Annotated in this window: 49 protein-coding genes, 1 tRNA gene and 4 pseudogenes (1 of these 54 only partly in view); 29 read left to right on the plus strand and 25 right to left on the minus strand. The window is 72.2% G+C overall.

The annotated features are described in order from the left end of the window. Nucleotides 1-102: 102 nt before the first annotated feature. The 4 genes from IC607_RS14205 to IC607_RS14220 all read left to right on the plus strand — a co-directional run bounded on the left by IC607_RS14205 (nt 103) and on the right by IC607_RS14220 (nt 2,652). A complete protein-coding gene (locus IC607_RS14205) occupies nt 103-771 on the plus strand; it encodes a FadR/GntR family transcriptional regulator (RefSeq protein ID WP_191788041.1) in 669 nt (222 codons plus the stop codon). Then, nucleotides 768-1,577: an ABC transporter ATP-binding protein gene (locus IC607_RS14210; RefSeq protein WP_191788042.1), complete on the plus strand. Its 810-nt coding sequence runs from the start codon at nt 768-770 to the stop codon at nt 1,575-1,577. Before IC607_RS14205 ends, IC607_RS14210 begins: the two co-directional genes overlap by 4 nt. Before the next feature lie 73 nt (nt 1,578-1,650). Then, complete coding sequence (locus IC607_RS14215; protein WP_191788043.1) at nt 1,651-2,016, plus strand: hypothetical protein; 366 nt, start codon at nt 1,651-1,653, stop codon at nt 2,014-2,016. A 54-nt stretch (nt 2,017-2,070) separates the two neighbouring features. Then, on the plus strand, nt 2,071-2,652 hold the full coding sequence (locus IC607_RS14220) for an NAD-dependent epimerase/dehydratase family protein (protein WP_191788044.1): 582 nt from the start codon (nt 2,071-2,073) through the stop codon (nt 2,650-2,652). Between the two features lie 134 nt (nt 2,653-2,786). Here the strand turns inward: IC607_RS14220 and IC607_RS14225 are convergent, their stop codons facing one another. The 4 genes from IC607_RS14225 to IC607_RS14240 form a co-directional block, all read right to left on the minus strand. Next, the gene (locus IC607_RS14225) at nt 2,787-3,287 is read right to left on the minus strand and encodes a hypothetical protein (protein ID WP_191788045.1); all 501 of its coding nucleotides are present in this window, start codon (nt 3,285-3,287) and stop codon (nt 2,787-2,789) included. Between the two features lie 22 nt (nt 3,288-3,309). Next, on the minus strand, nt 3,310-5,316 hold the full coding sequence (locus IC607_RS14230; protein ID WP_191788046.1) for a hypothetical protein: 2,007 nt from the start codon (nt 5,314-5,316) through the stop codon (nt 3,310-3,312). Nucleotides 5,317-5,718: 402 nt separating this feature from the next. Continuing rightward, nucleotides 5,719-5,791: transfer RNA gene (locus tag IC607_RS14235), tRNA-Arg, on the minus strand. Nucleotides 5,792-5,846: 55 nt separating this feature from the next. After that, nucleotides 5,847-6,275, minus strand: coding sequence for a hypothetical protein (locus tag IC607_RS14240; protein WP_191788047.1), 429 nt, complete (start codon nt 6,273-6,275; stop codon nt 5,847-5,849). Nucleotides 6,276-6,444: 169 nt separating this feature from the next. On the opposite strand from IC607_RS14240, the gene IC607_RS14245 reads away from it, so the two are divergent. The 7 genes from IC607_RS14245 (at nt 6,445) to IC607_RS14275 (ending at nt 16,472) form a co-directional block, all read left to right on the plus strand. Then, on the plus strand, nt 6,445-8,181 hold the full coding sequence (locus IC607_RS14245) for a dynamin family protein (protein ID WP_191788048.1): 1,737 nt from the start codon (nt 6,445-6,447) through the stop codon (nt 8,179-8,181). Beyond that, on the plus strand, nt 8,178-9,629 hold the full coding sequence (locus IC607_RS14250; RefSeq protein ID WP_191788049.1) for a GTPase: 1,452 nt from the start codon (nt 8,178-8,180) through the stop codon (nt 9,627-9,629). The genes IC607_RS14245 and IC607_RS14250 overlap by 4 nt, the downstream gene beginning before the upstream one ends. Nucleotides 9,630-9,771: 142 nt before the next feature. Beyond that, on the plus strand, nt 9,772-10,416 hold the full coding sequence (locus IC607_RS14255; RefSeq protein ID WP_191788050.1) for a single-stranded DNA-binding protein: 645 nt from the start codon (nt 9,772-9,774) through the stop codon (nt 10,414-10,416). Nucleotides 10,417-10,540: 124 nt separating this feature from the next. Continuing rightward, a complete protein-coding gene (gene ettA / locus IC607_RS14260) occupies nt 10,541-12,223 on the plus strand; it encodes an energy-dependent translational throttle protein EttA (RefSeq protein ID WP_191788051.1) in 1,683 nt (560 codons plus the stop codon). Between the two features lie 133 nt (nt 12,224-12,356). Continuing rightward, the gene (locus tag IC607_RS14265) at nt 12,357-14,336 is read left to right on the plus strand and encodes a GTPase domain-containing protein (RefSeq protein WP_225225029.1); all 1,980 of its coding nucleotides are present in this window, start codon (nt 12,357-12,359) and stop codon (nt 14,334-14,336) included. Next, nucleotides 14,333-15,937, plus strand: coding sequence for a GTPase family protein (locus IC607_RS14270; protein ID WP_191788052.1), 1,605 nt, complete (start codon nt 14,333-14,335; stop codon nt 15,935-15,937). Before IC607_RS14265 ends, IC607_RS14270 begins: the two co-directional genes overlap by 4 nt. A 37-nt stretch (nt 15,938-15,974) precedes the next feature. Continuing rightward, a complete protein-coding gene (locus IC607_RS14275) occupies nt 15,975-16,472 on the plus strand; it encodes a thioesterase family protein (protein WP_191788053.1) in 498 nt (165 codons plus the stop codon). Here IC607_RS14275 and IC607_RS14280 read toward each other — a convergent pair. From IC607_RS14280 to IC607_RS14290, 3 genes are read right to left on the minus strand one after another with little or no spacing between them, the layout of a single operon-like run. Further along, entirely contained in the window at nt 16,450-18,057 is a 1,608-nt protein-coding gene (locus tag IC607_RS14280) for an SDR family oxidoreductase (protein ID WP_191788054.1), read from the minus strand. The genes IC607_RS14275 and IC607_RS14280 overlap by 23 nt on opposite strands. Before the next feature lie 54 nt (nt 18,058-18,111). Further along, a complete protein-coding gene (locus IC607_RS14285) occupies nt 18,112-19,116 on the minus strand; it encodes a DNA topoisomerase IB (RefSeq protein ID WP_191788055.1) in 1,005 nt (334 codons plus the stop codon). 51 nt (nt 19,117-19,167) lie between these two features. Next, nucleotides 19,168-20,040, minus strand: coding sequence for an acyl-CoA thioesterase II (locus IC607_RS14290; protein WP_191788056.1), 873 nt, complete (start codon nt 20,038-20,040; stop codon nt 19,168-19,170). A gap of 150 nt (nt 20,041-20,190) precedes the next feature. Here IC607_RS14290 and IC607_RS17530 point away from each other — a divergent pair. The 8 genes and pseudogenes from IC607_RS17530 to IC607_RS14330 all read left to right on the plus strand — a co-directional run. After that, a pseudogene (locus IC607_RS17530) lies at nt 20,191-20,815 on the plus strand (IS5 family transposase); the annotation flags it as partial. A 55-nt stretch (nt 20,816-20,870) separates the two neighbouring features. Beyond that, a pseudogene (locus IC607_RS14305) lies at nt 20,871-21,143 on the plus strand (transposase); the annotation flags it as partial. Between the two features lie 68 nt (nt 21,144-21,211). Next, entirely contained in the window at nt 21,212-22,369 is a 1,158-nt protein-coding gene (locus tag IC607_RS14310; RefSeq protein WP_191788059.1) for an IS30 family transposase, read from the plus strand. After that, nucleotides 22,267-23,380: pseudogene (locus IC607_RS14315) on the plus strand (IS3 family transposase); the annotation flags it as partial. The gene IC607_RS14310 and the pseudogene IC607_RS14315, both read left to right, overlap by 103 nt. Before the next feature lie 61 nt (nt 23,381-23,441). Continuing rightward, on the plus strand, nt 23,442-23,573 hold the full coding sequence (locus IC607_RS17650; RefSeq protein ID WP_255502332.1) for a hypothetical protein: 132 nt from the start codon (nt 23,442-23,444) through the stop codon (nt 23,571-23,573). Beyond that, nucleotides 23,570-24,094: a hypothetical protein gene (locus IC607_RS14320; protein ID WP_191788061.1), complete on the plus strand. Its 525-nt coding sequence runs from the start codon at nt 23,570-23,572 to the stop codon at nt 24,092-24,094. The genes IC607_RS17650 and IC607_RS14320 overlap by 4 nt, the downstream gene beginning before the upstream one ends. Nucleotides 24,095-24,464: 370 nt before the next feature. After that, on the plus strand, nt 24,465-24,719 hold the full coding sequence (locus IC607_RS17915) for an EndoU domain-containing protein (protein WP_225225030.1): 255 nt from the start codon (nt 24,465-24,467) through the stop codon (nt 24,717-24,719). A gap of 11 nt (nt 24,720-24,730) precedes the next feature. Then, entirely contained in the window at nt 24,731-25,000 is a 270-nt protein-coding gene (locus tag IC607_RS14330) for a MafI family immunity protein (RefSeq protein WP_191788063.1), read from the plus strand. Nucleotides 25,001-25,857: 857 nt separating this feature from the next. Here the strand turns inward: IC607_RS14330 and IC607_RS17540 are convergent. The 3 genes and pseudogenes from IC607_RS17540 to ptsP form a co-directional block, all read right to left on the minus strand. Then, nucleotides 25,858-26,000: pseudogene (locus IC607_RS17540) on the minus strand (ISL3 family transposase); the annotation flags it as partial. 815 nt (nt 26,001-26,815) lie between these two features. After that, nucleotides 26,816-27,199, minus strand: coding sequence for a globin (locus tag IC607_RS14335; RefSeq protein ID WP_191788064.1), 384 nt, complete (start codon nt 27,197-27,199; stop codon nt 26,816-26,818). Nucleotides 27,200-27,221: 22 nt separating this feature from the next. After that, nucleotides 27,222-28,913, minus strand: coding sequence for a phosphoenolpyruvate--protein phosphotransferase (ptsP, locus tag IC607_RS14340; protein WP_191788065.1), 1,692 nt, complete (start codon nt 28,911-28,913; stop codon nt 27,222-27,224). Nucleotides 28,914-29,108: 195 nt separating this feature from the next. On the opposite strand from ptsP, the gene IC607_RS14345 reads away from it, so the two are divergent. Further along, nucleotides 29,109-29,339 carry a glucose PTS transporter subunit EIIB gene (locus tag IC607_RS14345; RefSeq protein ID WP_191788066.1) on the plus strand — a complete coding sequence of 77 codons (231 nt, stop codon included), beginning with the start codon at nt 29,109-29,111 and terminating at the stop codon, nt 29,337-29,339. Nucleotides 29,340-29,357: 18 nt separating this feature from the next. Beyond that, entirely contained in the window at nt 29,358-29,810 is a 453-nt protein-coding gene (locus IC607_RS14350; RefSeq protein ID WP_370526251.1) for a PTS glucose transporter subunit IIA, read from the plus strand. A gap of 58 nt (nt 29,811-29,868) precedes the next feature. Here IC607_RS14350 and IC607_RS14355 read toward each other — a convergent pair whose 3' ends face one another. Beyond that, nucleotides 29,869-30,966: a mechanosensitive ion channel family protein gene (locus IC607_RS14355; protein WP_370526252.1), complete on the minus strand. Its 1,098-nt coding sequence runs from the start codon at nt 30,964-30,966 to the stop codon at nt 29,869-29,871. Then, the gene (locus IC607_RS14360; protein ID WP_191788068.1) at nt 30,963-33,086 is read right to left on the minus strand and encodes a prolyl oligopeptidase family protein; all 2,124 of its coding nucleotides are present in this window, start codon (nt 33,084-33,086) and stop codon (nt 30,963-30,965) included. The genes IC607_RS14355 and IC607_RS14360 overlap by 4 nt, the downstream gene beginning before the upstream one ends. An 80-nt stretch (nt 33,087-33,166) precedes the next feature. On the opposite strand from IC607_RS14360, the gene malQ reads away from it, so the two are divergent. After that, complete coding sequence (gene malQ, locus IC607_RS14365) at nt 33,167-35,275, plus strand: 4-alpha-glucanotransferase (protein ID WP_191788133.1); 2,109 nt, start codon at nt 33,167-33,169, stop codon at nt 35,273-35,275. Then, nucleotides 35,272-35,808 carry an AAA family ATPase gene (locus IC607_RS14370; protein WP_191788069.1) on the plus strand — a complete coding sequence of 179 codons (537 nt, stop codon included), beginning with the start codon at nt 35,272-35,274 and terminating at the stop codon, nt 35,806-35,808. Before malQ ends, IC607_RS14370 begins: the two co-directional genes overlap by 4 nt. 152 nt (nt 35,809-35,960) lie before the next feature. Here the strand turns inward: IC607_RS14370 and pepN are convergent, their stop codons facing one another. After that, nucleotides 35,961-38,555 (minus strand): aminopeptidase N, encoded by a 2,595-nt coding sequence (gene pepN / locus IC607_RS14375; RefSeq protein WP_191788070.1) that lies wholly within the window; start codon nt 38,553-38,555, stop codon nt 35,961-35,963. A gap of 191 nt (nt 38,556-38,746) precedes the next feature. Between pepN and IC607_RS14380 the strand changes: the two genes are divergently transcribed. Both IC607_RS14380 and IC607_RS14385 read left to right on the plus strand, forming a co-directional pair. Next, complete coding sequence (locus IC607_RS14380) at nt 38,747-39,361, plus strand: DsbA family protein (protein WP_370526254.1); 615 nt, start codon at nt 38,747-38,749, stop codon at nt 39,359-39,361. Nucleotides 39,362-39,471: 110 nt separating this feature from the next. After that, the gene (locus IC607_RS14385) at nt 39,472-39,987 is read left to right on the plus strand and encodes a hypothetical protein (protein WP_191788071.1); all 516 of its coding nucleotides are present in this window, start codon (nt 39,472-39,474) and stop codon (nt 39,985-39,987) included. A gap of 72 nt (nt 39,988-40,059) precedes the next feature. On the opposite strand, the gene IC607_RS14390 is transcribed toward IC607_RS14385, so the two are convergent. Further along, entirely contained in the window at nt 40,060-42,027 is a 1,968-nt protein-coding gene (locus IC607_RS14390; RefSeq protein WP_191788072.1) for a M13 family metallopeptidase, read from the minus strand. A gap of 82 nt (nt 42,028-42,109) precedes the next feature. Between IC607_RS14390 and IC607_RS14395 the strand changes: the two genes are divergently transcribed. Continuing rightward, the gene (locus IC607_RS14395; protein ID WP_191788073.1) at nt 42,110-42,559 is read left to right on the plus strand and encodes a ribose-5-phosphate isomerase; all 450 of its coding nucleotides are present in this window, start codon (nt 42,110-42,112) and stop codon (nt 42,557-42,559) included. Between the two features lies 1 nt (nt 42,560). On the opposite strand, the gene eis is transcribed toward IC607_RS14395, so the two are convergent. The 7 genes from eis to cysK all read right to left on the minus strand — a co-directional run bounded on the left by eis (nt 42,561) and on the right by cysK (nt 48,341). Continuing rightward, nucleotides 42,561-43,826 carry an enhanced intracellular survival protein Eis gene (eis, locus tag IC607_RS14400; protein WP_191788074.1) on the minus strand — a complete coding sequence of 422 codons (1,266 nt, stop codon included), beginning with the start codon at nt 43,824-43,826 and terminating at the stop codon, nt 42,561-42,563. 39 nt (nt 43,827-43,865) lie between these two features. After that, the gene (locus IC607_RS14405) at nt 43,866-44,198 is read right to left on the minus strand and encodes an MGMT family protein (protein ID WP_191788075.1); all 333 of its coding nucleotides are present in this window, start codon (nt 44,196-44,198) and stop codon (nt 43,866-43,868) included. A 2-nt stretch (nt 44,199-44,200) separates the two neighbouring features. Further along, on the minus strand, nt 44,201-45,232 hold the full coding sequence (locus tag IC607_RS14410) for an LLM class F420-dependent oxidoreductase (RefSeq protein WP_191788076.1): 1,032 nt from the start codon (nt 45,230-45,232) through the stop codon (nt 44,201-44,203). Nucleotides 45,233-45,342: 110 nt separating this feature from the next. Beyond that, nucleotides 45,343-46,320, minus strand: coding sequence for a DUF1648 domain-containing protein (locus tag IC607_RS14415; protein ID WP_191788077.1), 978 nt, complete (start codon nt 46,318-46,320; stop codon nt 45,343-45,345). Then, nucleotides 46,317-46,664: a GntR family transcriptional regulator gene (locus tag IC607_RS14420; protein WP_191788078.1), complete on the minus strand. Its 348-nt coding sequence runs from the start codon at nt 46,662-46,664 to the stop codon at nt 46,317-46,319. Before IC607_RS14420 ends, IC607_RS14415 begins: the two co-directional genes overlap by 4 nt. Before the next feature lie 72 nt (nt 46,665-46,736). Beyond that, nucleotides 46,737-47,321: a serine O-acetyltransferase EpsC gene (gene epsC, locus IC607_RS14425; RefSeq protein WP_191788079.1), complete on the minus strand. Its 585-nt coding sequence runs from the start codon at nt 47,319-47,321 to the stop codon at nt 46,737-46,739. Nucleotides 47,322-47,405: 84 nt separating this feature from the next. Next, nucleotides 47,406-48,341: a cysteine synthase A gene (cysK, locus tag IC607_RS14430; RefSeq protein ID WP_191788080.1), complete on the minus strand. Its 936-nt coding sequence runs from the start codon at nt 48,339-48,341 to the stop codon at nt 47,406-47,408. Nucleotides 48,342-48,726: 385 nt separating this feature from the next. Here cysK and IC607_RS14435 point away from each other — a divergent pair, with 385 nt between their 5' ends. Both IC607_RS14435 and IC607_RS14440 read left to right on the plus strand, forming a co-directional pair. Further along, nucleotides 48,727-50,367 carry an ABC-F family ATP-binding cassette domain-containing protein gene (locus tag IC607_RS14435; protein WP_191788081.1) on the plus strand — a complete coding sequence of 547 codons (1,641 nt, stop codon included), beginning with the start codon at nt 48,727-48,729 and terminating at the stop codon, nt 50,365-50,367. Between the two features lie 145 nt (nt 50,368-50,512). Continuing rightward, nucleotides 50,513-51,745 (plus strand): peptidoglycan DD-metalloendopeptidase family protein, encoded by a 1,233-nt coding sequence (locus IC607_RS14440; RefSeq protein WP_191788082.1) that lies wholly within the window; start codon nt 50,513-50,515, stop codon nt 51,743-51,745. Between the two features lie 10 nt (nt 51,746-51,755). On the opposite strand, the gene IC607_RS14445 is transcribed toward IC607_RS14440, so the two are convergent. Continuing rightward, on the minus strand, nt 51,756-52,118 hold the full coding sequence (locus tag IC607_RS14445) for a YciI family protein (protein ID WP_191788083.1): 363 nt from the start codon (nt 52,116-52,118) through the stop codon (nt 51,756-51,758). Between the two features lie 76 nt (nt 52,119-52,194). After that, a complete protein-coding gene (locus IC607_RS14450; protein WP_191788084.1) occupies nt 52,195-53,448 on the minus strand; it encodes an FUSC family protein in 1,254 nt (417 codons plus the stop codon). Nucleotides 53,449-53,500: 52 nt separating this feature from the next. Between IC607_RS14450 and IC607_RS14455 the strand changes: the two genes are divergently transcribed. Next, the gene (locus tag IC607_RS14455) at nt 53,501-53,992 is read left to right on the plus strand and encodes a MarR family winged helix-turn-helix transcriptional regulator (protein WP_191788085.1); all 492 of its coding nucleotides are present in this window, start codon (nt 53,501-53,503) and stop codon (nt 53,990-53,992) included. 22 nt (nt 53,993-54,014) lie between these two features. Here the strand turns inward: IC607_RS14455 and IC607_RS14460 are convergent, their stop codons facing one another. Continuing rightward, nucleotides 54,015-56,492 (minus strand): Ig-like domain-containing protein, encoded by a 2,478-nt coding sequence (locus IC607_RS14460; protein WP_191788086.1) that lies wholly within the window; start codon nt 56,490-56,492, stop codon nt 54,015-54,017. Between the two features lie 168 nt (nt 56,493-56,660). Beyond that, nucleotides 56,661-57,671: the 3' portion of an MFS transporter gene (locus IC607_RS14465; protein WP_191788087.1), read on the minus strand. Its footprint extends 228 nt past the window's final position; only the last 1,011 of its 1,239 coding nucleotides appear in the window; the start codon falls outside the window, past its right edge; its stop codon occupies nt 56,661-56,663.

Consider the following 57,671-nt stretch of genomic DNA (forward strand, 5'->3'; position numbering starts at 1 on the left):
TTGCTTGGTCGTGCGGTGTTCTGACTGATCATTGGGCATTCGGCTCGTGCGGATGCCGGTGATAGCGTGCTCTTCGTTCTGCCACGAGACCTGGAGCCCGGCATGCCGTCAGCCGTTCGACGCCAACCGCTGTCCACCCAGACCGCGGACGTCCTGCTCGGACAGATCCGGTCGGGGCGCTGGGCCCTCGGCAGCCGCCTGCCCGCCGAGCCCGTCCTCGCCGCGTCGCTCGGCGTCGGCCGGACCACGCTGCGCGAGGCCGTCCGCGAGCTCTCCGGTCGCGGGGTTCTCGAGTCGCGTCAGGGCGCCGGTGTCTTCGTCGTCGCGCTCGACGCGAGCGAGGACTGGGACGCCGTGCTGGGCCGGGCGGCCGTGGTGAAGGTCATCGAGGCGCGCGTCGCCATCGAGGCGGAGGCCGCCGCGCTCGCGGCCGCTCAGCGCACCCCCAACGACCTGCGGGCCATCCGTCGCGCGCTCGCGTCACGTGCCGCGGCGCCCGACGACGTCGAGAGGCTCGTCGACGCCGACACGGCGTTCCACCGCTCCGTCGTCGCCGCGTCCCACAACGAGATCCTGCTCGAGCTCTTCGACAGCTTCGTCCCGCGCGTCCACCGCGCCATGGTCGCGATGCTGCGTGCGCGGCCCGTCGACCCCGACGCCGACCATGCCGCGCACGAGGCGCTCGTCGAGGCCGTCGCGGCGCGCCTTCCCGAGCGAGCCTCCGCTGCGAGCCGCGCGCACCTCACCCATCTCAAGGAGGCCCTGGCATGACCGAGACGGTCCTGGAGCTGGACGCCGTGACGTTCCGCCGCGACGCCACCGAGATCCTGCACGGCATCGACCTGACGGTCCGCGCGGGCGAGCACTGGGCGCTGCTCGGCCCGAACGGCGCGGGCAAGAGCACGATCCTCGGCTTCTGCGGTGCCGTCACGCATCCGACGACGGGCACGGTCCGCGTGCTGGGCGAGCAGCTCGGGCGCGTCGAGCTGGCTGCGCTGCGGCGCGTGATCGGGCACGTGAACCCGCGCCACGACCTGCGCTCCGCGGTGTCGGTGCGCGAGGTGGTGCTCACCGGCGTGACCGGTACCGTCGAGATGCCGTGGCGCTGGACACCGACGGCCGACGACCTCGCGCGCGCCGACGCGCTCGTCGACGAGCTCGGCCTGGGCGGGATCGCACACGGTCGCTGGCCCACGCTCTCCCAGGGGGAGCGCGGCCGCGCCCTGATCGCCCGGGCGCTCGTCGGCGACCCTCGGCTGCTGCTGCTCGACGAACCGTCGACCGGGCTCGACGTCGCGGCGCGCGAACAGCTCCTGGAGACGATCGACCGACTCCGCGTCGAGCGTCCCCACCTCACCTCGATCATGGTCACCCACCACCTGGAGGAGCTGCCCGAGTCGACCACGCACGCGCTGCTCATCGCGCACGGGTCGGTCGTCGCGAGCGGACCCATCGACCACGCGATCACGACCGCGTCGGTGACCCGAGCGTTCGAGCACCCGATCCGCGTCGAGCGCATCGACGGCCGCTGGTCGGCGCGAGCGCTGCGCACCGGCCGCCGCGACACGGCGGCCTGACGGCAGACCGGGCACGGCCATCCCCCTTCGCCGTTCACGGGTGGACGCACGGGGCACGTGACAGACTCGGCGCGTGAACGGGGCACGGGGGACCAGGTGGCGGATCTCGCCGCGCGGAGTCCGGGTGGGTGTCGTCGTCGCCTCCTTCGTCGCGGTGCTGGGCCAGGTCGCGTTCGCCGGCGCCCGGGTCGAGTCCCGCGACGATCTCGCCGACGTGTCCTGGGGGTTCCCCGCGCGGTGGATCTCGCAGGATCAGGCGTCGCTGGACCCGCCGTTCCCGTGGGTCGTCGGCGTGAGCAGTCCGTGGGAGCACCCGACCAGCATCGACTGGACGAGCCTTGCTCTCGACGTCGCGGCCGCCGCGCTGGTGCTTGCGGTGCTCGTGTGGCTGGTGGTGCGCGGCGCCGGCGCCCTGCGGCGACGCCTGCTCGCGACCTGACCTGTCGGAAATAACCTTCGTCGACCGCGGTGCCGCACTGTCTAGGGTGACGACGTGCGCATCTTCCTGGCCGGGGCCACCGGAGTCATCGGCAGTCGCCTGATCCCGCTGCTCATCGAGGGCGGCCACGAGGTCACCGGCATGACGCGCTCCGAGCACGCGGTTCCGCGGCTCCGCGGCGCTGGTGCCACGCCCGTCGTCTGCGACGTGTTCGACGCCGCCGGCCTGGCGCGAGCGGTGACGGAGTTCGGCCCCGACGTCGTGCTCCATCAGCTCACGGACCTGCCCGACGACCGTGCTGCGCTGGCCGGTGCCGCGGAGGCGAACGCGCGGATCCGCACGGAAGGCACCCGGAACCTGGTCGGCGCGGCACGGGCGGCGGGTGCGCGGGGTCTCGTCGCGCAGAGCATCGCGTGGACGCCGACATCCCCGGTGGCCGCCGACGCCGCACGCGACCTGGAACGCCAGGTCCTGGAGTTCGGCGGGGTGGTGCTCCGCTACGGCCAGTTCTACGGCCCGGGAACCTACTTTCCCGACGAGCGCCCGCCAGCGCCGCGGGTCGAGATCGGACGTGCGGCGGCACGGACCGTGGAGCATCTCGCCGCCGCGAGCGCGATCATCGAGGTCGTCGACTGACCCGTGCCTGCTGGACGCGGCGTCGGTCGTCGCCGTTCCTGCCACCGGTCGTTGTTCACCGCACCGACGGTACCGACCGCTCGCGGCAGAGCTGCCCCCGGGGCGGGGGACCTGTGGCCAGTGAGACTCCGGGGTCAGACGGCGGTGGGGCGGTGCTCGCCGATGCGGTCCCAGTCGCCCCACTCCAGCGGGTCGAGCCAGTGGTCGGAGACGTTCACGTCGGTGAACTCCTCAATCGTGGCTGCCGGGGCCGCCTTGACCTTGGTGCGCAGGCGGGCGTAGCCGTCCGGCTTGAAGAGGAACGTCCGGATCGCCGTGTTGGCCTGCACGCCGTGGAAGTGGCCGTCGTCTGGGTAGAGCCACTCGGTGACGTCGAAGAGGAACAGGCGTCCGTCGACGGTCTGATACGACAGCGACGAAATCTCGGAGCCCTGCTCGTCGTACAGATGCACGTCGACCGACTCAGCCTGTGCGTTCATCGTCAGCGCGTACCGCGGCACGAGCCCGACGCCCTCGACCGCTGCCACGCCCAGCTGGGGGCCCTTCTCGAAGACCCGTCGAGCCTGCTCCTCGCTCATCGGCTCGACCGGCTTGCGCTCGTCCTCGAACCAGCCACTGCCATACAGATAGGTCATGCGTGCCGCCCCTGGGTGATTCCTAGGTGTAGTAGTGCCCGTTGATGTCGCGGATGGAGATCTGCTTGCTCCTGGCGTAGGCCACGATCGCGGGGTCAACCGTACCGCCCACCTGCGGGGGGACCTCGAGGATCATGTCTCCCCTCAGCCGCTGTCCAGAGATCCCCAGTGCGTCGTTCTTCCGGGTCTTCGCGATCGTGGTCCCTGCGGGATACTTTGCCTTGAACTCATTGATGTAGCGCTTTGCCGTCGAGAGGTCCACCTCGCTGAACTGGGTGAGCTTGCGAGAGACGATGGACTCGCCCGGAGTGTAGGCGTCGAGCCGGAACCGTGACTTGTTGCCGGTGGTGAGTGCGATCTCGGAGTAGTCGTAGGCGTGGTTGGCGTAGGCGTTGAACCGGTTGCCGGCGATGATCTTGCGCATGAAGGACAGCGGGCCGTTCCAGCGGGCGAGCTCGGCGTCGCTGAGGAACTTGGTGGCTTCGAAGGTGGCGGGGTCGGTCAGGTCGATGGTCGTGTCGAGCAGTCGTCCGTCGCGCCCGAAGGTGCGGGCGGCGCCGGAGGCTCGGTCGACGGTGGTGATGAGCTCGCCGGCTTCGACGAGCTTCTCGATCTCGACGAGGTCCTCGGCCTTGAGGGCGGTCTTGACCCATTTGCCGCCGGTGGCGACGTAGCCGATGATCGGGATCGCGGACCCCATCGACAGCGACCCGTTCAGGACGTCGCCTTCGGCGTAGTACCAGACCCCGTTCATGAGGTCGGCGGGTTCGCCGATGAAAGGGACGAGGCCGGCGACGTCGAGCAGGCCGTGCAGGAGCTGTTTCCACCACGGGCCGGCCTTCTCCTTGGCCACCTCCCCTTCCTCGCTCAACGCCTCCGCGACGGTGCTCAGGTCGCCGGCGAGCCGTGGCTGGAAGGCGTCCTGGCCCTCCTTCGGTGGGCTGAGGATGGCGTTCTGGACGGCGAGGCCGAACGCGCCGGCGGTGAGCTCGTCGAGGCCGGGGCGGTCGTGCAGGAACTGCCACATCGCCGCGTTGACCACGACCTTCGACCTGCCGGTGTCGACCGTCGTCGTGCCTGAGGTGCCGAAGATCCGCCGCACCGCGTCGGGGTTGTTCGCCATCGCCGTCAGGACCCCGTAGAGCGGGTCCTGCATGAGGTCGCACTGTGGTGAGCGGTCCGGCCGCGGGTCGGTGACGAGCCACGGTCCACCGACCGCCCACTGGTTCGCGCCCTGGTCGCCCTCGGAGTCGCGGATGGACTGGTAGACGTCGACGAGGAAGTCGTCGGACCATACGCCGCGCTCGATCACCAGGGAGACGAGGTTGAGCTGGCCACCGTGGCTGTACTTCACGGCGTCGCTGCCGGCGAAGTCGCTCCACACCTTCGACATGCCCGGGACGGCGACGTCGCCGGAGCCCTGGGAGGCCAGCCCCAGCGTCATGCCCAGCCCGCGCAGCAGGGCGTCGTAGTCGCGGTCGAACGCCTGGACGCCGTCGATGCCAGAGCGCATGCGGCCCCGGTTGACCAGGTCGAGGTAGGCAGCCAGCGCGCCGGGTGTCACGCGGGAGGCGAGGGCCTTCGCGAAGTACGGGTCGGTCTGGTTCTCGGTCAGGATCTGCAGCAGGTCCGGGTCGATGTCCCGGGGATCGAAGTCGTCCTCGTCGACCTTCAGCTTGTCCAGGACCGTGTCGACCAGGGCGTCGATCTGCGCGTCCGTCTTCGTCGAGAGCACGTCGTCGTCGAACGTGACCACGGTGAGACCCGGCGTCGCCTGCTCGATCATCCGGGCGAGCGCGAGCCGGCGGTTCAGGTCTCGTAGCGCCTCGCCGATCGCCTGGTCCACGCTGGCGGCGTAGCCGACCTGCGACAGTGACGACGTCGACAGCTCGACGTAGTCGAGCCGGCCGCGCAGGAGCCCTGCCGACTCCGTGATGTCCGACCGTGCGGCACCCAACGACGCGACGAGGTCGGCCATCGCGTCGAGGTCGATGCTCACCTCGGCCATGGCCGCCACCGTGCTTGCCACGAGTTCTCGTCGACCAGCTCCGGCTGCCGTCGCAAGGCGTCGTCGAGCTCCGCCATCGCCCCGTCCGAAGCGCTGCGGCAGGTGCTCCGCCATGACGTCAGGCGATCTTCGAAGTCGGCCGCTTTGCCTCCTGTCCACGCCCCGTTCGACATCGCCCGGACGGCCTTGTCCAAGGCACCCGACAAGGTCTCGGCCGATTCACGCGACGAGCTCCGCGCCGAGCTGATCGCCGCCCGGTACCGGTTCGGCACCTGCGCAGCTGCATCATCAGCGGTCATCGTCGCGTCGCCCCTCTCGTCGCCCCCGCGGCGTCGTCGGCCCAGCCAAGCGCATGCGCGCCGCTGTGACAACGGACGAGGGCGGGCGAGAGCGCGGTGGCACGTCGTCCGCTGGGTGCTGAGGCGCCCCCGGCAGGACTCGAACCTGCAACCTACGGATTAGAAGGCCGTTGCTCTATCCATTGAGCTACGGGGGCACGGTCGCTGCCGCGGGACCAGAGTAGTGGCGCGCCGACGAAGGGAGCGCCGGGGTCAGCCGTTCGTGACGACCCTGCTCGTCGAGCGGACGACGGTGCCGTTGTCGCGCTCCTGCAGGAGGAAGCTCACGTCCTTCACGTGCACGTTGAAGTTGACGTCGTGGTCGAACGGCGTTCCTCCGCCGCAGCCGTTCGCGTCCTGTGGCGTCCACGTCCGGAAGCCTCCGCCGGACAGGTGGACGGTGATGATGGCGTACGCGCCGTGACTGTCGGCCGGGCAGCGGTCGGTGACCTTCCCGGTCAGGTCGATGCCCCGGCCGCCGTCTGTGAACGAGAGGGTGGCACTCAGGTACGCGAAGCCGTCCGAGTCGGAGGTCTTGGTGCTCAGGCCGATCGAGATCGGTGCAGCCTGGGCGGGGGCGGCTGCCGCGAGCGTGAGGGCCGCCGTGGCGGCGGCGAGGGTCAGAGCATTCCTGCGGGCCATGAGCGTCTCCTTCGAGGCTTGCCTACCGGTTCGGACCTCTTGGCACTTTAGGTTCACTCGCCCCAGGGCGCGCGCGGAGCTCGTCCGGCAGGTCCGGAAGGCCCGACTCGCCGGGGTCTGACCGCGTGGCGCGTTTGGCCTGGTCAGGTCCGGGCCTGAGAATGAGCACGTGAGCGTTCAGCCGGGGACCGCGTCGGCGTCGCCGACCACGAGGTCGGCGCACGCTCGACACCAGGCCGACGACCCGCGGTCCGTGCTGGCCCGGCCGCTGGCGGCGACGTCGCTGCTGGACGCCGTACGGGACCTGCGCCGGGACGTCGCCGCGACGGGGTTCCCGCTCGAGATCGAGGGGACGAGCGACGCACGCGCGTCGCGTGCCCGGCTGCTCGACCAGCTCGACGAGCACCTGCTGCCGCGGCTGACGGAGCTGTCCGCGCCGGCCGTCGTCGTGGTCGCGGGCTCCACCGGGGCGGGCAAGTCGACTCTCGTGAACTCCCTGGTCCAGGCGGAGGTCAGTCAGGCAGGCGTCCTGCGGCCGACGACCCGGCGTCCGGTCCTGGTGCACCACCCTCTCGACGCCGAGCTGCTGAGCCACCACCCCGTGCTGGAGTCGGTCGAGGTGGTCGCCGACGAGCACGTGCCGCGCGGCATCGCGCTGCTGGACGCGCCCGACCTGGACTCGGTCCTGGATTCCAACCGTGAGTCGGCGCACCGGCTGCTCGAGGCCGCCGACCTGTGGCTGTTCGTCACGACGGCCGCCCGGTACGGCGACGCGCTGCCGTGGAAGGTGCTCGAGAGTGCCGTCGAGCGCGGGGCGTCGATCGCGATGGTGCTCAACCGCGTCCCGTCGGACTCGTTGCCGACCGTTCGCGGCGACCTGCTCGCGCGGCTGCGCAAGCACGGACTCGACGGGTCGCCGCTGTTCGTCGTGCCCGACGTCGGCCCCCACGAGGGGCTGCTGGGCGCGAACGTCGTTGCACCCGTGAACCGGTGGCTCACCATGCTCGCCGGGCCCGACCGGGCGCGCACCGTCATCGGGCGCACGCTGCGTGGTTCGCTGTCCGCGCTGCGCGAGTGGGTCGACGAGCTCGCGACCGTGGTGCAGGAGCAGGCCGACGCGGCGGCGGCGATCGCGGGCACCATCGACGAGCGGCTCGCGGCACCGGCGAAGGCCGCGGCCGAGTCGATCCGCGACGGCGCGGTCGCCGACGGTCCCGTGCGGGCGCGGTGGGCCGAGCTCAGCGCGGACGGCGGGCCGGTCCACGACCTCGTGTCGTCGTCGGGCAAGGTGCGCGGCTCCGCCCGCACCGCACCCGCCCGCGTGACCTCGCTCGAACCCCTGCTCGTCGACCTCAACCAGTCCGCCGCCGCGACCCTCGCGGAGATCGGTGCGCGTACCGAGGCCGCGCTGCGGTCGTCGCTCACGGCCGACGACGCGCCGGGCGGCTCGACCTCGATCGCATCGGCCTGGGCGGGCGGCGCGACCGCGGCGCGCCGGACCCGCGCCGCCGAGCTCGCCGCGCGCGGCTGGACCGCGCAGGGGCCGCGCGTCGTGCGCGCGATGCTCGCAGCACGCCCCGAGGACGACGTCGTCGGGCGCGAGCTGAAGAAGCTCGACAAGCGCCGCCAGCAGGCGGTGCGCTCGCTCGGCGACGAGGGCCTCGCCGCCGTTGCGCTCGCGGGTGCGGCCGGCGTCAAGGACGCCCGACGGCTGCTGGTCACGCTGCTCGGCGCGGCGGGCGAGCGCATCGTCGACGACCTCGTCCGAGACCTCGCCGAGCGCGCCTCCGACCAGGCGCGCCTCGAGCGTTCCGCGGTCGACGAGCTGCTGGCCGACCCCGACCTCGCCGACGACGCCGCATCGAGGCTGCGCCTGCGGCTCGCCGTCCTGAAGGGGCTGACATGAGCGACGAGCAGGACCTCACCGCCCGGGTCGACGCGCTGGAGCGGGCGGTCGAACGCGCGGGGGACCGGTTCGACCCGGCCGTCGTCGCGACCGTCACCACCGGGCTGACCGGGGTGCACGAGCGACTCGCGCTGGGTGTCGACCACACCGTCGTCGCGCTCGTCGGTGGCACCGGGTCCGGCAAGTCGAGCCTGTTCAACTCCGTCTCCAAGCTCCAGTTCGCGGACGTGGGCGTCAAGCGCCCGACGACGTCGCAGGTCACGGCGTGCGTCTGGGGCGGCGACGCCGGCGCGCTGCTCGACTGGCTCGGAGTCGACGGCGGGCGCCGGATCGAGCGCGAGAGCGCGCTCGACGGCGACACGGAGGTCGCGCTGCGCGGGCTCGTGCTCCTGGACCTGCCCGACCACGACTCGATCGAGCCCGAGCACCGCGCCGTCGTCGACCGGCTCCTGCCGCAGGCCGACCTGCTCGTGTTCGTCGTCGACCCGCAGAAGTACGCCGACGACGCCCTGCACACCGGCTATCTGCAGCACCTCGTGGGGCACGAGGCCTCCATGCTCGTCGTGCTCAACCAGATCGACACCGTGCCCTTCGAGCAGCGCGACGGGCTGATCGAGGACGTGTCGCGGCTGCTGGCCGCCGACGGTCTCGTCGACGTGCCCGTGGTCGCGGTGTCTGCCGTGAACGGCACCGGGATCACCGAGCTGCGCGCAGGTCTCGCGACGGCGGTCGCCGGTCGGTCCCTGGCTGCGACGCGGGCCGCCGCCGGGATCGGCGACGCGGTGCGCGCGCTCGATACGCAGGTCGGCGAGCGCGAGCCGTCGGTGCTGTCGGTGTCCGGGGTCGTCGACACCCTGGCGGACGCGGCCGGGCTGCCGTCCGTCGCGGCAGCCGTCGGCGCCGCGAGCCGCGGCAAGGAGACGACGATCCCCGCGCTCGGCGCCGTGCAGGGCCACGCCGTGGGCCAGGCGCGCTCGGCGTGGCTCGCGCCGCTCGTCGGCGCGCTGCCCGCCCGGTGGGCACGGGACCTCGACGCGCGCGTCGCCCCGTCCGAGCAGATCGGCGCAGCCGTGCAGGAGGCCTTGGCCGGGGTGCGGATCGCCGCGCGGCGCTCGACGGCCGCCGTGGCGTTGACCGTCGCCGCGGCGGTGCTGGCCGTGCTGGGCATCATGGTCGTGGCGTTGTGGGTCGGGACGCTGGCCGGCGACGGCGACAGCTACGCGTGGGCCCCGGCGGTCGGTGCGATGCTGCTCGTCGGCGCCGTCGCGTGCTGGCTCGGTGCCGCTGCCGCGCGACGAGCCGCAGGTCGTCGGCGCGGTGAGCAGACGTTGCGCGCGGGCCGGTCCGCGATCGAGGACGTCGCGCAGCGGTTGCTGATGGATCCCGCGCAGGAGGTGCTCGGCGAGCACCGTGAGGTGCGCGAGCTGGTCGCGACCGCCCGCACCTGACGCCTCTTCGACGCGACCACAGCCACTCCGTCGCGCACCGCTGCCCACAGATCTGGGAAGGTGCCGCCCGCGGGCCGGCGTGGCGCGTGACGCTCCTCCTACGAGCCCCGCGCACGCCGGGGCGTCCTGGGAGGAGAGTGGGATGAGCACGCAGAGTCTCGACGTCACGGTGGTGGGTTGGATCGGCAGCGAGGTCACGCTGTTCCCCGCTCGCGAGGGCAGGCAGGCGTACACGTCGTTCCGGATGGGCAGCACGCGGCGCTACTTCGACCGTGCCACCAGCACCTGGCGGGACGGCCGTACCGAGTGGTTCCGCGTCAAGGTCTGGCGGACGCTCGCCGTCAACGTGGCCCAGTCCCTGCGCAAGGGAGAGCCGATCGTCGCGCACGGACGGCTGTCCACCGAGGAGTGGACCTCGTCCGACGGTTCGGTGCACAGCGGTCTGGTCCTCGAGGCGGTCAGCGTCGGGCACGACCTCGCGTTCGGGTCGACGATGTTCCGCCGCACGATCGCCACGCCGCGCGCCGACGGTGCCGTCGCCGACGTCACCGGGCTCGTCGAGGCGCCGGTCGACGAGCACGCCGTCGTCGAGCGGTCCGACGAGCCCGCGGACGGGCCCGACGGCCCGTACCTGCCGGGTCACGCCGTCGGTGACGAGCGCGACGAGGCGCGCGAGTCCGACGACGAGCGCGCGGACGAGCTCGACGAGCTGGACGACGAGCTGGACGACGACGAGCTCGCGCAGCTCGGCCGCAGCCCCGCCGGGCTGGGCGCGTTGGTCAGGTGATCGCCTAGGCTGGGTGACCGGCATCCCGACCAGGGGCCGGCCAGCGCCCACACGTGGCGGCCGGCGCCTGCTCGGAGCGCATCCTGCAGCACAACTCCCGAGCACCGAGGCGGACGAAGAGCCAGTGGCTGAGTTCATCTACTCCATGTACAAGACGCGCAAGGCGCACGGCGACAAGGTCATCCTCGACGACGTCACCTTGAACTTCCTGCCCGGCGCCAAGATCGGCGTCGTCGGGCCCAACGGCGCCGGGAAGTCGACGATCCTGAAGATCATGGCCGGCCTGGACCAGCCGTCCAACGGCGAGGCGCGTCTCAGCCCCGGGTACACGGTGGGCATCCTCCAGCAGGAGCCGCCGCTCAACGAGTCCAAGACCGTGCTGGGCAACGTCGAGGAGGGCGTCGCCGAGATCAAGGGCCAGCTGGACCGCTACAACGAGATCTCCGCGCTCATGGCGGAGCCCGACGCGGACTTCGACGCGCTGCTCGCGGAGATGGGCCAGCTCCAGGAGGCCATCGACGCGGCCGACGCCTGGGACCTCGACGCCCAGCTCGAGCAGGCCATGGACGCGCTGCGCTGCCCGCCGCCGGACGCCGACGTGACCGTGCTCTCCGGTGGTGAGCGCCGCCGCGTCGCGCTGTGCAAGCTGCTGCTCGAGAAGCCTGACCTGCTGCTGCTCGACGAGCCCACCAACCACCTGGACGCCGAGTCGGTGCTGTGGCTCGAGGCCCACCTGAAGGACTACCAGGGCGCGATCCTGGCCGTCACCCACGACCGGTACTTCCTGGACCACGTCGCGGAGTGGATCTGCGAGGTCGACCGCGGCCGCCTGTACCCGTACGAGGGCAACTACTCGACGTACCTGGAGAAGAAGCAGGAGCGTCTGGCGATCCAGGGCAAGAAGGATGCCAAGCTCGCCAAGCGCCTCAAGGACGAGCTGGAGTGGGTCCGGTCCAACGCCAAGGGCCGCCAGACCAAGTCGAAGTCGCGCCTGGCGCGCTACGAGGAGATGGCTGCCGAGGCGGACCGCACCAGGAAGCTCGACTTCGAGGAGATCCAGATCCCGCCGGGCCCGCGCCTGGGCTCGATCGTCCTCGAGGCCAGCAACCTGCAGAAGGGCTTCGACGGGCGTGTCCTGATCGACGGCCTCAGCTTCACGCTGCCGCGCAACGGCATCGTCGGCGTCATCGGCCCCAACGGCGTCGGCAAGACGACGCTGTTCAAGACGATCGTCGGGCTCGAGCCGCTGGACGGCGGCGACCTCAAGGTCGGCGAGACCGTCTCGATCTCCTACGTCGACCAGTCGCGCGGCGGCATCGACCCCAAGAAGACGCTGTTCGAGGTCGTCTCCGACGGCCTCGACTTCCTCAAGGTCGGCAACGTCGAGATGCCGTCGCGTGCGTACGTCGCGGCGTTCGGTTTCAAGGGCCCGGACCAGCAGAAGCCCGCGGGCGTGCTGTCCGGTGGTGAGCGCAACCGTCTCAACCTGGCGCTCACGCTCAAGCAGGGGGGCAACCTGCTGCTGCTCGACGAGCCCACCAACGACCTGGACGTCGAGACGCTCGGCTCGCTGGAGAACGCTCTGCTCGAGTTCCCCGGCTGCGCCGTCGTCGTCTCCCACGACCGGTGGTTCCTGGACCGGGTGGCGACGCACATCCTGGCCTACGAGGGCACCGAGGAGAACCCGTCGAACTGGTACTGGTTCGAGGGCAACTTCGCGTCCTACGAGGAGAACAAGGTCTCGCGCCTCGGCGCCGACGCCGCGCGCCCGCACCGCGTGACCTACCGCAAGCTGCGCCGCGACTGACCTGCGGCACCGACGAACGCCGGACCACCCGCACGATGCGGGTGGTCCGGCGTTCGTCGTCCTGACGCGTCCGGGTCGCGAACGCTGCGCGCCTGACCAGGCCAGGAGCGCACCGACCAGCGACACTAGGGCCATGACCACGCCCGACGACGAGCGACCGGCCACCCCGACCAGCGCGCCGAGCAGCCCCTTGGCCGGTGCGCTCGAGGAGCTGCGGACCCGCCTCGATGCGACACGTCTGCCGCTCGAGACGCCGGGTGCGGCGGTTGCGCGACAGGACGCGGCCCAGGCTGTCGAGCAGCTCGACGACTACGTGCTTCCCCGGCTGCGGGCCCGCGGTGCACCGCTGCTCGTGGTGGTGGGGGGATCCACGGGTGCGGGCAAGTCGACGCTCGTGAACTCGTTGCTGGGGGAGGAGGTCAGCACTCCCGGTGTCCTGCGGCCCACGACGCGGTCACCGGTGCTGGCGCACCACCCGCTGGACGGTCGCTGGTTCAGCACGGACCGCATCCTGCCCGGGTTGGCACGAGTCACGGCCGACGACCCGGCGACGGGCGACACCCGGCGCGCGCTGCGGCTCGTCTCGACGTCGGCGCTCCCGCAAGGGCTCGCCCTGCTCGACGCCCCCGACATCGACTCGGTGGAGGTCGCCAACCGCGAGCTCGCCGCACAGCTCCTGGCCGCCGCCGACCTGTGGCTGTTCGTCACGACGGCGGCCCGCTACGCCGACGCGGTCCCGTGGGACCTGCTCGCCACCGCCGCCGGCCGGCGGGCGCAGGTGGCGCTCGTGGTCGACCGCGTCGACCCGGGCGCGGAGGCCGTCGTCGCTGATCTGCGGCGGATGATGGACGGTCACGGCCTGACCGCCGCACCGCTGTTCGCGGTGCCCGAGTCGACCCAGGTCGACGGGCTGCTCCCCGAGCACGTCGTCGGGCAGATCGCCGCCTACCTGTCGGACCTGGGCGCCGACCCGGCGGCCCGCGACGCCGTCGTGGGTGCCACTCTCGACGGCGTCGTCGACGACCTGGTGCGCCGCTCGACGCACCTGGCCGACGCCGCGGACGCGCAGGTCGAGGCGGACGCGCGCCTGCGCGCCGTCTGCGACCGGTACGCCGACGACGCGGTCGAACGCGTCGCGGCCGCGACGTCCGACGGGACGCTGCTGCGCGGCGAGGTGCTGGCGCGCTGGCAGGACTTCGTCGGGACGGGCGAGTTCTTCCGCTCGATCGAGAAGCGGGTGGGCCGCGCGCGCGACGCCGTCGTCGGCTTCTTCCGCGGCAGGCCCGCGCAGGCGCCGCACGTCGAGGAGGCGATCGCGCACGGGCTGGAAGCCGTCATCCTCGACGCCATCGACGAGGCTGCCGAGCGCACCTACGCGGCGTGGCGGGGCGACCCGGCCGGGGCGGCGCTGCTGGACGGGCTCGACCTGTCGCGAGGGTCGTCGGCGATGCGCACGGGCGTCGCCGAGCAGATCCGCGCCTGGCAGGGCGACGTCCTGGACCTGGTGCGCGAGCAGGGCGAGGACAAGCGGGGGACCGCGCGGGCGCTCTCGTTCGGGCTCAACGGGCTCGGCGTGAGCCTCATGGTGCTGGTGTTCGCGTCCACGGGCGGATTGACGGGCATCGAGGTCGGCATCGCCGGTGGTACCGCGGTGGTCGCGCAGAAGCTGCTCGAAGCCGTCTTCGGCGACGAGGCCGTGCGCCGCCTGACGGCCACCGCGCGCGAGCACCTCGAGCAGCGGGTGCGCACGATGCTCGACGACGAGGCCGGCCGGTACACGAGCCAGCTCGACGCGACAGGCGCTGCGCAGGCCGGGGGAGCCGCACTTCTCGCCGCGGCGCGAGGCGTCGAGCACGCGGCGCGCGGGGAGCGGTTCGGTGGAGCGGCACGGACTGCGGCGCCGTCGTCGGACGGGACGCAGCTGCGCGGTGCGGTCCGGTGGCGTGCCGGGGGCGGGCAGGCGTCGGCGCCAGGCGTCGGCGCGAAGGTCCCCGACGTTCCTGACGACGACAAGCCCGGCTTCTGGCGTCGGCTGTTCGGCCGCGGCGCACGCGGTCCGGCCGGCGGCACGACGCCGCGCGATCGGAACGGCGAGCCGAGGGACGACGCATGACGCTCGACCTCGCCGCCCGCACGGCGCTGCTCGAGCAGGCGCTCGACGCGTCGGGCGGCCGGCTCCCCGTCGAGCTCGCGCAGGACGCCCGCGCGGTCGTCGCGCGGGCCCGTGAGCGAGGCGGCCTGTCGGCGGAGCACACCGTCGTCGCGTTGGCGGGGGCGACGGGGTCGGGCAAGTCGTCGACGTTGAACGCGCTGACCGGTGCGGACCTGGCGCCGGCGGGCGTGCAGCGCCCGACGACCTCGCACGCGCTCGCGGCGGTCTGGGGCGACGGCGCGCAGCCGCTGCTCGACTGGCTGGAGGTGGGGCGGCGGCACCAGATGGCCGGCGCGGCACCCGTCGGGGGTGCGCTGGTGCTCGTTGACCTGCCCGACCACGACTCGGTGGTCGTCGAGCACCGTGTCCGCGCCGAGCGGCTCGTCGATCGGGCCGACCTGCTGGTCTGGGTGGTGGACCCGCAGAAGTACGCGGACGCCGCGCTGCACGAGCGCTACCTGCGGCCGTTGGCGGGGCACGGAGACGTGACGGTCGTCGTGCTCAACCAGGTGGACCGGCTCTCGCCCGACGAGGCCGCGGCGTGCCTGGCGGACCTGCGGCGCCTGGTCGCCGAGGACGGGCTCGTCGGCGCGCGCGTCCTGGCGCTGTCCGCGCGCACGGGGCAGGGCGTCGACGAGCTGCGGACGATGCTGGACGACGCGGCCGCCCGGCGCGAGGCGGCCAACCGCCGCTGGGCGGCCGACGAGCGGAGCGTCGCGAAGCGCCTGGTCGGCGAGCTCGGGTCCGAGGCCAAGCGGGCGAAGCCCGGTCAGGACCGTCTGGTCGCGGGCCTGGAGCAGGCGGCCGGTGTCCCGACGGTGGTCGACGCCGTGCGCGGCAGCGCCCGGCGCGACGCCCACGCCGCGACCGGCTGGCCCGTGACGCGGTGGCTCGGCCGGTTCCGACGCGACCCTCTGCGCCGCCTCGGGCTCCGCACCGCAGGACTGCGCGTGCCGGGGGCGACGACGCAGGATGAGCGGACCGACCTGGTGCGCACCTCGATGCCCGTCGCGACCCCCACCCAGCTCGCCGCGGCCCGGACCGCGGTGCGCGACTACGCCGCGTCGGCGACGCAGGGGATCCCGGAGGCGTGGGCGCTCGACGCCCGCGCTCGCGTCGCCGCAGGCACCGAAAGTCTCGCCGACGCGCTCGACCAGGCGATCGCGAGCACGCAGCTCGACGCGGTCCGCCGCCCCGCGTGGTGGCGGGTGGTCGGGTTCGTGCAGTGGGTGCTGCTCGCAGCGCTCGTCGTCGGCGTGCTCTGGTTGGGCGTGCTCGCGCTGCTCGACTACTTCCGGCTGCCCGACGCGCCGGTCCCGGACTGGCACGGGTTCCCCGTGCCGACCCTGCTGGCCGTGGGGGGTGCCGTCCTCGGCCTGCTGCTGGCGGGGGTCTCGCGGCTCGCCGCGGCGGTCGGTGCCCGCCGGCGCGCCGCACGCGCGAGGCGCCGTCTGCGGCGTTCGGTGCAGGAGGTGGCCGCGCGGCTCGTCGTCGCCCCGCTCGACGAGGTCCTGGCAGACCTGGCGCGCGCCCGCAGCGCCGCCGCACGGGCGAGCCGGTGAACGGTGGCAGTATCGAGGTCCTGACGAGAGGACACGCATGACCCGCCTGCACGTCCCGGTCGCCCTGCGGTGGTCGGACCTCGACGCGTACCAGCACGTCAACAACGTGGAGATGTTCCGCCTGCTCGAGGACGCGCGTATCACCGCGTTCTGGCGGCACGCGGACGCCCCGGCCGACGACGCGTGGCCGACCGCCGTCCTCGACACCGGTCCGCACGCGACGTCCCACACGCTGGTGGCGCGCCAGGAGATCGAGTACCTGCGCCCGCTCGGCTTCACGCGTACGCCCGTGCGGGTGGAGATGTGGATCGGGCACCTGGGGGGTGCCAGCCTCGAGGTCTGCTACGAGGTGCACGACGGCCCGGTGGCCGGTCGCACGGGGCCGTCGCCGGGCGGTGCGCCCTACGCCAAGGCGGCGACGACCATCGTCGTCGTGGACGCCGCGACGGAGAAGCCCCGCCGCATCAGCGCCGACGAGCGTGCGGCGTGGGAGCCGTACGTGGAGGAGCCGCTCACGTTCCGGCGCCGCCGGTAGGCCGGTCCGTGCGCGCGCGTTCCGCCCGTTCGGCGGCGCGCGCGATGTTGCGCTGCATCCCGCCGAAGACCACGCCGTGGAACGGGTACACCGACCACCAGTAGAGCTGGCCGGCCAGGCCGTGCGGGTGGAACACGGCGCGGTGCGAGAAGGACGTGGGCGGCCGGTCCCAGGCGCCGTCGTCGGTCGGGTCCACGCGCAGCTCGAGCCAGGCCAGGCCCGGCACGCGCATCTCCGCCCGCAAGCGGAGCAGGCGCCCGGGCTCGACCTCCTCGACGCGCCAGAAGTCCACCGCGTCGTCGACCACCAGGCGCGACGCGTCGCGTCGTCCCCGCCGCAGGCCCGGGCCGCCGACGAGGCGGTCCATGAGCCCGCGCACGCGCCAGGCCAGGCCCCACGAGTACCAGCCGCGGTCACCGCCGACGGCTTCGATCACGCGCCACAGCGCGGCGGGGGACGCGTCGACGTCGATCCGTCGCTCGTCCACGTACAGCGAGCCGCCCGCCCAGTCGGGGTCACTGGGCAGCGGGTCGCTCGGGGCACCGGTGACGGCGGCCGACGACCACCGCGTGGTGACCGCGGCCTCCTGGATCCGCTGCAGCGCCAGCCTGACGGCGCGGTCGAAGCCGACCAGCCCGCCCGGGGGATCGGGGACGAAGGTGGCGATGTCGTGCTCGTCGCACACCACTTCGTGCACGAGCGACTCGACGAGCGGCCGGGCCAGCCCGCCCGGTACCGGCGTCACGAGCGACACCCACAGGCTGGACAGGCGTGGTGTCAGGACCCCGACGCCGACGATGACGCGTGGGGGCAGACCCGCCGCGGCGGCGTAGCGCTGCATCATCTCCCGGTACGTCAGCACGTCCGGTCCGCCGATGTCGAAGCCGCGGCTGACCTCGGGCGGCATGGACGCGGACCCGACGAGGTAGCGCAGCACGTCCCGGACGGCGATCGGCTGGATCCGGTTGTCGACCCAGCGCGGGACCGTCATCGCGGGCAGCCGCTCGGTGAGGTAACGCATCATCTCGAACGACGCCGAGCCGGACCCCAGGATCACCGCGGCGCGCAGCACGGTGGTCGGCACGCCGCTGGCCAGCAGGATCTCTCCTACCTCGGTGCGGGAGGCGAGGTGCGGCGACAGGTCCTCGCCCGCCGGGTACAGGCCGCCCAGGTAGACGATCCGGCCGACGTCGGCCTCGCGGGCGGCCTGCGCGAACACGAGGGCGGTGTGCCGGTCGGTCTGCTCGAACTTCCGCCCCGAGCCCAGGGAGTGGATCAGGTAGTAGGCGACCGCGACGCCGTCGAGGGCCTTCGCGATCTGGTCGGGCTGCGACGCGTCGGCCCGCACGGTCTCGACGTCGTCGTACCAGTCGCGCCCGCGCAGCCGGTCGGGGTTCCGCGCGATCGCGCGCACCCGGTAGCCGGCCGCCAGCAGCTCGGGGACCAGCCGCCCGCCCACGTACCCCGTCACGCCCGTGACGGCGACGAGCGGCGCGTCCGGGCGGGGCCGCCCGTCGGCGCCGGTGCCCGGCACGAGGCCGGGTAGCGAGTCCGCGGCGTGGGCGAGCGCGAGGTCGTCGATCATCTGGGCAGTCTGCGGGGCGGGCGCGGGCTGCGCATCCGCACGCCCGACGAGGCCTCAGACGACTCTCAGCAGCGCGAGCGTCTCGCGCTCCGCGACGTTCTGCGACCGCGTCGGGCGGATGGTCGCGCCGCTCTCCCACAGCTCGAAGAGGCGAGGGTCGATGTACGAGGCACGGCAGACGGCGGGGGTGTTGCCGAGCTGCTCGGCCACGTCCTTGACGACGGCGGTCGCGATGCGTCGACGTGCGCGGTCGCTGGCCGGTGCGTCGCCCGCCGCGGCCAGCCCGCGCGCTGCCAGGACGGTCGCGTGCCACGTGCGGAAGTCCTTGGCGCTCGCGTCGTCGCCCAGCCGTTCCTTGACGTACGACGACACGTCCGCGCTGCTCACGTCGTGCCAGACGCGGTCGTCGTCGCGCCAGGCGAGCAGCTCAGGACCGTCGTCGCTGCGGCGCACCAGGCTGCGGACCAGGCGCGCGACGTCGTCGTCCTCCACGACCGTGTCCCTGATCTGGCCCGACTTGGCGGGGAAGTGCAGGTGCACCCGACCGTCGTCGCTGCCCGGCTCGGGGGCCAGCACCGTGACGTGCTCGCGCAGCAGCGTCGCCAGGCCGTACGAGCCGTGCTTGGCGGCGTAGCCCTCGCCGCCCACCCGCAGGTAGGCCAGGTCCAGCAGGCGGAAGGCCAGCGCGAGGGCCTTGTCGCGCGGCCAGCCGTCCAGGTGCAGGTCGCGGCGGACGTGCCGACGAGCCGCGGGCAGCCGCTGCGCGACGTCGAGCACGTGCTCGTGCTTGAGCCGGTCCCGCCGCGCGCGCCACTGCTGGTGGTAGAGGTACTGCCGGCGGGCCGCGTCGTCGAGCCCCGCTGCCTGGATGTGCCCGTTCGGCCACGGGCTGATCCACACGTCGCTCCACGCCGGCGGGATGGCCAGGGCGGCGATGCGCTCCAGGTCCGCCTCGTCGGCGATGCGGACCTTGTCCAGGTCCAGGTAGACGAACGCCCGCCCGCGCTTGGTCCGCGACCAGCCAGGGGAGTCGATGCGCACGCGCCGAAGTCGGACCATGGCCGGATTCTCACCCCGGTGAGCGTGATGCGCTCGTCGGCGTCCCTCGCGCTACTGCGGCAGCCGGACCATGCCCTCCTGCGCGATCGACGCGACCAGCGTCCCCTCGCGCGTGAAGACGCGCGCGGCACCCAGCCCGCGGCCGCCCTGCGCGCTCGGCGACGACTGCACGAACAGCAACCAGTCGTCGACGTGCACGTCCCGGTGCCACCACATCGCGTGGTCCAGGCTCGCGATCGACATCCCGCGGGACACCCACGACTGGCCCGCGCGCCGCAGGATCGGCTCGAGCATGACCTGGTCGCACGCGTACGCCAGCAGGGCGCGGTGCAGCAGCTGGTCGTCCGGGACCGGGCCGCGGCTGCGGAACCACGCCATCTGCCGGCCGTCGCTGTCGGGAGCCGGGCCCAGGTAGATGGAGCCGCCGACGTGCCGGACGTCGAACGCGGCCTCCTGCGTCCAGAACTTCGCGACGGGGTGGTCGATGCCGCCCAGCACGTCGAGCGCGGACGTGACGTGCTCCGGGTCCGGGACGTCCGCGGGCATCTCGTCGGCGTAGTCGACCCCGTCCTGCTCCTGCTGGAACGAGGCGATCATCGACAGGATCGGCGCTCCGCCCTGCAGCGCGTGCGTGCGGCGCGCGCTGAACGAGCGGCCGTCCCGCAGGCGCTCCACCGCGAACGTGATCGGCTCGTCGAGCGACCCCGGCCGCAGGAAGTAGCCGTGCATCGAGTGCGGCAGGCGGTGCTCCTCCATCGTGCGGCCCGCCGCCAGCAGCGACTGCGCCAGCACCTGACCGCCGAACACCCGACCGTTCGGCTGCGGCAGGCTGCCGCCCTGGAACAGGTCCGGCTCGTGCGGGTCCTGGTCCAGGTCCAGCACACCCAGCACGGCGGCCACGGGCGCGGGGATCTCGCTGCTCATGAAGGGCAGACTCTCACGAGCGGTCCAGTGGACGAGTTGGTTCGGATGAGTCAGGACACCGAGTGGCATGGCGCCAACGCCTAGTGCGTGTCTCCAAACCTGCTGGTGGAGAACGGAACAGACTCGCGGAATGAGTTCGAGAACGTCGGGCTGACTGGTGAGCAGTGGGAGCGCATCGCGCCGTTGATGCCGAGAGTTGGCGCGAAAGTCGGGCGTCCGCACGCCGATCACCGGACGGTGATGGAGGGGATCGTCTACCGATATCGGACCGGAATCCCGTGGCGTGACCTACCCCGCGAACCGTTCGCTCCGTGGCAGACGGTTTGGAAGCGTCACCATCGATTCACGATCGACGGCACGTGGGACCAGATCTGGTCGGCGTTGTTGGCGGAGGCCGACGCCGCGGGACAGATCGACTGGGAGGTCTCCGTCGACTCCACGATCAATCGGGCTCACCAGCATGCGACGAACACGACCCGCCCTGAGCAGGGCCGGAGCGAATCACAAGAACCGCACCCGTGACGCCGTCCACGACGAACCTGCAGGTCACGCGATCGGTCGCTCGCTTGGTGGGCTGACGACCAAGATTCACCACGCGTTCGACGGACGAGGCCGGCCATTGGTCGCGGTCGTCACAGCGGGGCAGAGTCACGACGGCCAACAGCTCAAGGCCGTGCTCGATGACATCTGGGTGTCGCGCGCCAGTAGCGGCCGGCCACGCACAACGTCAGACGCGCTCTTGAGGGACAAGGCGTACTCGTCCGCGGCCACGCGCGTCCTGAACCGCCCCGGCATGTCCGGAGACTCCGTTCGTTGGGAAGGATGGGGTCATGTCAGGGAACACGTCCAGGAGGTATCCGCCTGAGCTGCGTGAGCGGGCGGTGCGGATGGTCGCCGAGATCCGGGCCGATCACGACTCGCAGTGGGCGGCGATGACACAGGTCGCCAAGTTGCTCGGGATCGGGACGCCGGAGACGGTGCGCAAGTGGTGCCGGCAGGACGAGGTCGACGCTGGGCAGCGGCCCGGGGTCAGCACCGAGGAGTCGGCCGAGCTGAAGCGGTTGAAGCGGGAGAACGCCGAGCTCAAGCGCGCCAATGCGCTGGCGGATTCAAGCGGTCAGTGCAACGAGTCCTGTGAGATGAGGCAGTCGCTGATCACTGGAGGATCCGGATGCAGGGCAAGCACGGTCATCTCAGCCGGGAGCAGAAGCAGCTCGCGCTCAGGCTTCACGCGAGAGGCTGGCGGCTGGTCGACATCGCAAAGGAGATCGGCTGCAGCGCGCCGATGGTCGGCATCATGGCCCGCACCGGCCGGCACCTCGATGCCAAGCCGTTCGGCTGGAAGCCCCGCCCTGGCCAGCTGACCATCGACGAGCGTGAGCAGATCATGCTCGGTATCAACCGCGGCGACACGTTCACCTTGATCGCCGAGCAGCTGGGACGGGCGGTGTCGACGATCAGCCGTGAGGTCAAGCGCGGCGGCGGCCGGGCCAGCTACTCGGCCTGGCATTCGCACGAACGTGCTCGCGAGCAGGCCCGTCGCCCCAAGCCGTTCAAGCTCTCCTCAGGCCGGCTCCTCACGGAAGTGGCTCGTCGGCTCGAGCAGCTCTGGTCCCCGCAGGAGATCGCTGCCCGCCTACGGTTGGATCACGCCGCCGATCCGGAGATGCGCGTGAGTCACGAGACGATCTACCAGTCGCTGTTCATACAGGGACGAGGCGAGCTGCGCCGCGAACTGGCACGGTGCCTGCGGTCCGGACGAGCCGCCCGCAAACCGCGCGGAACGTCCGACGGCCGCGGACGCATCCCCGGCATGGTCATGCTCAGCGAGCGTCCGGCAGAGGTCGACGACCGAGCCGTGCCAGGCCACTGGGAAGGCGATCTGATCCTCGGCGAGGGCAGCCGCAGTGCCGTAGGCACCCTGGTCGAGCGCTCCACGCGGCTCACCTTGCTGCTGCACCTGCCCGATGGGAAGAGCGCCGAGCAGGTCGAGGTCGCGATGCGCGCCACGATCAGCACCCTGCCGGCCTCCTTGGCGCGGACGATCACCTGGGATCAAGGGGCCGAGATGTCCAAGCACGCCGTGTTCACCACGGCCACCGGTATCCCGATCTACTTCTGCGACCCCCACTCGCCCTGGCAGCGCGGCAGCAACGAGAACACCAACGGGCTCCTGCGCCAGTACCTGCCTAAGGGCACCGACCTGAGTCTCGTCAGCCGCAAGCAGCTCGACGCGATCCAGGACAGCCTCAACGACCGACCGCGCAAGACGCTGAACTATCTGACACCATCAGAGAAGTTCGCAGAACTCCTTGCGCCCACCGCTTGAATCCGCCGCTCTTGAAGGCGGCTTCGGCTTTCTTCGCGGCCGAGCTCGGCCGGCCACTGCACTGATCGTGGCGTTCATCGACCAGCACGTCGATGAGCGCGAAGGACTGCGATGGGGTGTCGAGCCGATCTGCGCCCAGCTCAGCACGCTGGGCGTCAAGATCACCCCGTCGACCTACTACGAGCACCGCGCCCGGCGCCCGAGCAAGCGGCAGGTGCGCGATGGGGAGCTCAAGCCCAAGATCGCCCGGGTCCATGCGGACAACTACGGCGTCATGGCGCGCGCAAGGTCTGGCTGGCGCTGAACCGCGAACGCGCGGTTGGCTCCGAAGCGGTGGCTCGGTGCACGGTCGAACGCCTGATGGGCGAGCTCGGGTTGCGCGGTGCGATCCGGGGCAAGGTCAAGCGCACTACGATCGCCGACCCGGCGGCCAAGCGACCCCAGGATCTGGTCGGACGCAAGTTCGCACCCCTGGCGCCGGACCGGCTGTGGGTGGCTGACTTCACGTATGTCTCGACGTGGTCGGGGTGGGTCTACGTCGCGTTCGTGATCGACGCCTACGCCCGGCGGATCATCGGGTGGCGTTCGTCGACCACGATGACGGCCAAGCTCGTGCTCGACGCACTCGAGCACGCGGTCTGGACCCGCGGACGCGAAGGCCGCGACGTCAGCGGGGTCGTGGCGCACCACGACCACGGAAGTCAATACACCTCGGTGGCCTACAGCGAGCGGCTGGCCGCCGACGGCATCCGCCCCTCGATGGGCGTGGTCTGCTCCTCGTATGACAACGCCCTGGCCGAGACGATCAACGGCCTCTACAAGACCGAGCTGATCAAAGCCCGAGGCCCGTGGCGCAGCGTCGACCAGGTCGAGGTCGCCACCGCCGAATGGGTCGACTGGTTCAACCACCGACGCCTCTACGAGTACTGCGGGCACATGCCACCGGCCGAGATGGAAGCCGCCCACTACGCTCGACAACCGGAGCCGGCAACCGCCGACTCCTCAAAGTAGAACGTCTCCGGACATGCCGGGGCGGTTCAAGCTGACGGAGGCGGGTCATATGGACCGAGGTATGGGCTACGAACAGGCACATGAACTCGCCGGCCAGACACACCCCACCTTCGGCAACTACGACCCTGAGGTCATCAAGCAGTTCCCAGAGCTGTTCAACCAAAACTGGCGGAACTACTGGGGCATCGAGTGATCATCTCAGTCAGGACGCGGCGCGCCGCGGTCCTGGGTGACGAGCTGACGGCGACGTTCGACGTTATCCGGACGCTTCGCGCTTCGGTTCCCGGGGTGCCCAGTGAGATGCCGCTGCAGGCGGTTCGGTGCGTTGTTGAGATGCTCCGACACGGTGGTGGGCTCATGCCGCGTGCTCTCCTGGGCGGCTTCTACACACCGGCGAGAGCCGGTGAAATTCTTATCGAGGTGGGCGCTTCGGTTTCGACAGCCGCCGAGATTCCCACCTGCGCGAGCGCCTTGGGGCGCCCACTCGTTCCTGGGCTGCCGATCGAGTTCGCGCGCTCGGTCGAGACTGGCCTGCTGCGAAGCGCTCTGCCGCCAGGGATCGTCGTCGTCGATCGTGGGGCGTTCGATCCGGTTGAGTCTTCGCCGCTTGCATTCGAGCTCGCGGCGGAGCTTCTCGCGGTCACACTCGGGGCGATGTCTGCGGGTCGAGATGTCGAAGATGTTGTCCGCGCAGCGGTTGAGGCGTGGCCGTGAGTTCGGCGCGGGCGTCGGCGGTTCTCGGTGCTCGACCCTCGTCCTTGCTCCGGTTGACGTGGGCGCGATCCACAGCCCTCATGGCAGCCTTCGTGTCGGCTGTATTCATCCTTCTCGTCGCGGGGACTGCGGCGGCGGCAACGTCCACCTACACCTACGACACCGCTGCCTAGACCTACGACGTCCCCGCAGAGGTGTCCGTGCAGAGCGCGCAACGGGGAAGCACGTCCGGGATTCGCCTGCGGGACCGCTCGCGGTTCTGTGGGGGAGGTCCGTCTTCGTTCGGGGTGACGTAGTTGCCGCAAACACCGCAGACGATCTTGTCAACCTCGCGAGTCCCGCCCGCACCAGCCATGTCCTCGACGGTCACATGCCACCGGGCGAGCCGGGGAACACTCTGTTCCCAAGGTCTTGGTCGCCGCAGCAGATCATGCATAACGTGTCTGATGTCGCCACAGACCCCAATCTCCCGTGGGTTCAGCAGACGGGTAAGCTGGGGGCTGAGTTCACGAAGAACGGTGCGCCCGTCCGTTACTCCGTGGACGGGGTTCGCGGTGGCATCCCGATGCGGGTGATCGTCGAGCCAGGCGGCGAAGGCATCATCACCGGATTTCCGCTGCCGTGACGGGAGAAGCGATGGACCCGAACCTTTTGACCAGCGAGTTGAGATGGGCGCTTGAAGGTGCATCTGGACTGCCTGCGCGCGACGTTGATTCGATTGCTGTCTTGATCGCCGCCGGTGAGTGGCGGCTTGCGCTCGAGACGCTTTGCACACAGACGTATGAGTACGACGTCGAGGTGAGTGAGGAGCAGCGATCGCTCCTGCTCCGTCTCGGGCGGGTCCTCGACGCGCCGGTGGGATACCTGCTCGGGGATCCGTGGGCGCCCGCACCGGGTGAGCCGTGACGATGCTCAACATCAACGCGGCGGCCGCAACGGGACCATCGGCCAGCGAGTTTGTACGCTGGCTTGACGCCTACGAGGCCGCCTACTTCGCGGAAGGAGCGACGGGGATCGCCTGCCCCCATTGTGGCTTGCCGAGACTCAATCTCGTGTTTGTGACCTTCGGCTCAAGCGGCTCGTCGGTCATGCCGGCCTTCTGGTGCTCCAATTGTCTGCGTGGATTACCGCCATTGCGCGCGTCCCCGCCCCCTTGGGCGAATGTAGTTTCGTGGGCGGAAACTGGACTTCCTGACTACCAGATGGTGTCTGAGCAACGCTAATGCTGCCAAGATTGGCACTGGTTATGCCGGGCGGAACATTCGGCTTCTGTCGTGTCAGACTGGCTGTTCTTCAGGAACGTTTGCCCAGGATCTCGCCCGCAATTTGGGCGTTCGTGTGATGGCACCTTCGACAGATATCGGGGCTAGCGGGAGCGGTAAAACGCTCACCGTGTTCGACGGAGGTGGATGGCGATGGTTCGACCCAAACTGATTGTAATCGGCTACTGGCGCGGTGAAGGAGCCACCGGTTGGCCAGACCCGGCCACGTTCATCGACTCGAGTTGGGATCCGGATGAGCGCGACGTGATCGCGGACGACTTGGGTCGCGGCTTCGTCGTGCGTGCGTACATGGGCTACTCCCCCTGCCGCATCTGTGGGCGGGACAATGGCTCATTGGAGTTGAGTGATGGGATCTACGTATGGCCCGAGGGCCTCGCCCACTACTTACTGGACCATAAGGTCCGCCCGCCGGGCACGTTCGTCGCTCACGCGTTGGCGATGTCAGAGGCATTCGAGTCCGCCGGTCGCGATGAATCTTGGTGGCGCTCCTTCGGGACCTAGGGCATGACGCCGGCACCACTGATCTGGCTCGACGACCCGCAAACCAGTACGGCGTGCTCGGCCTCGAGCCGTTGGCCGACGATCTCCAGACCAAGCTCGTCGAGGCGAGCGAACTTGGGCAGGGCGGGGCAGGGCGAGCAAAGGTAGCGTCGGTCTCGTCGAGGTCTTCCAGATGGGCAGTGTGAGAACTACCGTCTTCGGGAGACCTCGACCTCTACCCGGCCGCAGACGCGCCGACCACCTCTACACCCTCAACTACGATGAGCCCCTAAACGAAGAATCCCCGCATTTGATATTTCTACCGAGTGGAGGGTGGACCCGGTGATCCGAGCGCTTGGCTCGCGCGGGAACCTGCAGTGGCCCAGCTTGGAACGCGAAAATACCCGGGGCTTCTCGTGCAAGGCGATACACTCGCAAACCTTTTGGGTGATCTCGAAGAAGTGGCTCCGAACTCTTCAGCCTTGACGACAGTTAGAGATTGGGTGTCGGCTTACGAGGAAACGATGGCCGAGCGGGGCCCCGGACTGCCATGCGAACGATGACTCAAGCCCGATCGGCTGAAGCCAGCCGTTGGAACGCGAGCGCTCTGGGCGCGAACTCTTGGTGTGCGCCATTAGGACGAAAACAGCACTCACCCGATGCCTTTCGGGATTGTCGCAGGTTCAGTTAGCACCTGAGGCTGATGCGCGGATAGGAGACCGCGGAACTCAGGCCGCGTTTGCGGCCTGATCCCGGATCAACCGTGCTCGCCTTCTCGACCACTCCCGCAATTCTGCGTCGGGCGAGGACTTCGCTCGACGGCGCACCCAATGCCCCCGACACCGTGCCCGACGTGCAAGACCGCTGCGTCAGGGTCGTTGACGTACTTGCAGACGGTCGACCGAGGCTGCAACTTCATTGCAGGTGGTGTTCGCTGCACTCAGCCTCAAAGATCGGTTCAGCCCTCGAAGGTGTTCAGCATCGAGTGGGCCGCGCGCTCGAGGTAGTCCCACAGCTCGGCCTTGTGCAGGGGAGCCAGGTCCAGACTGTCGACGGCCGCGCGCATGTGGGTCAGCCAGCGGTCGCGGGCGTCCGGGTTGACCTTGAACGGGGCGTGCCGCATGCGCAGGCGCGGGTGGCCGCGCTGCTCGGAGTACGTCGTCGGACCGCCCCAGTACTGCTCGAGGAACATCGTCATCCGCTGCGCGGCCGGGCCTAGGTCCTCCTCCGGGTACATCGGCCGCAGCACGGGGTCGCCCGCGACGCCGCGGTAGAACTCGTCGACGAGCGCGACGAACGTCTCGTGCCCGCCGATCGCGGCGTAGAAGGAGTCGGGTCTCACCCGACCATCCTCACACGCGCCCCTACAGCCCCAGCTCCTCGAGCACCGGCAGCGCTGCCCGCACGGTCGCGCGGGCGTCCTCGGCCGACGGCGCGGCAAGAGCCAGCCCGGCCAGCCGGCGGCACTCGTCGTACGTGGTCGCGCCCAGCACGGCCGCGACGTCCGCCAGGGCGCGCGGCGTCATGGACAGGGACGTCACGCCCAGCCCGACGAGCACCGCGGCCATCGCCGGCGACGCGGCGGCCTCGCCGCAGACACCGACGGGGCGGCCCTGCGCGGCGGCACCCGCGCAGGTCGCGGCCACGAGCTGCAGCACCGCGGGCTGCCACGCGACGGACAGGTGCGCGACGGCGCCGAGCAGGCGGTCGGCCGCCATCGTGTACTGCACCAGGTCGTTGGTGCCGATGGAAGCGAACGCCGCGTGAGCCAGGATCGGCCCGGACATCAGGGCCGCGCTCGGGACCTCGATCATCACGCCGGCCGTCGTCAGGCGGTGGCGCGCGCAGGCCGCGACGAAGTCCGCGGCCTCGTCGACCGTCGACACCATCGGCGCCATCACCCACACCTCGGCCTGCTCCACGGCGGCGGCGGTCGAGATGGCGGTGAGCTGGTCCTCGAGGATGTCGGGATGCCCGACGACGGTGCGCAGCCCCCGCACGCCGAGCGCCGGGTTCACCTCGTCGTCGCCGGACAGGAAGGGCATGGGCTTGTCGGCACCCGCGTCGAGCGTGCGGATGACGACCTTGCGGCCCGCGAACGCCGAGAACACCTGGCGGTAGGCGCGCACCTGCTCCTCGATCGTCGGTGCCTCCTCGCGGTCCAGGAACGCGAACTCGGTGCGGAACAGGCCCACACCCTCGGCGCCTGCGTCCGCCGCCGCCTGCGCGGCGCCCGGGTCGCCGACGTTCGCCAGCAGCTCCACGCGCCGCCCGTCGGCCGTCTGCCCCGGGCCGCTGAACGTGCGCACCTGCGCGGCGAGCGCGCGCGCCGCGGCCACCTGCTCGGGGTCCGGCCCCACGGTGACGGTCCCGGCCGCCCCGTCGACGAGCACGAGGGCGTCGTCGTCCAGTGCCTCGAGGATCCCGCGGGCCGCGACCACGCCCGGGATGCCGCGGGCGCGGGCCAGGATGGCGGTGTGAGCGGTGGGGCCGCCCGCCGCGGTGACGATCGCCAGGACGCGCTCGGGGTCCAGGGTCGCGACGAGCGCCGGGGCCAGGTCGAGCGCGACGAGCACGAACGGTTCGTCGCCCTCCGGGACGCCGGGCGCGGGCCGGTCGGTCAGGACGGCGACGAGCCGGTCGCGCACGTCCGCGATGTCGCGGATCCGCTCGGCGAAGAGCCCGCCGATCGCCAGGAACTGCTCGGCCACCGCGTCCGCGGCCTCCCAGACGGCACGCTCGGGCACCAGGTGGTCGGTCATGACGCGCTCGACGGCGTCGGCGACCAGCGTCGGGTCGGCCGCGATGGCGGCCGTGGTGTGCAGGAGGTCGGCGGCGTCGCCCTGCGCGCGCTCCGCGGCGGCGTCCAGGTCGGCGCGCACGTGCTCGGAGGCGGCGGCGATGCGCTGCGCGGCGGCCTCGTGGTCGGCCCCGGGGGGCAGACGCCGGCCGGCGGGCGGCTCGGTGATCGGGTCGGGCATGCGCACGGCGGGCGCGGCGACGCGTCCGGGGCTCACGCCGATGCCGGTGATGACCGTGGGGGGATGGGCGCTCACCTGGGAAGACCTCCTCGTCGAGTGAGATGCAGTCTGGCCGGTCCGGGCCCGCGCGCGCCAGCAGGACACACGGCGCGGGCAGCCCGCGGACGCGATCCGGACACTCGGCACCCGGCAGTCTCGGTGGGGTTAGGCTTGCGGGTGCGCGTGCCGACAGACACGCTGCTGTCACACGCCTGACCCCTGGGAGTTCCTTTGAGCAAGGCAGAGCAGATCCTCGCCGCGCTGGGTGGCGACTCGAACGTCGTCGACCTCGAGCCGTGCATCACCCGTCTGCGGGTGGAGGTGGGCGACGCGCAGCTCGTCGACGAGTCCGCGCTCAAAGCGTCCGGCGCGTTCGGCGTCGTGCGTTCGGGCCGGATCGTCCAGGTCATCGTCGGCCCCGAGGCCGACAACCTCGCGGCCGAGCTCGACTCCCTGCGCTGACCCCGCAGCGTGGCGGCTGTGCAGATCCTCAGCCCGATCGCGGGGATCGTGCGTCCCGTCGCCGACGTCCCTGACGTCGTCTTCGCCGAGCAGATCATCGGCCCCGGCATCGCGATCGAGCCGGACCGGCTCCAGACGCAGGACGTGGTCGCACCCGCCGACGGCGTCGTCGGCGCGCTCCACGCGCACGCCTTCGCGCTCGAGCTCGACGACGAGCGCTCGGTGCTGGTCCACCTCGGCATCGACACCGTGTCCCTGGCGGGCCTCGGCTTCACGCTGCACGTGCGCGCCGGCGACCAGGTGCGCGCCGGGCAGGTCCTCATGACTTGGTCTCCGGTCGACGTGGCCGCCGCCGGCCTCGCGACCATCTGCCCCGTCGTCGCGCTGCAGGCGCCGGCCGACGCCCTGACGGTCGAGGTCGACGCCGGCACGCACGTCGAGCCCGGCGCGCACCTGCTCACCTGGCACTGACCCCGCAACGTCCGAGCCACTCGTCCTCAGGGCGACCAGCGGCTCGGACGTTCCCACGTCAGGCGGGCGGCGGTGCCGGGGGTGCGGGTGGGGTGGTCGTGTCGAGGCTGTCGTCGCCGGGTGCCTCCGCGCCGTGCTCGGCCTGGTCCTGCTCGGCCTGGGACCGGTCATCGGCCCGCGCCTCCGCGCGTGCGGCCTGGCGGGCGGCCATGCGGTCGTTCTGGCCGGCGAGCGGGACGCCCGCCTGCTCGAGCACCTGCCGCGTAGCGGCGCGCAGCGCCCGCGCGACCTCCCACTGCTTGGCCGGTGACGTGCGGACGCGCAGCCGCATCGTCACCGCGTCGGCGCTGAGCTTCTCGATGCCGGTGATCGTCGGCTCGCCCAGCAGCTCGGGCCCGAGCTCGGGATCCGCCGCGACCTGCGATGTCGCCTCCTCCAGCAGCATGCGCACCTCGTCGAGATCGGCGAAGTAGTCGACGTCCACCTCGACCGTCGCGGTCGCCCAGCCCTGGGTCTTGTTGCCGACGCGCAGCATGGAGCCGTTGGGGATGTACCAGAGCGTGCCGTCGGCGTCGCGGATCTTGGTCACACGCAGCGTCACGGCCTCCACGGTGCCGCTGGCGGGACCGGCGTCGATGACGTCGCCGACGCCGTACTGGTCCTCGAGCAGCATGAACGTGCCGGTGAGGAAGTCCTTGACGAGGCTCTGCGCGCCGAAGCCGAGCGCGACGCCGACGATGCCGGCCGACGCGATGAACGGTGCGATGTTGACGCCCAGCTGGTCGAGCACCAGGAACAGCGCGATGCTCGCGACGAGGATCGTCGTGGTCGAGCGCAGGACCGTGTCGAGGGTGCGGGCGCGTTGAGCGCGCCTGGCCGTGGCCAGCGGGTCCGCCTTGAGCAGCGCACCGCCCACGCTCGTGTCCCGCAGCCCCGTGCGGGCGGCGATGGGGGTGCCCTCCGCGACGTGGCTCGTGATGGTGCGGATGAGCCGGCGCAGCAGGCCGAGCACGACCGTGCTGATGACGATGATCAGGATCACGTGCAGGGGAATCCCGACGAACCAGTGGGCGAAACCCTCCGGTGAGTCGGTGGTGGGCTTGAGGTTGTCCAGCACGCCCGGGGACGGCGGCGGCGGCGTCTCGGTGCGGATCACGCGGCCACCTCCGCACCCGTCAGGTCCAGTCCCGTCGCATCGGCCACGAACTGCAGCTGCTCGACCGTCAGCGCGATCGAGCGCGACAACGACCGGCCCCCGTGCCCGACGCCGGTCTCCCGGCGCACGAGCACCGGCCGAGACCCGGACGTCGCCGCCTGCACCGCGGCCGCGAGCTTGCGTGCGTGCAGCGGGTCGACGCGCGTGTCGCCCTCGAAGACGGTGAACAGCGTCGACGGGTAGTCGGTGCCGTCGACCACGCGGTGGTACGGCGAGTAGCCCAGCAGCCAGCCCAGCTCGACGGGGTCGTCGGCGTCGCCGTACTCCTCCGTCCAGGTGACGCCCAGCCCGAACCGCTGGTAGCGGACCATGTCCAGCAGCGGCGCCGAACAGACGACCGCGCCGAACAGGTCGGGCCGCTGCGTGAGCGCCGCGCCGACGAGCAGACCGCCGTTCGACCCGCCCCAGCACGCGAGCTGCGCGGGGGTCGTCCAGCCCTGCTCGACCAGCCAGTCGCCGACCGCGTGGAAGTCGTCGAACACGTTCTGCTTGTGCTCACGCATGCCGTCGCGGTGCCACTGCTCGCCCTCCTCGCCGCCGCCGCGCAGGTTGGCGACGACGTACACGCCGCCGGCCTCGACCCACGCGAGAGTGGTCGCGGAGTAGCCGGGGTTGAGCGAGATCTGGAAGCCGCCGTAGCCGTAGAGGATCGTGGGGGCGGGGGCCAGGGGCCGTCCGTCGGCGTCCAGTGCGTCGGTGCGCGCGACGACGAACGCGCGGACCGTCGTCCCGTCGGCGCTGGTCACCTCGACCTGCTGTGCCCGGACGTCGGGCACGTCGGCCACGACCCCCGGTGGCGACGCCCACAGCGACACCTCGCCGCTGTCCGCGTCGAACCGGTGGACCGACGGCACGGTGGTGTGGTCGGTGAACGAGAACCAGACGTCGGGGCCGCCGTCGGGCCGCGTGCCGAGCCCGGAGATCGAGCCCAGGCCGGGCAGGGGCACGCTGCCGGTGCGGGCGCCCGACGACGGGTCGTGCGTGCTGACCTCGGAGACGGAGTGCCGCCGCCACGAGGCGAGAAGCATCGTCGGCGTCGTCTGCTTGCCGCCGCCGTCGGTGAACGCGACGTCCTCCAGGACGGCGTCGGGATCCTGCTCCAGCACGGTGCGCCAGTGCGCGACGCCGGGGGTCGTCGGTTCCGTCACCGCCAACCGGCCGCGCGGGGCGTCCAGGTCGGTGTGCAGCCACAGTCGGCCGTCGCGCGCGATCCACGCGCCGGTCTCCGCGTCCAGACCGACGGCGACGTCGACGAACGGTCCGTCCGCGGCGAGGTCCTTGATCCACACGTCGGTGCGCGGCGCGGTGCCGGCCGACGCGCTGACGATCAGCCAGCGGCCGTCGCGCGAGACCGAGACGCCGTAGTAGTTCGTGTGGTCCAGCCCGGCGCCGAAGACCTCGACGTCGGTCTCGGGTGACGCGCCGACACGGTGCAGCCACACGCGGCGGTGGTACTGCTGCTCGTCGTCGGGCAGCTGCTCGGGAGGGAGGCGCCGGACGTAGTAGAACGCCTCGCCGCCGGGCAGCCACGCCACCGGCGAGTACCGCGCGCGGTCGATCGGACCGTCGACGAGCTCGCCCGTCGCGACGTCCAGCACGTGCAGGACGCTCTCCTCCGTGCCGCCGGTCGAGACCTGGTACGCCACCAGGTGGCCCTCCTTCGAGGGCTGCCAGGCGTCGAGCGTCGTGGTGCCGGCCGGGTCGATGGCCATCGGGTCGATGAGGACGCGCTCGGCGCCGCCCTCGGCGACCACGACCACGGCGTGCTCCTGGTCGCCGGACCGGCGCGAGAAGAACCGGCGCTCGCCGCGCCAGGCGGGACCGGAGACGAAGCCGGCGCCCAGCAGCGCCTGCAGCCGCCCGGTGAGGCGTGCGCCGTCCGCGTAGCGCGCGCGGTGCGCCGCGTAGAGCTCGTCCTGCGCGGCCGACCAGGCCTGCGTCTGCGGGTCGTCGGCGTCCTCGAGCCAGCGGTAGGGGTCGGCGACGCGGTGTCCGTGCAGGTCCTCGACCAGGTCCAGCCGGGGGGCGGGCGGGTACGTGGGCAGGGAAGTTGCCGTCATGGTTGGCAAGGCTACGACGACCGTTGGTCCTGCGTGGTGGGCTGGGCCTCTGGCAGGATCGGGTCGTGGTCGACGACACGATGCCCGACGAGGCCCTGCTGCGGCTGGCCGCCGCGTACGGCGTCGCGCCCGACCACTGGGGCTTCCACGGGGAGCTCAAGAAGGCCAGCGCGGCGACGCTGACGGGCGTGCTGAAGGCCATGGGGGTCGACGCGTCGTCGCCCGAGCGGATCGAGCTGGCCCTCGCCCACGTGGAGGACACCCCGTGGCGGCGCGTCCTGCCGCCCACGGTCGTCGTGCGGGAGGGCGGCAGCGTGCACGTCCCCGTCCACGTCACCGACGGTGACCCCGTGACACTGACCATCGAGCTGGACCCCGAGAGCGGGGGAGGTCGGCGCGAGGTCGAGCAGACCGACGTCTACGTCGAGCCGCGGACGGTCGACGGCCGCAGGATCGGGCGCGCGACGTTCGCACTGCCGCCCGACCTGCCGCTGGGCTGGCACGAGCTGTACGCGGAGGGGCCCAGTGCGCGGGCGCGCTCGGTGCTCGTCGTGACGCCGGAGAAGCTCGCGCTGCCGGCCGCCTTGGACGGCGGCCGGCTGTGGGGGCTCATGGCGCAGCTGTACTCCGTGCGCTCGCGGCGCTCCTGGGGCGTCGGCGACCTCGTCGACCTCGCGGACCTCGGCGTCCTGGCCGGCGAGCTGGACGCCGACTTCCTGCTCATCAACCCGCTGCACGCCGCCGAGCCGGTGGCTCCGATGGCGCCCTCGCCGTACCTGCCGACGACCCGGCGGTTCGTCAACCCGCTGTACGTCCGCCCGGAGGCGGTCCCCGAGGCCGCCTACCTGGCGGCGGCGGACCGCACGCTCGTCGACTGGGCCGCCGAGCCCGTCGCGGCGCTCTCGGGCGACCCGGGACCGATCGACCGCGACGTGGTCTGGGAGGCCAAGCGCTCGGCGCTCGAGGTGGTGTTCGCGGTCCCGCTGAGCGCCGCCCGCAGGTCCGAGCTCGACGCGTTCGTCGCCGAGCAGGGGGCAGGGCTGGACACGTTCGCGCTGTGGAGCGCGCTGGCCGAGGAGTACGGGTCGGAGTCGATCCCCGCCCACCTGCAGGACCCGTCGTCGGACGCCGTCGCGGCCGAGCGCGACCGCCTGGCGGAGCGCGTCGAGTTCTTCACCTGGTTGCAGTGGGTGGCCGACGAGCAGCTCGCCGCCGCCCAGCGCTCGGCGCTCGAGCACGGGATGGCGCTCGGGATCATGCACGACCTCGCGGTCGGCGTGCACCCCGTCGGCGCGGACGTCTGGGCGCTCGGCGACGTGCTGGTGCGCGGCGCGACCGTGGGGGCGCCGCCGGACATGTACAACCAGCAGGGGCAGAACTGGTCGCAGCCGCCGTGGCACCCCACCGAGCTGGCCCGCGCGGGCTACCGGCCGTACCGCGACATGCTGCGCACCGTCCTGCGGCACGCGGGCGCCATCCGGATCGACCACGTCATCGGGTTGTTCCGGCTGTGGTGGGTGCCGCAGGGCGCCGGGGCCGACGAGGGCGCCTACGTGCGCTACGACCACGAGGCGCTCATCGGCATCCTGGCGCTCGAGGCGCAGCGGGCGGGGGCCGTCGTCATCGGCGAGGACCTGGGCGTCGTCGAACCGTGGGTGCGTGACTACCTCACGACGCGCGGCATCCTGGGCACGTCCGTGCTGTGGTTCGAGAAGACCGAGGGCGGCGACCCGCTGCCGCCGCAGGACTACCGCGAGCTGGTGCTCGCCACCGTCACGACCCACGACCTGCCCCCGACGGCGGGCTACCTGGCCGGCGAGCACGTCGCGATCCGCCAGCGGCTCGGCCTGCTCACCGAGCCGGTCGCGGTGGTGCGTGCCGCGGCCGAGAAGGAGCGTGACCGCATGCTGCGCGCCCTGCACGACCGGGGCCTGATCAGCGGCGACCCGTCCGAGCGCGAGATCGTCGAGGGCATGCACCGCTACGTCATGGCGACGCCGTCGGTGCTGATCGGCGTCGCGCTGACCGACGCGGTGGGGGAGCGACGCGCCCAGAACCAGCCGGGCACGGACCAGGAGTACCCCAACTGGAAGGTCCCGCTCGCGGACTCGTCGGGCCAGCTGGTGCTCACCGACGACCTGTTCACCAACGCCCGCCTGCGCTCGCTGGCCGCCGTCCTCAACGCGTGAGCGCGCCCCGGCGCATCCGCGTCGTCGGCAACAGCGGCGCGGGCAAGACGACGTTCGCGCGTGCGCTGGCCGCGCGGATGGGCGTGCCACACCTGGAGCTCGACGCCGTGTTCTGGTCGTCGGACTGGGTCAAGCGGGACGTCGACGAGGCGTTGGGCCTGGTCAGGGACTTCCGCGAGTCGGCGGCAGCGTCCCGCGGGTGGGTCGTCGACGGCAACTGGGCCAGCGCGCTGGGCGACGCGCTCGACGACGTCGAGGCGTGGGTGTGGCTCGACTACGGCCGCCGCGTCACCATGCCCCGCGTGCTGCGCCGGACACTGTGGCGCGGCGCGACGCGCGCCGAGCTGTGGCACGGCAACCGCGAGGACCTGCGCAACCTGCTCAGCCGGGACCCGCACCGCAACGTGGTGCTGTGGTCGTGGACGGCGCACTCGGCGACGCGCGAGCGCTACACCCAGCTTGCCCGCACGTCCCGCGTCATCCGCCTGCGCACCCCACGCCAGGCCCGCCGCTGGATCGAGTCCATTCGTTGATCGAGCCTCGAACCAGCGATCCTTGGCGCTTCGAGCGGCCTTGACGCCCAAGATCGCAGGTTCGGCAGGCACGACTCGTCGAACCTGCCATGAGTGGGCGTTCGCGGGGAGATGGCGCCCACGATGGCAGGTTCGACGAGAAGCCGGGCCGGTCAGGCGCGGCGGCGGTCTGCCTCCTGGGCCGCCAGGGCGCGGCGGACGCCGTCGCGGGACTCCGTGACCAGGCGGCGCAGCGCGGGGGCGGCGTCAGGGTGCTCGGCGAGCCACGCGTCGGTCGCGCCGGCGACGTCGACGCGGTCGTCGTCCGCCAGCTCGGTGGGGTAGAGGCCGACGACGATGTTCTGCGCCATCTCGTTCGTCTTGTCCGCCCACACGCGCTCGAGCAGCGCGAAGTACGGCTCGACGTAGGGGACCAGCAGGCCGCGGTCGTGGACCCGGCCGAACCCGCCGATCGTCGCGCCCTGCACGGCGTTGGCGAGGTCGTCGTTGTCGACGACGGCGGCCCAGGCGGACGCCTTCGCGTCCGTCGTCGGGACCGCCGCACGGGCGGCCGCAGCGGCGCGCTGGCCGGTGGCCGTCGGGTCCGCGGCGAGCTGGACCGCGATCTCGGTCTCGCCGGAGCGGCCCCCGACGACGAGCGATGTGAGCAGCTCCCAGCGCAGGTCGGTGTCGATGGGCAGCCCGTCGAGCTGCTCGCGGCCGTCCAGGAGCGCAGCGACCACGTCGAGGTGGGCGTCGGTGGACGCGCGCCCGGCGAACGCCTTCACGAGCTGGAGCTGGGTGTCGGAACCGGCGTCGGCCGCGCGGGCCAGTGCCAGCAGCGCGTCCGCGGCCGCCTGGTCCGTGGCCTCACGGTGCTCGGGCGCGACGTAGAGGTCGAGCGTCGTCGCGAGCTGGCGCAGCAGAACCAGCACCACCGACGAGTCCGTCTCGTGCGCGATGTTGCCGAGCACCAGGTCGACGAAGTCGCGCCCGGGCGTCTCGCCGTCGCGGGTCGCGTCCCACGCCGCCGCCCACACCAGCGTGCGGGGCAGGGACGCGTCGAACGCGGCGAGGTGCTCGACGGCGGCGGCCAGCGAGTCCTCGTCGAGGCGGATCTTGGCGTATGCCAGGTCGTCGTCGTTGACCAGCACCAGCAGCGGGCGCTGCGTGCCGACGAGCTGCGGGACCTCGGTGCGCGGGCCGTCGATGTCCAGCTCCACGTGGACCGTGCGCGCCAGGCGGCCGTCGACCAGGTCGTAGCCGCCGACCGCGAGGCGGTGCGGCCGCTGCACGGGGTACTCGTCGGGCACCTCCTGCAGCACCGCGAACGACGTGATGACGCCGTCGTCGCCCACGGAGATCTCCGGACGCAGCAGCGTGACGCCCGCCTTCTCCAGCCACAGTGCCGACCACGACGTCAGGTCGCGGCCCGACGTCGCCTCGAGCTCGACCAGCAGGTCGCGCAGCTCGGTGTTGCCCCACGAGTGCTTGGCGAAGTACGCCCGCACGCCCTCGAAGAACTGCTCCTGACCCACCCAGGCGACGAGCTGCTTGAGCACGCTCGCGCCCTTGGCGTACGTGATGCCGTCGAAGTTGACCTGGACGTCCTGCAGGTCGCGCATGTCGGCGACGATCGGGTGCGTCGAGGGCAGCTGGTCCTGGCGGTACGCCCAGCTCTTCTCGAGCGAGCTGAAGGTCGTCCAGGCGCTGGTCCAGCGCGTCGCCTCGGCCGTCGCGAGCGTCGAGACGAACTCCGCGAACGACTCGTTCAGCCACAGGTCGTCCCACCAGCGCATGGTCACCAGGTCGCCGAACCACATGTGCGCGAGCTCGTGCAGGATCGTCACGGCGCGGCGCTCGACCGTCGCCTCGGGGACCTTGGAGCGGAAGACGTAGGACTCCAGGAACGTCACGCAGCCGGCGTTCTCCATGGCCCCGGCGTTGAACTCGGGCACGAAGAGCTGGTCGTACTTGGCGAACGGGTACGGCGTGCCGAACAGCGGCTCGTAGAACGCGAAGCCGGCGCGCGTGACGTCCAGGATGTTGTCGGTGTCCAGGTGCTCGGCCAGCGAGCCGCGGCAGTACACACCCAGCGGGATCTCACGGCCGTCGCTGCTGGTCAGCGTGCTGTGCTCGTGGTGGTACGGGCCGGCGACGATCGCGGTGACGTACGACGAGAGGCGCGGCGTGGTCTCGAACGTCCACGTGGCCGTGCCCTGGTCGGCGCCGCCGTTGCGGTTGGTGCCACCCTCGACCGCCTCGGGCTCGCCCACCTGCGGGTAGTTGGAGACGACGACCCAGTGGGCCGGCGCCGTGACCGTGAACGCGAAGGTCGCCTTGAGGTCGGGCTGCTCGAACACCGCGAACATGCGGCGGGAGTCCGGCACCTCGAACTGCGAGTAGAGATACACCTCGTCGTCGACCGGGTCGACGAAGCGGTGCAGGCCCTCGCCCGTGTTCATGTACGCGCAGTCCGCGACGACGACGAGCTCGTTCTCGGCCTCGAGGTCGTCGAGCGCGATGCGGGAGTCGGCGAACACCGTCGCAACGTCCAGGGCGCGGCCGTTGAGGGTAGCTCCGTGCAGCTTCGGCGCGATGAGGTCGATGAAGGTGCTCGCACCGGGGGTGGCCGAGAACCGCACGACGCTGCGCGAGGTGAACGTGTGCGGGCCCGTGGTCAGGTCCAGGGAGACGTCGTAGGACTTCGTCTGGACGATCGAGGCGCGCTCGCGCGCCTCCGCACGGGTGAGGTTCTCAGCGGGCACGCGGGTTCTCCTTGAGGCTGCGGGATCGTGGCTGGTGGCCGCCGTCGATCATGTCACGCGCGGCCGACAGGCTCACGACGAATGTCGGGCAGCCGCTGCGTCCGACAGGTGAGCGCGTGCCTGCTCGATGTGCGTTCGCGGCCTTCGTCGGGCGAGACTGCAGGCGTACCCGAGACCTGGAGGACACCGCCGTGCCGCAGAACGCCACCCCCGTCGTCGACTTCTGGTTCGACCCCGCCTGCCCGTGGGCCTGGATGACCTCGCGCTGGATGGACGAGGTCGCCGCGCAGCGCGACGTCGACGTCCGTTGGCACGTGATGAGCCTGGCGGTGCTGAACGAGGGGCGCGACGACCTCCCCGAGCGGTACCGCGAGCTCATGACGTCGGCCTGGGCCGCGGTGCGCGTCGTCATCGCCGCGCAGCGCGACCACGGCGACGGCGTCGTCAAGCCCCTGTACGACGCGTTGGGCACGCGGATCCACCCGGGCGGTCGGTCGGACAACGAGGCGATCATCGCGGAGGCGCTGGCTGAGGTGGGCCTGCCCGCCGAGCTCGCCGCGGTCGCCGGCACGACCGACGTCGACGACCTGCTGCGCGCCTCGCACACCGAGGGCATCTCGCTGGTCGGCACCGACGTCGGCACGCCCGTCGTCGCGATCGACGGCGTCGGCTACTTCGGCCCCGTCGTCACGCCCGCACCCACCGGCGACGCGGCGCTCGCGCTGTTCGACGGCCTCGTCGCGATGACCAAGGTGCCGGGCTTCTACGAGCTCAAGCGCAGCCGCACGGCGGGACCGCAGTTCTGACCCCACAGCGCATCTGACCTCGCTGCGCATCTGACCTGCCGGTTTGGAAGGTCCGGTTCCTCCCGTGTCATCCTGGCGGCGGAACCTGACCCCGGACGCCCTGGAGCATCATGACCGCGACGCCCCGCGCGATCCGTACCTGGGCGATCGTCGACGCCGTGCTGATCGTGATCCTGGTCATCGTCGCCCTGACGACGGCGGGCGGCGGTGGCTCGGGCGACGAGGCGCGCCCGAGCGCCTCCGCGTCGTCGTCGGCGTCGTCCTCGGCGGCGGCGTCGACCGGGGCCACGGCATTCAAGCTGCCCAGCGGCAACATCGCGTGCGCGATGTCCGACGACGGCGTGACCTGCACGATCGCCAGCATCACGTACGACCCGCCGGCGGTGGCCGGCTGCGACGGGAAGACGGGGCACGTGATCGTGCTCAACGACGACGGCGTCTCGTTCCCGTGCGAGACGGGCCCCGCGCCGACCGTCGCAGGTGACGACGTGACGACCCTCGAGTACGGCAAGACGGCGACGACCGGCGACTACACCTGCACGAGCGCGACCGACGGCGTCACGTGCGTCGACGGTGACGGCACGGGGTTCCAGCTCGCCCGCGCCAAGTGGTCGAAGGTGGGTTGACCGGGCGACTTGACCGGGCGACTTGACCGGGCGGACCCGGGCCGCGCCTCCCGGCACGGCCCGGGCGTGCGTTCACCAGATGCGGACGCGCTGCTCCGGCTCGAGGTACAGGGCGTCGCCGGGCTGCACGTCGTACGCCGAGTAGAACTCGTCGATGTTGCGCACGACGCCGTTGCAGCGGAACTCGTTGGGCGAGTGCGGGTCCGTCGCGAGGCGGCGGACGACCTCCTCGTCGCGCCCCTTCGACTCCCAGACCTGCGCCCAGCCCAGCAGCACGCGCTGCACACCGGTCAGCCCGTCGACCACCGGCGCCTCGTCGAGCGGGCGACCGAGCGCGATGCGGTAGGCCTTGATCGCGATCGACAGGCCACCCAGGTCGCCGATGTTCTCGCCGATCGTCAGCGCGCCGTTGACGTGCTGCGACCCACCGAGCTGGGCGGGGGAGAACTCGTCGTACTGCGCGATGAGGGCCGACGTGCGCTTCTCGAACTCCTCGCGGTCCTGGGCCGTCCACCAGTCCTCGAGGCGGCCCGCGCCGTCGTACTTCGACCCCTGGTCGTCGAACCCGTGGCCGATCTCGTGGCCGATCACGGCGCCGATGCCGCCGTAGTTGACGGCGTCGTCGGCGTCCGCGTCGAAGAACGGCGGCTGCAGGATCGCGGCCGGGAAGACGATCTCGTTCATGCCCGGGTTGTAGTACGCGTTGACCGTCTGCGGGGTCATGAACCACTCGTCGCGGTCGATCGGCCTGCCGATCTTCGCCAGCTCGCGGTCCTGCTCGAACGCGGACGCGCGCCGCACGTTGCCGACCAGGTCGTCGGGCGTGACCTCGAGCGCGTCGTAGTCGCGCCAGCGCACCGGGTAGCCGATCTTCGGAGTGAACGCGTCGAGCTTGGCCAGCGCCTTCTCCCGCGTCTGCGCGCCCATCCACTCGAGCCCGGTGATGGACTCGCGGTACGCCTCCACCAGGTGCGCGACGAGCTCGTCCATCCGCTCCTTGTGCGACGGCGGGAAGTGCCGCTCCACGTAGACCTTGCCGACGGCCTCGCCCAGCACGCCCTGCACCAGCGACACGCCGCGCTTCCAGCGGTCGCGCAGCTCCTGCGCGCCGGTGAGCGTGCGGCCGTAGAAGTCGAAGTTCGCCTCGACGAGCTCGTCGGTCAGGTACGGCGCGCGGTCGCTGACGACGTGGAACGTCAGCCACGCCTTCCAGTCCTCGAGGGTTTCCGACTGCCAGAGCGCCGCGAAGGCCTCGGCGAACGAGGGCTCGCGCACGACGAGCTGGTCGAGCGACCCGGCGGGCGCCCCCAGCGCCAGTGCCCACGAGTTCCAGTCGAAGCCGGGCGCGGCGACGGCCAGCGCGGCCAGGCTCGTCGGGTTGTACGTCAGGTCCGCGTCGCGGTCCTTGACGACGTCCCAGTGCGCGGCGGCGAGCTTGGTCTCGAGCGCGACGACGCGCCCCGCGGCCTCGTCGGCCGCAGCCTCGTCGAGCACGCCCGCGAGCGTGAGCATGCGCGCCACGTGCGGCCGGTACGCCGCCAGCACGGCCGCGTACTGCTCGTCGCGGTAGTACGACTCGTCAGGCAGACCGAGGCCGGACTGGTGCAGGTAGACGACGTACGTCTCCGGGTCCTTCGCGTCGTTGTCCACCCAGAACGAGACCGCGCCGCCGGCGCCCGTGCGCTGAAGCGCGCCGAGCGCACCCGTCAGCTCGGCCTGCGTGGTCGCCGACTCGACCAGGCCCAGGTCGAGCGCGAGCGGGGCCGTGCCGGCGGCCGCCACGGCACCGGTCTCCATGAAGCTCGCGTACAGCGCGCCGATCTTGGCCTCGACGCCGTCCGTGGCGTCGGAGGACTCGGTGATGATGTCGCGGACCTGCTCCTCCGCCTGGTCGTGCAGGGCGCGGAACGAGCCGTCCATGGCGCGGTCCGCGGGGATCTCGTGGGAGTCGATCCACCGGCCGTTGACGTGTCGGTACAGGTCGTCCTGCGGGCGGGTGTCGGGGTCGAGGGCGTTGAGGTCGATGCCGCTTCGGGTCATGGAGTACACCCTACGGACGCCCGCCGACAGCACACGGTGGAACCGCGCGCAGTCGCCCCTCGACCTGCGGCAAGATGGGCACATGCGCATCCACATCGGTTCCGACCACGCCGGGTACGAGCTCAAGGCCGCGCTCGTCGAGCACCTGCAGGCAGCCGGCCACGACGTCGTGGACCACGGCGCGCACGCGTACGACGCCGACGACGACTACCCGCCGTTCTGCATCGAGACGGGTGAGGCCGTCGTCGCCGACGCCGGCTCGCTGGGCGTCGTCATCGGCGGTTCCGGCAACGGCGAGCAGATCGCCGCCAACAAGGTGAACGGCGTCCGCGCCGCGCTCGCCTGGAACCACGACACCGCGACGCTCGCGCGTCAGCACAACGACGCGAACGTCGTGTCCGTCGGCGCCCGCCAGCACTCCGTCGACGAGGCCACCGCACTGGTCGACGCGTTCCTGGCCGAGCCGTTCAGCCAGGGTGCCCGCCACCAGCGCCGCATCGACCTGATGACGGCGTACGAGGCGACGCGCTGACTCAGAACACCCAGCTGCAGACCGGGGCGACGGGCCAGCCGAACGCGGTCGCGGCGGCATTGGCGGCGCTCGGTGTCCGTTCGACGACGAGGCCGGCCGCGGTGAGCGCGGCCAGCGAGCGGCCGCCCAGGTAGGCGGCGCCCAGCTCGCGGACGTCGAGCGTGAGGTCGGCTTCGTCGTCCGTCGGGGTGACCTGCGCGGGGTACGAGCCGTCGACGGCGTCGCCGGTCGTCAGTCGCCAGCGCCGGGCGTTCGACGGCAGGAGTGCGTCGGTCACGTCGAGGACGACGTCGATCGGCGTCGCGTACCGGCGCTGCGACAGGGCCGCGGGCACGTCGAGGAGCCGGACCCACATGTTGTCGGACACCCGCGGCGTCGTGGCACGCACGTCGAGGAGGAGCTGCAGCAGCGCGTCGTCGGGCGCGAGCTGGCCCGACGTGATCTCGCTGGTCAGGTCCAGGTCGAGCAGGAACGTCCACAGCCGGTGCGTCGCGGCCGCGTCCACGGCAACGGACTCCCGCAGCGCGACCGTGTAGCGCGGGCCGGCGTCCGCCCAGACGTCCTTGCGGCGCAGCAGGGCGTAGCCGCGCGCCTCGCCCGAGGCGTCGTGCACGGTCGCGATGCGCATCGGCTCGCCGCCGTCGCGCCACGCGGGCGGGTCGACGACGGGCCGCATGCGCAGCTTGTCGCTGTCGCGCGTGATCCAGCCCGGTCGGCCGGCGCCGGCGGCGCGGTGCAGCCGGGCGACGAGCTCCTCGTGGCGCTCGCGGTCGAGCGTGTCGATGCGTACCGTGATGTCGGCGGACCCAGGCACGTCCCGCAGCGCGGCGCGTCGGGGGAGCGTCAGACGCAGGTTCTGCGCGGCGCAGCCATACCCGAACCGCCCGTAGATGGCGGGCTCCGACGCCGTCAGGGCGGAGACGACCTCGCCGCGTGCGAGCGATCGCTCGAAGTGGTCGGCGATCATCGCGCTCAGCAGCCCGCGCCGACGTTCGTCGGGCCGCACGCACACCCACGTCAGACCGGAGCACGCCACCGAACCGCCGGGCGTGGGCAGCGTGAACTGGTACGACGCGTGTACGGCCGCCAGCCGGCCGTCGGGTCGCTCGACGGCCCTGGCCCGGTCCCACTCGAAGGGGAGCGGGAGCAGCGCTCGCGTCTCGGGCGCGGTCGTCATGGCGAACGCGAGCTCGTCGACCTCCTCGAGCTCACCGCCGCGCGACTCGGGGACAGGTGCCAGGCGATAACCGTCGGGGAGAGTGCTCATGCGTTCATCGTGCCCGCGGCACAGGGCCGCGACCAGCCTTTACTCGTCGTCGGGGAACCAGATCGCGGCGCGCAGCCGGACGCGGCGGCCGTCGGTCGTCATCGGCGTCCGCTCGGCCACCAGCTGCTCCAGCGCCCGGGCGAGGTGCCGCTCCGGGGGAGCGCCCGACGCGTTGACGACCCGCCACCAGGGCACGCCGCTGCCCGCCCGGGCCATCACCTGACCGACCTGTCGCGGGCCGCCGCGAGCTGCCTCACCCCGCGCGACGAAGTCGTCGGACACCACCTCCGCGACGGTCCCGTACGTCATGGCCCGGCCCGTGGGGATCGCGGCGACGAGGTCGAGCACGGCCTCGACGTAGTCGTCGTCCACCCCTACTCCGCCAGGAGCTGCGCGATCGCCGGCAGGGTGCGCGGGTCGCCCTGCACGAGCATCGTGGTCACGGCCGTGGCGCGCCACGCCGGGAGCTGGGCGCGGATGTCGTCGGCCGTCCCGACGAGGGCGACGTCGCGGATCAGCTCGATCGGGACCGCCGCCGCAGCGCGCGCCTTGTCGCCGGCCAGGTAGTGCGCCTGGATCTCGTCGCACGCCTCGGCGTAGCCCAGCCGGTCCAGCACGTTGCGGTGGAAGTTCGCGCCCTTGGCGCCCATGCCGCCGGCGTAGAGCGCAACGAAGGGCCGGATGCTGTCGGCGGCGCTCGCGACGTCGTCGCCCAGGACGATCGGCACGGGGCAGACGACCTCGAACTGCGCGGGGTCGCGCAGACGGGCGGCGCGTGCCGCGAAGCCGTCGGCGAGCAGCTGGCGGTACTCGTCGTCCATGCGCGGCGAGTAGAACATCGGCAGCCAGCCGTCCGCGATCTCCGCGGTCATCGAGATGTTCTTGGGCCCCTCGGCGGCCAGGTGGATGGGCAGGTCCGCGCGCAGCGGGTGGACCGTGGAGCGCAGCGGCTTGCCCAGACCGGTGCCGCCGTCCAGCGGGAGCCGGTAGAAGTCGCCGGCGTGCGTGACCGGTGCCTCGCGGCGCAGCACGTCGCGCACGATCGACACGTACTCGCGCGTGCGGGCCAGGGGGCGCGGGTACGGCTGGCCGTACCAGCCCTCGACGACCTGCGGGCCCGAGGCGCCCAGGCCCAGCACGAAGCGGCCGCCGGAGAGGTGGTCGAGCGTCAGTGCGGCCATCGCCGCGGCGGTGGGCGTGCGGGCGGAGAGCTGGGCGATGGCGGTGCCGAGGCGGACGCTCGACGTGCGCGACCCCCACCACGCCAGCGGGGTCAGCGCGTCGGACCCGTAGGCCTCGGCGGTCCAGACCGAGTCGGCGCCCAGCGCCTCGCACGCGAGCACCGTCTCCTGCGCGCCGGGCGGCGGGCCGGCCGACCAGTACCCCATGTAGTAGCCCCAGCGCACGACGACCTCCGATCCGACGCGTCGGCGGCGACGCGAGCGGCCAGGCTACCCGCGCGCACCGACGCTCTACCTGCGACCGGCGCGGAGGTCGTCGGAGCGCCCGGTACCGGCTACGCGCGCGCCCGGTCCGCGAGCGTGTTGAGCAGCGCTGCGGCCGTCGCGGCGTCGTCGACCGTCACCACCGCCGCGCGCTCACCGGTGCGCCGCACCTCGAGCGCCTCACCCTTGCGCAGCACGACGCCGATGCGACCGCCACGCCCGACGCGGTAGCCCCAGCCGCCGTAGTCGCGCACGGGGACGACGGTCGTGGCCCGTGCGGCGACGACCTCGTCGAGCGGGACCTCCAGGCGGGGCCACCCCAGCAGACCCTTCGCCACGAGCCCCCGGTCGTCGACGGTCACGTCGAACACGGCCATGGTCGCGATCAGCGCGACGATGGCCACGGTGAGCAGGCCCAGCGCCCAGACCCGCGTGACGACGGTGACGGCGAGCACCGTGACGGCCGCGACGACCGCGACGACGACCATGCCGCGTGACGTCGCGGTGCGCTGCCAGACCGCGCGCTCGGAGCCGCTCAGGGCGAGCCGCGGTGCGTGCGGGTCGATCGGTGCGGTGGCGGGCCGTTCCGGATCGCCGGGGCTGACGACGGCGGCGAGGGCGCCGCACACGATGCCCGCAAGCGCGGCGACCAGGATGGTCGTGGTGGGGCCGGGAGCGTCGCGCGCATCCGTGAGGCCACGCTGACCGGCGAGCCCACCGAGCAGGATCCCGCCGAGGAACACCGCGAGGCCCACGCTCGTGCCCGCCGCGAGCCGTCGCGTCGCGGCGGATCGTCCGGCCCAGAACGACAGCGCCCAGAACCCGACCGACGTGAGCAGGCCGACGACGACCATCGGCAGGATCGCCGACGCCAGCCCACCGAACCCGTCGGGCCCGTGCGCGCCCCAGTGGACGGCCACCGGGTCGGGCAGGTCGTCGGCCCAGCTCACGGCGACGAGCGTCGCGCACGCCAGGACCGCGACGGGCGCGACCAACGTGAGGATCGTCGTCGACCGCCGGAACGGGACGGTCGTCGTCGGGGTGGTCATCGCAGGGCCTCCTTGAGCAGGGCCAGGGTGGTGGCCGGGGGGACGTCGAGCTCGCGCGCGGCCGCGACGACGGCCGCGATCGCGCGGTGCAGGGGTGCGTGGTCCGGTGCGTGCGCGACGACGGCCCCGCGGCCGCGGCGCAGCTCGATGACGCCGTCGTCGCGCAGGTCCTGGTACGCGCGCAGGACGGTGTGCAGGTTGACGTCGAGCGACGCGGCCAGGTCCCGCGCCGACGGCAGGCGTGTCCCGACGGGCAGGTCGCCGCGCGCGACGAGCGCACGGACCTGCTGGCCGACCTGCTCGAAGAGCGGATCGGCCGACGAGGGATCGATCCGGATCAGCACACGCCAACCCTACTTGTTATCCATCAACTAGAACAACTTGCCGTGGCCTGCCCTGGCGCCGGGCGCGGTGGGTCAGATGTAGATGGCCGGGTCGTCGATCTCGGCGTCGAAGGGGGCGACGGACGGACGCAGGCGGATCTTGGCCGGGACGCCCACCGCGATGCCGTCCGGCGGGACATCGTGGATGACGACGGCGTTCGCGCCGATCTGCGCGCCGTGCCCGATCCACACCGGGCCCAGGATCTTGGCGCCCGCCCCGACGACGACACCGTCGCCGAGGGTGGGGTGCCGCTTGCCGTGCCGCATGGACTTGCCGCCCAGCGTGGAACCGTGGAACAGCACGACGTCGTCGCCGACCTCGGCGGTCTCACCGATCACGACGCCCATGCCGTGATCGATGAACAGCCGGCGGCCCAACCGCGCGCCGGGGTGGATCTCGATCCCCGTCAGTGCGCGCACGAACTGTGAGAGCAGGCGCGCGGGCAGGCGGAGCGACGGGTTGCGCCACATGCGGTGCGCCAGTCGGTAGGTCCACACGGCGTGCACGCCCGGGTACGCCAGGGCGACCTCGATCAGCGAGCGCGCCGCGGGGTCGCGGTGGCGGGCTGCGTCGAGGTCCTCCCGGAGCGTGGCCAGGAAGTGCTTCGGGTCCGACATGGGGGGTCTCGGTTCTGTGCGCGTCGAACGGGGGGGGGGCGGGCTCCCGGGCCCGCGGCGGTCACCGCGGGCCCGGGGACCGGATCAGTCGAGCAGGTCCGCGTAGAGGACGGTCGACAGGTAGCGCTCACCGAACGACGGGATGATCGCCACGATGAGCTTGCCCGCGTTCTCGGGACGCTCGGCCAGCTGCTTGGCCGCGTACAGCGCGGCACCCGACGAGATGCCGACGAGCAGGCCCTCCTCGGCGGCGGCGCGACGCGCGTACGTCACGGCCGTCTCGGCGTCGACGTCGATGATCTCGTCGTACACGGTGGTGTCGAGGATCTCGGGGACGAAGTTGGCGCCGATGCCCTGGATCTTGTGCGGGCCGGGCTGGCCGCCGTTGAGGATGGGCGACTCGGCCGGCTCGACACCGACGATCTGCACGCCCGGCTTGCGCTCCTTGAGCACCTGGCCGACACCGGTGATGGTGCCGCCCGTGCCGATGCCGGCGACCAGGATGTCGATCTCGCCGTCGGTGTCGGCCCAGATCTCCTCGGCCGTGGTGCGGCGGTGGATGGCCGGGTTGGCGGCGTTCGCGAACTGGCGGGCCAGGATCGCGCCCGGGCGCTCGGTGACGATCTCGTCGGCGCGGTTGACCGCCCCCTTCATGCCCTCGGACGCGGGCGTCAGGATGAGCTCGGCACCGAAGGCGCGCAGGAGCGCACGGCGCTCCTTGGACATGCTCTCGGGCATGGTCAGCACGACGTCGTAGCCACGGGCCGCGCCGACGAAGGCCAGGGCGATGCCGGTGTTGCCCGACGTCGCCTCGACGATCGTGCCGCCGGGCTTGAGGTCGCCGGACTCCTCGGCGGCGTCGATGATCGCGACACCGATGCGGTCCTTGACCGAGTTGGCCGGGTTGTAGAACTCGAGCTTGCCGACGACCGTCGCGCCGGCGCCGTCGGTGATCTTGTTGATGCGGACCAGCGGGGTGTTGCCGATGAGCGCCGTCGCGTCGTCGTAGATGCGTGCCATGGTTCCTCTTCGGTCGAGCCGGCGTCAGGTGACGACGGCGGTGGGGGTGTGCCTGATAGGGCGGAGGTGCGATGAGGCAGCGTGACCGTGTCCGGGTCGGTGTCGGTGCCGGTGGTGCCCGGGGCGAGCGCTGGCGTGTCGAAGCCCGTGTCCGGGGCTTCGCTCAGCAGAGTGCGGCCAGCGCTCTACCGACAGCGACAACAGGCCGCAACGCACGCGGAGGCGACGCACGAGCAGGAAGGGGCGCAGAACAGGCGCATCGCTCTTCCTTTCATCGGTCGTGCGTTCGGCATGACGCTATCGGCAACGCAGCCTGCCGCGCAAAGGTTCCCGGTGAGACGGTCGTCTCGTCAGATGGATGGGGGTGCTGGGGGATGATCGGCGGATGACCGCCACGCTCGTCGCCCGCGGACTCGCCGCCGCCCACGCCGACCGCACGCTGTTCGCCGACCTGGACCTCGTGGTCGCGCCCGGCGACGTCGTGGGTCTCGTCGGCGTCAACGGCGCGGGCAAGTCGACGCTGCTGCGCCTGCTCGCGGGCGCCGACGAGCCGGCCGGCGGTCGCGTCACCGCGGCGCCCGCCGACGCCCTCGTCGGCTGGCTGCCGCAGGAGGTCGAGCGCGTGCCCGGTGAGACGGTCGCCGAGCACCTCGCCCGGCGGACCGGCGTGACGGGCTCGCAGGCCGCCCTGGACGCCGCGGCGCAGGCGCTCGCGGACGCCGCGCCGGGGGCCGACGACGAGTACGCGGCGGCCTTCGACCGGTGGATGGCGATCGGCGCCGCCGACCTGGAGGAGCGCACGGGCCAGGTGCTGGCCGACCTGGGGCTCGAGGTCGGCGTCGAGCACCCGATGACGGCCCTGTCGGGCGGGCAGGCGGCGCGCGTCGGGCTGGCCGCGCTGCTGCTGTCCCGGTTCGACGTCCTCCTGCTCGACGAGCCCACCAACGACCTGGACCTCGACGGGCTCGAGCGGCTCGAGCGGTTCGTCGCCGATCAGCGCGCCGGCATCGTCGTCGTCTCCCACGACCGTGAGTTCCTGGCGCGATGCGTGACGACCGTCGTCGAGCTGGACCTGGCACAGCAGCAGGTGGGCGTCTTCCGGGGCTCTTACGACGCCTACCTCGAGGAGCGCGCCACGGCGCGGCGCCACGCGCGGGAGGCGTACGACGAGTACGCCGACCGCCGCTCCTCGCTCGAGGAGCGGGCCCGCACGCAGCGCGGCTGGATGGACAAGGGCGTGCGCAACTCGGTGCGCAAGGCGACCGACCCGGACAAGATCCTGCGGGCGGCACGCCGCGAGGGCTCGGAGAAGCAGGCCGCCAAGGCGCGCCAGACCGAGCGGATGATCGAGCGGCTCGAGGAGGTCGCCGAGCCCCGCAAGGAGTGGGAGCTGCAGTACTCGATCGCGGCGGCGCCGCGGGGGAGCTCGGTGGTCGCCACGCTGCGCGGGGCCGTCGTGCGGCTCGGCGACTTCACGCTCGGTCCCATCGACTGCCAGGTCGACGCGGGCGACCGGATCGCCGTCGTCGGGGCGAACGGAGCGGGCAAGTCGACGTTGTTGGGTGCGCTGCTCGGACGGGTGCCGCTGGACGAGGGAACGTCGTCGCTGGGAGCGAGCGTCGCGATCGGTGAGGTGGACCAGGCGCGGGCCGCGCTGGGGGCCGACGACGTGCCGCTGGCCGACGCGTTCGCGGCGCATGTCCCGGACTGGCCGACCGGGGAGGTCCGCACGCTGCTCGCGAAGTTCGGCCTGCGTGCCGCGCACGTCCTGCGTCCGACGTCGTCGCTCTCACCGGGCGAACGCACGCGTGCCGCCCTGGCCCTGCTGCAGGCCAGGGGGGTGAACCTGCTGGTCCTGGACGAGCCGACCAACCACCTGGACCTGCCCGCGATCGAGCAGCTCGAGTCCGCGCTCGAGGAGTACACCGGGACGCTCTTGCTGGTCACCCACGACCGGCGCATGCTGGACGCCGTGCGCGTCACCCGACGGTGGGAGGTCGCGGACGGGCGGGTGCGCGAGGACTGAGGCAGACCGGCTCCGGCAGGACCACGACAAGGCCGTCAGATCGGACGACCTCCAACCCTCAGGACCGTGCTCTCGGCAACCGATGGAGACGGGGGACGCGTAGCGCCGGCGTCCCCGCACCTGCTCGTCGATACGGAGTGACGCCATGAACCACCGCCTGTCCGCCCGAGCCGCACGTTCCCTCGGATCGGTGGTGGCCGCGACGATCGTGCTCGCCGGCCTCGTCGCGAGCCCGGCGCACGCGGCCACGGCGAGCCCGACGCCGTCGTCGAGCGCGACGCCGAAGGCGTCCCCCACCCCGACGCCCAAGCCGACCGCGTCGCCGACGCCCAAGCCGACCGCGTCGCCGACGCCCAAGCCGACCGCGTCGCCGACGCCCAAGCCGACCGCGTCGCCGACGCCCAAGCCGACCGCGTCGCCGACCCCGAAGCCCACCCCGACCCCCACGCCCACGCCGAAGCCGGTCGTCATCCCCAAGAAGCTCACGAAGGGCACGACGAAGGGCGGCACGACCGTCGTCCTGCCGCTGGTGGCGAAGACGTACGCGATCACGTCGGGCTACGGCGCGCGCTGCATCCCGGTCAAGGGCGGCTCGACGTTCCACTACGGGCTTGACATGTCGGAGCCGGACGGCACGCCGATCTACGCGGTCGCCACGGGCAAGGTGACCTCGGTGCACTACCCGAGCGGCGGGACGGCCGGCTACATCTCGGTCCGCAGCGTCATCGACGGCCAGGTCACCTACCTCGCCTACATCCACATGTGGAACCCGGGCAAGTACGTGAAGCTGGGCCAGAACGTGTCGGTGGGTCAGCACATCGCCGACGTCGGCGCATCGGGTCCGGCGTCGGGTCCGCACCTGCACCTCGAGGTGTGGAAGAACGCGTTCTACGGCTCGGGGACGTCGGTGAACCCGGCGACGTGGCTGACCGCGCAGGGCCTGCCCGTCGTCTCGCTGGCCAAGGCGAGCTACGCCAGGGCCGCGCCGAAGACGTGCACGTACTACCCGACGGCCAACCTGCGCCTGCGTGCCGGTGCATCGACGTCGACGAAGATCATCACGACCCTCCCGGCCAACACGAAGCTCACCAACGAGCCGGGCGTGAAGGTCAACGGGTTCATCCCTGTCTCGGCCACGATCAAGGGCAAGACGCTGACGGGCTGGGTCTCGGCGTCGTACATCAGCCAGTACAAGACCTACTCGGTCGGCAAGACGACGTCGCTGCGACAGAAGGCGACTTCGTCGTCCCACAAGATCCTCACGGCGAAGAAGGGACGGTCGCTGACGGTCATCACGCACGGCACGAAGTGGTCCAAGGTGCGCGTGTCCGGGTACGCCGGCTACCTGCCGACGAAGTACGTCCGCAACGGCTACTGACGGGTGCCCGTCAGGCGGAGTGGTCCACGCTCGGGCGGATGTCCGCGTCCTCGGTGAGCACCTCCGCGACGAGCTGTGCGAGCGCGACGCCGTCGGCGGTCCGCACGAGGTAGAAGCCGCCGAGCTGCTCGGCGGTCTCCGCGAACGGGCCGTCGGTGGGCGCCGCCGGACGGCCGGCTGAGCGACGCACCACGCGTGCGGTGGCGGCGTACTCGAGCTGCTCGCTCGCGAGGATCTCGTGGCCGTCGGCGGCGCACCGGGCGACGAAGGTCCGGTGGCTGGCGTCGAGCGCCTCGAGGGCAGGGCCGTCGAGGGCCTTCCAGGATGCCTCGTCGCCGTACAGCAGCACGGTCCAGGTGGTCGTCGTGCTCATCGTGGTCCCCTCCCGTCCGGCCATCCGATCGTGGCCGCTGCGTGCGTGACGCGCCAGGGCGTGGGGGATCGACAGATCAGTCGCGCGCTGCGACAGGGACGACGATCAGCGCGACGACGGCCACGACGGCACCCAGCGCGGTCCCGACGACGCGGTCGACGGCGAGGCCCGTCGGGTCGGAGATCCCGCCGAGCGACGTCATGAGCAGCGCCATCGGCGTGATGGTCAGCATCGCCAGGCCGTAGTGGCGCATGACGACGATCTCGGTGACCAGCTGGAGCACGACGACGAGCGCTGCCACCGCCGCGAACGGCAGGTGCGCCTCGAGCAGCGGCCACGCGATCAGGGCACCGACCGCGGTCCCGGCCGCGCGCTGCAGCGCGCGCGTCACGCTGTGCGCGGTGGACGTGCCCTGCAGCGTGGCCGTCGAGCCCATCACGGCCCACGCGCCGTGGTGGGAGCCGGTCGCGGCGGCGAGCCCGCCGGAGACGAGGCCGGCCCCCAGCACCCGGGCGAGGCCGCGGCGGTCGGTGCGCGGCAGCTCGACGCGCAGGGTGTCGGCAACCGTGCGACGGGCCGGGAGGGGCGCGGGGATGCGGCCGAGCGTTGTCTCGAGCTCGGCGACGAGCGCGACCAGGGGAGCCGTGGCACGGGTGCCGCGGGCGTGCGAGGCGTCGTCGGCGAGGACGTCGCGGGCGCGGTCGACGAGCTCGCCCGCGCGCGGGCTGCCGGCGTCGACCGCGCGTGCTGCTCGTCGGACGGCGACCCGCGCAGGGCCGGCGGGGTAGAGCAGCCAGCCCGAGCAGCACACGGCCCACGCGAAGGCGGCGCCGACGACGGCCGCCAGCGCGCGGTCCGGGACGTCGCCGAGACCGGGGCCGCCCGCGAATCCGGCGCCGACTGCGAACACGACGATCGTCGCGCCCGGTGCGCCGGTGCCGAGCGCCGCGCACAGGAACGTCGCACCCGTCGCGACCAGCGCGGCGAGCACCCCGATGCCCGCTCCGCCGACGCCCTCGGCCGCCGCGACGGTGCTCAGCGTGATGACGGCGACCAGGACGAGCCCCATCGTCGCGAGGAGTCCGGCCCGGCGCCGGTACGGCTCCCAGCGCCCGTAGAGCGAGGCGAGGGCGCCGAGCGAGGCGAAGCCCGACAGCTCGCGGTGACCGACGGCGACGCAGGCGAGGATCGCGAGGGCCACGGCAGCGGCGCACCGGGCAGCGGCGGCCAGCGTCGTGTCGGCGCGTGCGGGGCGCAGCGCGTCGCGCAGGTGGGCGGGATCGAGCACGGCGCGAGCGGCGCCGGCGAACGGGGCGAGGGCGGTGGTCATCGCCGTCGATAATAGTTCACCGGTAAACTATCGGTGAAGTAGCATCCGCCACATGGACGTGGTCGACAGGGCTCGGGCGCAGTGGGCGCAGCAGCGGCCCGACGTGGACACCACCGCCATGGCTGTCGTCGCGCGCGTGCTGCGCATCGCCGCACTGGTGGGCAAGCTGCAGGACGCCGGGCTGGCCAGGCACGGCCTGACGACGGGGGAGTTCGAGGTGCTTGCCGCGCTCCGCCGAGCCGACAGGCCCCTGCGCGCCAGTGAGGTCGGGACCCTGACCTCCAGCCCCGGTGCGACGGTGACCAAGCGCCTGGACCGGCTCGACGCGAGCGGGCTCGTGGAGCGCCGCACGCACGAGCGCGACCGTCGCGGCGTGCTGGTCACGCTGTCCGACGAGGGCCGCGCGGTCATCGACGAGGTCCTGCCGGAGCACGCCGCCCGCGAGCGCGCGCTGCTCGGGGACCTCGACGACGACGAGCGCGATCGTCTCGCGGGCCTGCTCGCGCGGGTGCTGGCCGTCGCCGAGGACGGCGTCCCCGACTGATCGCGCCGCCGAACCGTCCGGGTCAGGACCGGCGTCGTCGGATCAGCAGTGCGCCTGCGCCGAGGACCAGGAGCACGCCCGCAGCCCAGGCCACGGGGGCGACCGACGCACCCGTGGTCGCGAGATCGCCGGGGGTCGGGGAGGGCGTGGCCGTCGGAGCAGGGGACGAGGTCGGTGACGGGGTCGGTGAGGCGGTGGGCGTCGGGGTGGGCGTGACGGTCGGCGTCGGCGTCGGCGGGACGACCGGCGGCAGCACCCGGATCGTCACGGTCGCGCTGTCGCAGAGGACAGGTGTGCCGTCGTCGCAGACGATGACCTCGAACGTGTCCGTCCCGACGAAGCCCGGGTCCGGCGTGTACGTGTACGTGCCGTCGGACCGGACCGTCGCCGAGCCGTGCGCCGGGTCGCCCGCCGCCGTGACCGTCAGCGTCTGCCCGGCGTCCGGGTCCGACGCCTCGACGGTCCCGGACACGGGGACGCCCTCGTGGGTCGTGACGGTGTCGTCCTGCGCGACCGGCGGCTGGTTGGTCGGCGGCTCGACGGTCACGGTCACGGTCGCGCTCGCGCAGATCGTCGGGTCCTGCGGGGAGCAGATCTGGTAGTCGAAGGTGTCGACGCCCTCGAAGCCGTCGTCGGGCGTGTACGTGACCTCGCCGTCGCTCCCGACGCTCACCGTGCCGTGCTGCGGCTGGGCCGTGATCACGGGCGCGCTGACCGTGCCGCGGTCGTTGTCGCGGACGGGGATCGTCACCGGCGTGCCGGGCGGTGTGGTCGCGGCGTCGTCGCGCGCCACGGGCAGGACGTGCACCGTCACGGTGCCCGTGTCGCACCGGCTGGGGATCCCGTTGTCGCAGACCTGGTAGGTGAACGTGTCCGTGCCGGTGAAGCCGCGCTCCGGCAGGTACACGCTGACACCGTCCGGCCGGACGATCCCCCTGCCGTGCTCGGGACCGTCGACGATCGAGTAGGTGAGCTGCTGGTTCGTGTCCGGGTCGGTCGCCTGCAGGACGCCGTTGACGGGGATGTCGACCTTGGTCGTCACGGTCGCGTCCGGCGCGACGGGCGGGTTGTTGTCCGGGATGGTCGGGATGACGATCGTGCGGACCGTGGCGGACGGCGAGCGGCCGTCGTTGTTGGCCGGCTCGGGGTCGAACGTCGAGGTGGTGCCGGACACCGTGTCGGTGAGGACGCCGGTGGCGGGCGCGGTGCCGCTGACCGTCAGGGTCTCGGAGTCGCCGGCGGCCAGCGTGCCCAGCTCCCAGGTGACGTCGCTCGCGCCGACGACACCCGGTGCCGAGGCCACGGGGTCGACGAGGTTGGCCGGGTAGGCGTCCGTGACGACCACGTCGTCGGCGTCGTCGGGCCCGTCGTTGCTGACGGTGATCGTGTACGCGATGGGGTCGCCCGGGCGGACGAAGGCCGGCCCGGTCTTGGCGACCACCAGATCCGCGGACGCGTCGGTCGGCACCGGCGGCGTCGCGCAGGACTCCGGCGCGTACCCGTCGTCGGGCGGCGTCACCGTGCCCGCGACCGTGTTGACGACGCCGCCGGTGCTCAGGTCGAAGATCGGCCCCGTCGGCGTCGTGTCGTCCACGACGATCGGCTCGGCCGACGAGCCGCCGGTGAAGTCGCCCTGGTTCTCTGTGTTCCCGGTGAAGCGGTACTGACCGAACCCGGTGACGTCGCCGTCGTTGCGCAGCCCCGCGCCGGTCGTGATGCCCGGGGTGGTCTGCGACCAGTCGGAGTTGTTGGTGAGGTCGCCGTTGATGACCACGGACCCGGTGTTCGTCGCCGAGCCGTCGTTGATCAGCGACGACTCGGCCCGGAGCACGCACGCGTTGGTCAGCGTCGCAGCGGAGTTGATCTCCACCTGGCCCGTGGTGATGAGCACGCCGGTGTTGGCGACCTCGCCGTTGGCGGCGAACGAGCCGGCGATCCGCAGCAGACCCGAGTTGTCGACAGACGTCCCGGTGTTCAGCTCGAGCGAGCGGAAGTTCGCGGTGCCCGCGTTGGAGAACGACGTGCCCGCCGACAGCGTCGCCTCGGAGTTGTCGTTCCAGATGCCGCCTGCGCGGTTCACCAGGACCGCGGCACCGTTCGTGTTGATGCCGGAGGGGATCGTCACCGTCCCGGAGCTGTCCAGCACGAACCCGGTGTTCGTGCTCAGCCCGGGGAGAGTCACCGTGCCCTGGCTCAGGACGTGCCCGGCCGCGTTGTTCATGTACGCGGGCTGGAACGTGGCGCCGTCCTCGACGCAGACCACGGCGCCCTCGTCGAACGAGTTGAGCCCGCCCGTGTACGTGCCGCCCGCGAGCAGCGCGACGTCACCCGCGTGCAGGCTCGCCGACGCGTCCGACGACGCGTTCAGCGTGATCGTCGGGGACGCGCACTCGGACGCGTAGTCCTGGGTCCGTGCCGCGGACGCCGGAGGCACGAGGCCGAGCGCGAGGAGGGCGGCGATGGCGCCGGCGGCCCCGGCTCGATGGATCAGATGCTGCACTGTTCCCTCACGTCGATCGGCCCCTGCACGCCGTGACCCTACCGTTTCGACCTGCGTGTCGGGATCACCCGGATGGTCCGGGGGACCGGGATCACCCGGACGGACCGCACGCGTCCGCTCAGAAGCGCACCGGGCGCGATTCTGAGCGCGCGGCGGCGCGCCGCGCTCTCAGCCGGCGGGCGCCGCGAGAGTCCGACGCGACCCGACGACGATCGCCACCAGAAGCAGCCCCGCGACGGCATACGCGAGCCGGGCGTTCGTCACCTGGGCGAGCGCACCCACCGCGATCCCGGTGACGGGGTTCATGCCCGGCAGCGCCATCGTCCACGCGCCCATGACCCGTCCGCGCATGGCGGCGTCGGTCCGCAGCTGCACGAGCGTGTTCGCGGCGGCGATCATCCAGATCGACAGGAACCCGATCCCGGCCATGCCGACGAACAGCAGCGGGACCGTGGGGGAGCAGGCGGTCAGGATCATCAGCGCGCCGGTCCCGCCGGCGAGCAGGCCGACCTGCCGGCTCGTCGGCGCGTCCGTGCGCGCGGCCAGCAGCGCGCCGGGCACGGCACCCACGCCGAACACCGCGAGCAGGGCGCCGTACCCGCCGCTGCCGAGGTGGAACTCGCGCGTCGTCAGCACGGGCATGAGGACCCCGAAGTTGAAGATGATCCCGGACGCCGCCGCGATGAGCAGGCACGACCGGATCAGTGGCACCGACCACGCGTACCGCAAGCCGGCCCGGGCGGCGCCGCGCTCCCGCGGGCGGGGAGCCGGCGCGTCCCGCTTCGCCGGCCGCTGCACCAGCAGCACCGCGAGCGGGACCAGGAACGTCACCGCGTTGAGCAGGATGCAGGGCCCGGCGCCCCAGACGACGAGCACGACGGCACCCGCCGCGGGTCCGACGACGCGTGACGTGTTCAGGATGACCTCGTACAGGCTGACGGCGCTGGCCAGCCGCTCCCGCCCCACGAGGTCCAGGACGTACACCTGACGAGCGGGCCCGTCGACGGCCATGACCATCCCGCCGGCGGCCGAGAACGCGAGGATCAACCAGTAGCCGGCGGCGTCGGCCTCGACGAAGAGGTACAGCGCGACCCCGAGCACGGCCAGGACCGCCTGGGTCCAGATGAGGATCCTCCGCCGGTCGTAGCGGTCGACGACCGACCCGCCGACCGCGCCCAG

This window comes from Cellulomonas sp. JH27-2 (assembly GCF_014837175.1).
In the GTDB taxonomy this organism is placed as follows: Bacteria; Actinomycetota; Actinomycetes; order Actinomycetales; family Cellulomonadaceae; genus Cellulomonas.

Bases quoted from the DNA above. Each gene is read 5' to 3' on its own strand.
- IC607_RS14450 (WP_191788084.1), bottom strand. From the start codon at position 53,448: ATGACCACCGCCCTCGCCCCGTTCGCCGGCGCCGCTCGCGCCGTGCTC.
- IC607_RS14360 (WP_191788068.1), bottom strand. From the start codon at position 33,086: ATGACGGCAACTTCCCTGCCCACGTACCCGCCCGCCCCCCGGCTGGAC.
- IC607_RS14330 (WP_191788063.1), top strand. From the start codon at position 24,731: ATGGACCCGAACCTTTTGACCAGCGAGTTGAGATGGGCGCTTGAAGGT.
- cysK (WP_191788080.1), bottom strand. From the start codon at position 48,341: ATGGCACGCATCTACGACGACGCGACGGCGCTCATCGGCAACACCCCG.
- IC607_RS14270 (WP_191788052.1), top strand. From the start codon at position 14,333: ATGACGCTCGACCTCGCCGCCCGCACGGCGCTGCTCGAGCAGGCGCTC.
- IC607_RS14445 (WP_191788083.1), bottom strand. From the start codon at position 52,118: ATGAGCACGACGACCACCTGGACCGTGCTGCTGTACGGCGACGAGGCA.
- IC607_RS14210 (WP_191788042.1), top strand. From the start codon at position 768: ATGACCGAGACGGTCCTGGAGCTGGACGCCGTGACGTTCCGCCGCGAC.
- IC607_RS14280 (WP_191788054.1), bottom strand. From the start codon at position 18,057: ATGATCGACGACCTCGCGCTCGCCCACGCCGCGGACTCGCTACCCGGC.
- IC607_RS14290 (WP_191788056.1), bottom strand. From the start codon at position 20,040: ATGAGCAGCGAGATCCCCGCGCCCGTGGCCGCCGTGCTGGGTGTGCTG.
- IC607_RS14255 (WP_191788050.1), top strand. From the start codon at position 9,772: ATGAGCACGCAGAGTCTCGACGTCACGGTGGTGGGTTGGATCGGCAGC.
- IC607_RS14285 (WP_191788055.1), bottom strand. From the start codon at position 19,116: ATGGTCCGACTTCGGCGCGTGCGCATCGACTCCCCTGGCTGGTCGCGG.
- IC607_RS14385 (WP_191788071.1), top strand. From the start codon at position 39,472: ATGACCGCGACGCCCCGCGCGATCCGTACCTGGGCGATCGTCGACGCC.
- malQ (WP_191788133.1), top strand. From the start codon at position 33,167: ATGCCCGACGAGGCCCTGCTGCGGCTGGCCGCCGCGTACGGCGTCGCG.
- IC607_RS14395 (WP_191788073.1), top strand. From the start codon at position 42,110: ATGCGCATCCACATCGGTTCCGACCACGCCGGGTACGAGCTCAAGGCC.
- IC607_RS14435 (WP_191788081.1), top strand. From the start codon at position 48,727: ATGACCGCCACGCTCGTCGCCCGCGGACTCGCCGCCGCCCACGCCGAC.
- IC607_RS14390 (WP_191788072.1), bottom strand. From the start codon at position 42,027: ATGACCCGAAGCGGCATCGACCTCAACGCCCTCGACCCCGACACCCGC.
- IC607_RS14440 (WP_191788082.1), top strand. From the start codon at position 50,513: ATGAACCACCGCCTGTCCGCCCGAGCCGCACGTTCCCTCGGATCGGTG.
- IC607_RS14265 (WP_225225029.1), top strand. From the start codon at position 12,357: ATGACCACGCCCGACGACGAGCGACCGGCCACCCCGACCAGCGCGCCG.
- IC607_RS17915 (WP_225225030.1), top strand. From the start codon at position 24,465: ATGCCACCGGGCGAGCCGGGGAACACTCTGTTCCCAAGGTCTTGGTCG.
- IC607_RS14205 (WP_191788041.1), top strand. From the start codon at position 103: ATGCCGTCAGCCGTTCGACGCCAACCGCTGTCCACCCAGACCGCGGAC.
- IC607_RS14455 (WP_191788085.1), top strand. From the start codon at position 53,501: ATGGACGTGGTCGACAGGGCTCGGGCGCAGTGGGCGCAGCAGCGGCCC.
- IC607_RS14250 (WP_191788049.1), top strand. From the start codon at position 8,178: ATGAGCGACGAGCAGGACCTCACCGCCCGGGTCGACGCGCTGGAGCGG.
- IC607_RS14310 (WP_191788059.1), top strand. From the start codon at position 21,212: ATGCAGGGCAAGCACGGTCATCTCAGCCGGGAGCAGAAGCAGCTCGCG.
- IC607_RS14225 (WP_191788045.1), bottom strand. From the start codon at position 3,287: ATGACCTATCTGTATGGCAGTGGCTGGTTCGAGGACGAGCGCAAGCCG.
- IC607_RS17650 (WP_255502332.1), top strand. From the start codon at position 23,442: ATGGGCTACGAACAGGCACATGAACTCGCCGGCCAGACACACCCCACC.
- IC607_RS14275 (WP_191788053.1), top strand. From the start codon at position 15,975: ATGACCCGCCTGCACGTCCCGGTCGCCCTGCGGTGGTCGGACCTCGAC.
- IC607_RS14240 (WP_191788047.1), bottom strand. From the start codon at position 6,275: ATGGCCCGCAGGAATGCTCTGACCCTCGCCGCCGCCACGGCGGCCCTC.
- eis (WP_191788074.1), bottom strand. From the start codon at position 43,826: ATGAGCACTCTCCCCGACGGTTATCGCCTGGCACCTGTCCCCGAGTCG.
- IC607_RS14415 (WP_191788077.1), bottom strand. From the start codon at position 46,320: ATGACCACCCCGACGACGACCGTCCCGTTCCGGCGGTCGACGACGATC.
- epsC (WP_191788079.1), bottom strand. From the start codon at position 47,321: ATGTCGGACCCGAAGCACTTCCTGGCCACGCTCCGGGAGGACCTCGAC.